Annotated in this window: 42 protein-coding genes and 1 pseudogene (1 of these 43 cut by a window edge); 24 read left to right on the top strand and 19 right to left on the bottom strand. The window is 49.1% G+C overall.

All coding sequences use genetic code 11. From position 1 onward, the window contains the following. Window positions 1-372 precede the first annotated feature (372 nt). Window positions 373-1,545 carry an IS200/IS605 family element RNA-guided endonuclease TnpB gene (tnpB, locus tag EVJ32_RS06230; protein WP_131457536.1) on the bottom strand — a complete coding sequence of 391 codons (1,173 nt, stop codon included), beginning with the start codon at window positions 1,543-1,545 and terminating at the stop codon, window positions 373-375. A gap of 271 nt (window positions 1,546-1,816) precedes the next feature. Between tnpB and EVJ32_RS06225 the strand changes: the two genes are divergently transcribed. The 4 genes from EVJ32_RS06225 to EVJ32_RS06210 all read left to right on the top strand — a co-directional run bounded on the left by EVJ32_RS06225 (window position 1,817) and on the right by EVJ32_RS06210 (window position 4,681). Next, window positions 1,817-2,488: a DsbA family protein gene (locus tag EVJ32_RS06225; RefSeq protein WP_131457534.1), complete on the top strand. Its 672-nt coding sequence runs from the start codon at window positions 1,817-1,819 to the stop codon at window positions 2,486-2,488. Next, a complete protein-coding gene (locus EVJ32_RS06220; protein ID WP_131457532.1) occupies window positions 2,485-2,904 on the top strand; it encodes a disulfide oxidoreductase in 420 nt (139 codons plus the stop codon). The genes EVJ32_RS06225 and EVJ32_RS06220 overlap by 4 nt, the downstream gene beginning before the upstream one ends. A 4-nt stretch (window positions 2,905-2,908) precedes the next feature. Continuing rightward, window positions 2,909-3,496, top strand: a complete 588-nt coding sequence (locus EVJ32_RS06215) for an SCO family protein (protein WP_131457530.1) — start codon at window positions 2,909-2,911, stop codon at window positions 3,494-3,496. Between the two features lie 90 nt (window positions 3,497-3,586). Next, window positions 3,587-4,681 carry an MBL fold metallo-hydrolase gene (locus tag EVJ32_RS06210; RefSeq protein ID WP_236639491.1) on the top strand — a complete coding sequence of 365 codons (1,095 nt, stop codon included), beginning with the start codon at window positions 3,587-3,589 and terminating at the stop codon, window positions 4,679-4,681. Between the two features lie 25 nt (window positions 4,682-4,706). Here the strand turns inward: EVJ32_RS06210 and EVJ32_RS16575 are convergent, their stop codons facing one another. Together EVJ32_RS16575 and EVJ32_RS16570 are read right to left on the bottom strand one after the other, a co-directional pair. Next, window positions 4,707-5,513, bottom strand: coding sequence for an MFS transporter (locus EVJ32_RS16575; protein ID WP_483297342.1), 807 nt, complete (start codon window positions 5,511-5,513; stop codon window positions 4,707-4,709). A gap of 28 nt (window positions 5,514-5,541) precedes the next feature. Next, window positions 5,542-6,099: pseudogene (locus tag EVJ32_RS16570) on the bottom strand (MFS transporter); the annotation flags it as partial. Between the two features lie 173 nt (window positions 6,100-6,272). Between EVJ32_RS16570 and relB the strand changes: the two are divergent. Beyond that, window positions 6,273-6,494: a type II toxin-antitoxin system RelB family antitoxin gene (relB, locus tag EVJ32_RS06195; RefSeq protein ID WP_131457528.1), complete on the top strand. Its 222-nt coding sequence runs from the start codon at window positions 6,273-6,275 to the stop codon at window positions 6,492-6,494. 62 nt (window positions 6,495-6,556) lie between these two features. Here the strand turns inward: relB and EVJ32_RS06190 are convergent, their stop codons facing one another. Beyond that, on the bottom strand, window positions 6,557-7,252 hold the full coding sequence (locus EVJ32_RS06190) for a DsbA family oxidoreductase (protein ID WP_131457526.1): 696 nt from the start codon (window positions 7,250-7,252) through the stop codon (window positions 6,557-6,559). A gap of 86 nt (window positions 7,253-7,338) precedes the next feature. Continuing rightward, window positions 7,339-7,983: a PAQR family membrane homeostasis protein TrhA gene (gene trhA / locus EVJ32_RS06185; protein ID WP_070327786.1), complete on the bottom strand. Its 645-nt coding sequence runs from the start codon at window positions 7,981-7,983 to the stop codon at window positions 7,339-7,341. 125 nt (window positions 7,984-8,108) lie between these two features. Here trhA and EVJ32_RS06180 point away from each other — a divergent pair, with 125 nt between their 5' ends. Next, window positions 8,109-8,633, top strand: coding sequence for a DUF1836 domain-containing protein (locus tag EVJ32_RS06180; protein ID WP_131457524.1), 525 nt, complete (start codon window positions 8,109-8,111; stop codon window positions 8,631-8,633). Between the two features lie 42 nt (window positions 8,634-8,675). Here EVJ32_RS06180 and EVJ32_RS06175 read toward each other — a convergent pair whose 3' ends face one another. From EVJ32_RS06175 to EVJ32_RS06160, 4 genes are all read right to left on the bottom strand, one after another. After that, the gene (locus tag EVJ32_RS06175; RefSeq protein WP_131457522.1) at window positions 8,676-8,954 is read right to left on the bottom strand and encodes a hypothetical protein; all 279 of its coding nucleotides are present in this window, start codon (window positions 8,952-8,954) and stop codon (window positions 8,676-8,678) included. A gap of 14 nt (window positions 8,955-8,968) precedes the next feature. Next, entirely contained in the window at window positions 8,969-9,583 is a 615-nt protein-coding gene (locus EVJ32_RS06170) for a PH domain-containing protein (RefSeq protein WP_131457520.1), read from the bottom strand. Between the two features lie 13 nt (window positions 9,584-9,596). Continuing rightward, window positions 9,597-10,430: an aldo/keto reductase gene (locus EVJ32_RS06165; protein ID WP_131457518.1), complete on the bottom strand. Its 834-nt coding sequence runs from the start codon at window positions 10,428-10,430 to the stop codon at window positions 9,597-9,599. Between the two features lie 63 nt (window positions 10,431-10,493). Further along, complete coding sequence (locus EVJ32_RS06160; protein WP_131457516.1) at window positions 10,494-11,405, bottom strand: MBL fold metallo-hydrolase; 912 nt, start codon at window positions 11,403-11,405, stop codon at window positions 10,494-10,496. Between the two features lie 365 nt (window positions 11,406-11,770). On the opposite strand from EVJ32_RS06160, the gene abc-f reads away from it, so the two are divergent. From abc-f to EVJ32_RS06145, 3 genes are all read left to right on the top strand, one after another. Beyond that, window positions 11,771-13,468, top strand: a complete 1,698-nt coding sequence (gene abc-f, locus EVJ32_RS06155) for a ribosomal protection-like ABC-F family protein (RefSeq protein WP_131457514.1) — start codon at window positions 11,771-11,773, stop codon at window positions 13,466-13,468. A gap of 12 nt (window positions 13,469-13,480) precedes the next feature. After that, a complete protein-coding gene (locus EVJ32_RS06150) occupies window positions 13,481-14,254 on the top strand; it encodes a hypothetical protein (RefSeq protein ID WP_131457512.1) in 774 nt (257 codons plus the stop codon). A gap of 117 nt (window positions 14,255-14,371) precedes the next feature. Beyond that, complete coding sequence (locus EVJ32_RS06145) at window positions 14,372-15,274, top strand: cation diffusion facilitator family transporter (protein WP_131457510.1); 903 nt, start codon at window positions 14,372-14,374, stop codon at window positions 15,272-15,274. Between the two features lie 94 nt (window positions 15,275-15,368). Here EVJ32_RS06145 and EVJ32_RS06140 read toward each other — a convergent pair whose 3' ends face one another. Next, window positions 15,369-16,226: a metallophosphoesterase gene (locus tag EVJ32_RS06140; protein WP_131457508.1), complete on the bottom strand. Its 858-nt coding sequence runs from the start codon at window positions 16,224-16,226 to the stop codon at window positions 15,369-15,371. Window positions 16,227-16,323: 97 nt separating this feature from the next. After that, window positions 16,324-16,737, bottom strand: coding sequence for an organic hydroperoxide resistance protein (locus EVJ32_RS06135; protein ID WP_131457506.1), 414 nt, complete (start codon window positions 16,735-16,737; stop codon window positions 16,324-16,326). 117 nt (window positions 16,738-16,854) lie between these two features. Here EVJ32_RS06135 and EVJ32_RS06130 point away from each other — a divergent pair, with 117 nt between their 5' ends. Beyond that, window positions 16,855-17,301: a MarR family winged helix-turn-helix transcriptional regulator gene (locus EVJ32_RS06130; protein ID WP_131457504.1), complete on the top strand. Its 447-nt coding sequence runs from the start codon at window positions 16,855-16,857 to the stop codon at window positions 17,299-17,301. Window positions 17,302-17,322: 21 nt separating this feature from the next. Continuing rightward, entirely contained in the window at window positions 17,323-18,243 is a 921-nt protein-coding gene (locus tag EVJ32_RS06125; RefSeq protein WP_131457502.1) for a CAP domain-containing protein, read from the top strand. Between the two features lie 43 nt (window positions 18,244-18,286). Here EVJ32_RS06125 and EVJ32_RS06120 read toward each other — a convergent pair whose 3' ends face one another. Then, on the bottom strand, window positions 18,287-18,763 hold the full coding sequence (locus EVJ32_RS06120; protein ID WP_070327773.1) for a glutathione peroxidase: 477 nt from the start codon (window positions 18,761-18,763) through the stop codon (window positions 18,287-18,289). 160 nt (window positions 18,764-18,923) lie between these two features. Here EVJ32_RS06120 and EVJ32_RS06115 point away from each other — a divergent pair, with 160 nt between their 5' ends. Together EVJ32_RS06115 and EVJ32_RS06110 are read left to right on the top strand one after the other, a co-directional pair. Then, complete coding sequence (locus EVJ32_RS06115; protein WP_131457500.1) at window positions 18,924-19,442, top strand: VanZ family protein; 519 nt, start codon at window positions 18,924-18,926, stop codon at window positions 19,440-19,442. Between the two features lie 295 nt (window positions 19,443-19,737). Further along, window positions 19,738-21,051, top strand: a complete 1,314-nt coding sequence (locus EVJ32_RS06110; protein ID WP_131457498.1) for a murein hydrolase activator EnvC family protein — start codon at window positions 19,738-19,740, stop codon at window positions 21,049-21,051. Window positions 21,052-21,084: 33 nt separating this feature from the next. Here EVJ32_RS06110 and EVJ32_RS06105 read toward each other — a convergent pair whose 3' ends face one another. The 3 genes from EVJ32_RS06105 to EVJ32_RS06095 form a co-directional block, all read right to left on the bottom strand. Then, window positions 21,085-21,282: a hypothetical protein gene (locus EVJ32_RS06105; protein WP_236634136.1), complete on the bottom strand. Its 198-nt coding sequence runs from the start codon at window positions 21,280-21,282 to the stop codon at window positions 21,085-21,087. 42 nt (window positions 21,283-21,324) lie between these two features. Then, window positions 21,325-21,873, bottom strand: a complete 549-nt coding sequence (locus EVJ32_RS06100) for a GNAT family N-acetyltransferase (RefSeq protein ID WP_236639490.1) — start codon at window positions 21,871-21,873, stop codon at window positions 21,325-21,327. Window positions 21,874-21,939: 66 nt separating this feature from the next. Further along, the gene (locus tag EVJ32_RS06095) at window positions 21,940-23,154 is read right to left on the bottom strand and encodes a dicarboxylate/amino acid:cation symporter (RefSeq protein ID WP_131457494.1); all 1,215 of its coding nucleotides are present in this window, start codon (window positions 23,152-23,154) and stop codon (window positions 21,940-21,942) included. A gap of 210 nt (window positions 23,155-23,364) precedes the next feature. On the opposite strand from EVJ32_RS06095, the gene zapA reads away from it, so the two are divergent. The 8 genes from zapA to EVJ32_RS06055 all read left to right on the top strand — a co-directional run bounded on the left by zapA (window position 23,365) and on the right by EVJ32_RS06055 (window position 30,492). Further along, entirely contained in the window at window positions 23,365-23,586 is a 222-nt protein-coding gene (gene zapA / locus EVJ32_RS06090) for a cell division protein ZapA (RefSeq protein ID WP_016508139.1), read from the top strand. An 8-nt stretch (window positions 23,587-23,594) separates the two neighbouring features. Continuing rightward, a complete protein-coding gene (locus EVJ32_RS06085) occupies window positions 23,595-24,131 on the top strand; it encodes a CvpA family protein (RefSeq protein WP_131457492.1) in 537 nt (178 codons plus the stop codon). A 69-nt stretch (window positions 24,132-24,200) separates the two neighbouring features. Further along, window positions 24,201-25,910: a DNA polymerase/3'-5' exonuclease PolX gene (gene polX / locus EVJ32_RS06080; RefSeq protein ID WP_131457490.1), complete on the top strand. Its 1,710-nt coding sequence runs from the start codon at window positions 24,201-24,203 to the stop codon at window positions 25,908-25,910. Continuing rightward, a complete protein-coding gene (locus EVJ32_RS06075; protein ID WP_131457488.1) occupies window positions 25,911-28,265 on the top strand; it encodes an endonuclease MutS2 in 2,355 nt (784 codons plus the stop codon). It abuts the gene before it with no gap. Between the two features lie 7 nt (window positions 28,266-28,272). Next, window positions 28,273-28,689: a DUF350 domain-containing protein gene (locus tag EVJ32_RS06070; RefSeq protein WP_131457486.1), complete on the top strand. Its 417-nt coding sequence runs from the start codon at window positions 28,273-28,275 to the stop codon at window positions 28,687-28,689. Window positions 28,690-28,899: 210 nt separating this feature from the next. After that, window positions 28,900-29,721: a bacteriochlorophyll 4-vinyl reductase gene (locus tag EVJ32_RS06065; RefSeq protein WP_236639489.1), complete on the top strand. Its 822-nt coding sequence runs from the start codon at window positions 28,900-28,902 to the stop codon at window positions 29,719-29,721. A 234-nt stretch (window positions 29,722-29,955) separates the two neighbouring features. Beyond that, window positions 29,956-30,159, top strand: a complete 204-nt coding sequence (locus tag EVJ32_RS06060; protein ID WP_131441029.1) for a hypothetical protein — start codon at window positions 29,956-29,958, stop codon at window positions 30,157-30,159. A 9-nt stretch (window positions 30,160-30,168) separates the two neighbouring features. Further along, window positions 30,169-30,492: a nucleoside triphosphate pyrophosphohydrolase gene (locus EVJ32_RS06055; RefSeq protein ID WP_131457484.1), complete on the top strand. Its 324-nt coding sequence runs from the start codon at window positions 30,169-30,171 to the stop codon at window positions 30,490-30,492. 45 nt (window positions 30,493-30,537) lie between these two features. On the opposite strand, the gene EVJ32_RS06050 is transcribed toward EVJ32_RS06055, so the two are convergent. Genes EVJ32_RS06050 through EVJ32_RS06035 form a run of 4 tightly spaced genes read right to left on the bottom strand, consistent with a single transcriptional unit; the run spans window position 30,538 to window position 34,622 of the window. Then, window positions 30,538-31,005: a hypothetical protein gene (locus EVJ32_RS06050; protein ID WP_131457482.1), complete on the bottom strand. Its 468-nt coding sequence runs from the start codon at window positions 31,003-31,005 to the stop codon at window positions 30,538-30,540. After that, complete coding sequence (locus tag EVJ32_RS06045; protein ID WP_131457480.1) at window positions 31,005-33,023, bottom strand: AAA family ATPase; 2,019 nt, start codon at window positions 33,021-33,023, stop codon at window positions 31,005-31,007. Before EVJ32_RS06045 ends, EVJ32_RS06050 begins: the two co-directional genes overlap by 1 nt. 1 nt (window position 33,024) lies before the next feature. Further along, on the bottom strand, window positions 33,025-33,213 hold the full coding sequence (locus tag EVJ32_RS06040) for a hypothetical protein (protein WP_131457478.1): 189 nt from the start codon (window positions 33,211-33,213) through the stop codon (window positions 33,025-33,027). A gap of 20 nt (window positions 33,214-33,233) precedes the next feature. After that, window positions 33,234-34,622 (bottom strand): DNA phosphorothioation system restriction enzyme, encoded by a 1,389-nt coding sequence (locus tag EVJ32_RS06035; RefSeq protein WP_131457476.1) that lies wholly within the window; start codon window positions 34,620-34,622, stop codon window positions 33,234-33,236. Between the two features lie 121 nt (window positions 34,623-34,743). Here EVJ32_RS06035 and dptF point away from each other — a divergent pair, with 121 nt between their 5' ends. The 3 genes in view from dptF to dptH are tightly spaced (at most 22 nt apart) and all read left to right on the top strand, a layout consistent with a single transcriptional unit that may run on beyond the window. Continuing rightward, a complete protein-coding gene (dptF, locus tag EVJ32_RS06030) occupies window positions 34,744-37,053 on the top strand; it encodes a DNA phosphorothioation-dependent restriction protein DptF (protein ID WP_161568783.1) in 2,310 nt (769 codons plus the stop codon). A gap of 22 nt (window positions 37,054-37,075) precedes the next feature. Then, window positions 37,076-38,485, top strand: coding sequence for a DNA phosphorothioation-dependent restriction protein DptG (gene dptG / locus EVJ32_RS06025; protein WP_131457472.1), 1,410 nt, complete (start codon window positions 37,076-37,078; stop codon window positions 38,483-38,485). Further along, on the top strand, window positions 38,466-41,259 hold the 5' portion of the coding sequence (dptH, locus tag EVJ32_RS06020; protein ID WP_236639488.1) for a DNA phosphorothioation-dependent restriction protein DptH. Its footprint extends 1,244 nt past the window's final position; 2,794 of the gene's 4,038 nt are visible here — the first part of the coding sequence; the start codon lies at window positions 38,466-38,468; the stop codon falls past the right edge of the window. The genes dptG and dptH overlap by 20 nt, the downstream gene beginning before the upstream one ends.

The following is a 41,259-nucleotide window of genomic DNA, read 5'->3' as shown; positions in this document are numbered from 1 at the left end:
TACAATAGTGAACGCAAGCAATGGAACCTAAAAAAAATGACTCCGGAGCAATACCGGAGCCATCTGATCGCCGCATAAAAGACGACGCACTTTTTATTAAACTGTCCGAAAAACAGGGCTCAGTTCACAAGTGACATGGACCTTTTATGTGAGTACGAGCGATTCATCGAGCGTGATCTCCATGAGAAGGCGGGGCTGTTCGTCTGGACCTGGTCGAGCAAGGCCCGACTCGAGTCTCGATCATTTAATGCATTGAGTCCTTGGAGCAATTGTACTTCTTGATAGCGCGACCACATTTGAACTCCCCCCCACCTACGCTACGCTTAGAGGTGAGGGATTCCTGAGTTATCCGACCCAGCGGCCGAAACCTGATCAGGCTAGCCCCGTCGTCCCGACGGTTGAAGAGGCCAGGATGCGTTCGGCCTCTCGTTTGAGGTTCAGTCCTGCGTTGACATCGCGGTCGTGGTGGACGCCGCAGTTCGGGCACGTCCACTTACGCAAGGCGAGATGTTTCACGTCTTTGTGTTGATGGCCGCAACCTGAGCAGAGCTGGCTCGAGGCGAACGTCTTCCCGACCTTGACGACGGTCTTTCCGTACCAGTCGGCCTTGTATTCGAGCATGCGGAAGAACGCCGACCAACTGACGTCGGCGATAGACTTGCTCAATTTGCGGTCCTGCTGCATGTCCTTCACCTGCAGCGTCTCGATCCCGATGACGTCGTGGTTTTTGACGATCTCGGTCGACACCTTATGCAGGAAGTCTTCCCGTTTGTTCGCGATCCTCTCATGGATACGCGCGACCTTGCGCTTCTGCTTCTGGTAGTTCTTCGCCTCAGACAATTTCACTTTCTTGTTCAGGGCGATGAGCCGACGCCGGGACAGCTTGCGCTGCTCGCGGGCGAGCTTCTCCTCTAACGTGCGGAAGTAACGGTCGTTTTTGTACACCGTGCCGTCGGACAGGATGGCAAAGTGCTTCAACCCGACGTCGACGCCGACAGAGGAGCCGGTCTGTGGGAGCGGCTCGATGTCCTGCTCGGTCTTCAGGGAGACGAAGTACTTGCCCGTCGCGTTCCGGCGGATCGTGGCGCTGAGGATGCGGCCCTCGACCTTCCGTGAGTTGGCGAACCGGACCCATTTCAGCTTCGGCAGTTTGAGCCGGTCCCCGATGATCGAGACCTCTGGCTGTTGCGACTTGCCCTGGATGTTCGTCGTGTACGACTGGACAGGGTTGCGCTTCGACTTGAAGCGCGGGTGCCCGTTCTGTTTCGTGCGGAGCCGGTCGTAGCCGTCGGCCAGGTGCTTCAACGACCACTGCAGGGCCGTGCTGTCCACCTCTTTCAGCCACGTGAGCTCCTCTTTCATGGACGGCAATACCTCGGAGCACGCGCCGTAGGTCAGTCCTGTACCGCTTGCCTGATAGGTCTCATCCGACTTCGCGAGGAAATGGTTGAAGACGAAGCGGGCGCAACCGAGCGTCTTGATGATCAGGACTTCCTGTTCCTTGGTCGGATAGATCCGAAATCTGTATCCTTTATGTGTCGACACGCCGTTCACCCCCTCTAGGTATTTATACCCAGAAAAGGTCGTGGCGATTCATCGCCCACTTTCGCTAGGGCTTCGCCCTCGTCGCTTTGAAGTGGGCGTATTCTCGCCTATTTTTGATAAATAGTTCCTCCTACAATAAACATCCACTCTGTTCATCGTCAAAATGTGGACGACTTGAAGCAAAGTCGGTAATAAACAAGTCGATTTCGTGGAAACGGATAGCGCTTTCGCTATAATGAAAGACGAATCGATAAAAATAGAGGTGAGACGAATGAAACAAAATCAAGCATTGGTCGTTGGGACGCTCATCGCGGTCGCACTCATCGCGGTCGTGGTCGTTCTCTTGAACCGCCCGGCCGAGCAGGCAGAGACGGCAGCGCCGGCTACGAGCGAGCACGTGCCGACGGACGGGCAACCGACGCTCGGGGAAGCGGACGCACCGGTCTCGATCGTCGAGTTTGGGGACTACAAATGTCCGTCTTGTAAACAATGGGGCGAGACGATCTATCCGCAACTAAAGGCGGACTATGTCGATACGGGCGACGCGAGCTTCAGCTATATCAACGTCTTGTTCCACGGACAAGAGTCGATTTTGGCGTCACTCGCTTCAGAATCGGTCTATAAGCAAGACCCGGATGCGTTCTGGGACTTTCATAAGGCACTCTATGACGCGCAACCGGCGAGCCAGCAGCACGACGAGGCATGGGTCACGATCGAGCGATTGAAGCAGATCGCAGGCGAGACGACGTCGGTCGACATGGCGAAGTTTGAAGACGACTTGAGTGAAAACTCGAGCGTGCTCGAACAGGTGAGTCTAGATGACGGACTCGTCAAAGAATACGGGGTCCAGTTCACGCCGTCGATCATGATCAACGGCGTCATGCTAGAAGACCCGTTCGACTATAAGGCGATTGAACGGTTGATTGAACAAGGGGCGCCATGAATCAGTCGTTCCTGAGCCGCTACGGCTTGTATCTCGCTTGGCTCGTCGCGCTCACGGCGACGCTCGGCAGTTTATACTTCAGTGAGATCCGCGAGTTCGTCCCGTGCGAACTGTGCTGGGTCCAACGTATCTTTATGTACCCACTCGTCTTCGTGCTCGGTATGGCTGTATTCACGAACGATCGTCAAGTGAAGAAATATGTATTACCGCTAGCAATCGTCGGCGGTATGATTTCACTTTACCATTATCTCGTGCAAAAAGTACCCGGTTTTGCCGACATCAAACCGTGTGTCGAAGGCGTGCCGTGTAACGTGCAGTACATCAACTGGTTCGGCTTCGTGACGATCCCGTTCCTCGCGCTCACGGCGTTCACACTCATCACGCTATTATTGCTCAACACAAAAACGGACAAGTAAGGGGATGGAACGTTTGAAAAAATGGATGCTGATCGGGCTTATGAGTTTACTCACTGTGCTCGCCGCTTGCGGCAATGAGATCGAAGACCCGCTCAACTGGGAGATCGAATCGTTCGACTATATGAACCAGGACGAGGAGATGGTCAGTCTCGACGACTTGAAAGGGAAAGTGTGGATGGCCGACTTCGTGTTCACGAACTGTGAGACCGTCTGTCCGCCGATGACGTACAACATGACGAAGTTGAATGAAGCGCTCATCGAAGAAGGCGTCGAGGACGTCCAGTTCGTGTCGTTCAGCGTCGACCCGACCGTCGACACACCGGATAAGATTAAACAGTTCATGTCCGGGTACGACTTGGCGCAAGCCGACTGGCAGTTCTTGACCGGCTATTCGCAAGACGAGATCGAGGCGTTCGCGCAACAGAACTTCAAGGCGCTCGTCCGCAAGCCCGACGAAGGCACGCAAGTCGATCACGCGACATGGTTCTATCTCGTCGACCAAGACGGGAAAATCATCAAGGCGTACCAAGGGTTCCAAGACGTGCCGATCGAGGAGATCGTCAACGATATTAAAATTTTACAGAAATCTTGAGGGCGACGCGATGTCGTCCTTTTTTGCGTATTTAAAAACAGGGGAATCCGGCATGTTGCCGTATAATAAACAGTAGAGGAGAGGATATTTTTGAAAAAAACACTACTCGTTTCATTGATGGGTTTGGCTGCTGTGACGGGTACGGCGCTCACACAATATAAACCGCTCGGCCGCAAGCCAAAAGCGCTCCAGTCGCCGAATCTTGTCAACGGCAAGTTCCGCAATCAGCTTGAGACACCGATGCGGTTTTCAAGCGATGACATGATCTCGATGTCGAAAGAATTTTTAAATCCGGACTCGCTCCGGAAGCCGAGCGTGCGGTTGCCGGTCGTCCCGATCGACTTCACCGAGACACTCGGCTCGAGCTTCACCCGCATCTATTGGCTCGGCCATTCGGCGATGCTCGTTCAAATGGACGGCAAGACGATGCTCGTCGACCCGATGTTCGGCCGGAGCCCGTCACCGCTCCCGTTCGCGAAGAATGAACGGTTCAGCGAGGACTTGCCGTTCGAGCTCGACGATTTGCCGCCGATCGACGTCGTCTTGCTGACGCATGACCATTACGACCATTTGGACTATGCGACGATTCAAGCGATCAAAGACAAAGTCGCCATGTTCATCGTCCCACTCGGTGTCGGTAGCCATTTGAAGCGTTGGGGCGTCGGGGCCGAACGCATTATCGAACGGGATTGGGGCGACACGTATCAGTTCGGGACGTGGACGTTCGTCTGTGCGCCGGCCCGTCACTTCTCGGGTCGTGCCCTCACCGACCGCAATGCGACGCTTTGGGCGTCATGGGTCGTCATCGGTGAGACGGATCGATTGTTCTTTAGCGGCGACGGCGGTTACGGTCCTCACTTTAAAGACATCGGGGACGAGTACGGACCGTTCGACTTCGCGGCACTCGAATGCGGGCAATACGATGAGCGTTGGCCGGATGTGCACATGCAGCCACGAGAGACGGCTCAGGCGTTCCGCGACATACGGGCTGATAAGATATTGCCGATCCATTGGGGCGCGTTCACGCTATCGTTCCACGCCTGGTACGACCCGGCCGAGCAGTTGACACAGTTGTTGCCGCGAGAACACGTACTCACTCCAATCATCGGGGAACGGATCACGCTCGACGGTCGCAACGACACAAACACGTGGTGGCGCGACATCGAGGACATGAACAAGCGATGACCGAATTCGGTCAGCGCTTGTTTTGTTAGGACGAGATCCGTTCGGTCTCGTCCGTTTCGATATAAAGCTTGTGTTTCCGCGTATAGACGAGGAAGGAAGCGGTCATCGCGATCGAACTTACCCCGAACAAGACGACCATGAGCTGCAGACCGATCAAGTCGAGGAAGAAGCCGGTGACGAGCAACACGACTTGGAAGACGATGCGGTCGAGCATGTTCCGGAACGAGAAGAAGCGCCCGTGATAGTCTTTCGGCATCCGCGTCTGGAAAATCGTCACGGCGGTCGGGAAGAAACAGCCGACCGAGAAGCCGAACAAGACGAACGCCGCGATCGAGACGGCCGGGATGTCGGCGAAGTACAGCATGAGCTGGGCGACCCCGATCAAAAACGAGAACGTGAACAAGATCGAGAACACGGAGAACTTCTCGCCGATCCGTTTGATGACGAACGCGCCGACCATGAAGGCAATCCCTTCCGCCGTATAAATCCAGCCTTTGATCGCGGTCGAGTCTTGCAGCTCGCTAATGTTGATGACGAGCAGGTTGAACCCACCGATGAAGAGGAGCGGGATGAGCGTCATGACGAGCGTCATGAAGATGACCGGGATCGACTTGATGATTGGGAAGACGTCCTTGAATCCGCCGGACGACTTCGTATCGACTTTCCGAGCGGACGGTGTCGTCGTCTCGTCGATGTTCAAGAACCACGTCGCGACGGCGAGCAGCAAGTAGGCGACGAGCGAGAGCGCGTAGACGTCCCGCAGCGAGACGAGCGTGAGCAAGATGCCGGCGATGGCCGTCCCGATGACCCGGGACAGCGTGGAGACGTTCATATGGACCCCGTTCAAACGGTGTCGTCGTCTCGTCGATGTTCAAGAACCACGTCGCGACGGCGAGCAGCAAGTAGGCGACGAGCGAGAGCGCGTAGACGTCCCGCAGCGAGACGAGCGTGAGCAAGATGCCGGCGATGGCCGTCCCGATGACCCGGGACAGCGTGGAGACGTTCATATGGACCCCGTTCAAGGCGAGCAGCTCGCGTTCCTTGACGATGAGCGGGATCGCTGCCTGAAGCGCCGGGAAGTAAAACGCGGCCGACCCTTGCAAGAAGACGAGGAAGACGACCATCCAAAGCACGCTTCCCGTCTCGATGGCGACGAACATGAAGAGAACGCTGAGCGCCCGGACGATGCTCGAGATGAGCATGATTTTCTTTTTCGAGCCCTGGTCGGTGAGCCGACCGGCGAGCGGTCCGATGGCGACGCCGGCGAGCAGCCCCCCGGCGAGGATGAGCGCCTTGACGAAGTCGGACGGGACTTTCTCCTGCATGAACTCCAAGTTGCCGATGATGCCGAGCCAAAGCCCGAGACCGGCGACGAACTCTCCGGTCAAGATGATCCAGACGTTCCGATTTTTCCACATATGTTAAGTCCTCGATTTTTATCAGTTAATAATAATTATGCTTGAGAATGATTCATTAAGCCACAAAAAAGAAGCCGAAGATTCGGCTTCTACTCCCATTCATTAATTCATGCGAACTGATTATATAAACACTCTGATTTCGTAATACAATGTGTATGAAGGAGGGTGATTGTATGGGAACGATATCTGTGCGACTCAATGAGGAAGACGAACTTCTCATTAGAGAGTATGCGAAAACAAAAAATCTTACCCTCTCTATGCTTGTTCGGGAAGCTGTCCTAGAACGAATAGAAGATGAATTAGACATAGTGCTTTATTATGAAGTAATGAGTGCACATCAAGAACATTCTGAAGCAATTTCATTCGAGGCCATGCTAAAGGATTTGCAAACTTAGATTAAATCTAAAAAAGCATTCGTCCGTATTCAGACGAATGCTTCTCTGTCGTTCTTTTGAAGTCAAATATCGCAGTTATCGTCCGTGCACGTCGCACCGCCCGAGAGCACTTGAAGTGTCGGTGCCGATTCGGCCCACGTCTTCTCGAGTACTTGTGTGAACGCCTCGGTCGGTTGGGCGCCTGAGACGCCATACTTCCCGTCGAAGACGAAGAACGGGACGCCGGTGATGCCGAGATCGCTCGCGCGTTTCTCTTCAGCGCGGACGTCTTCCATGTATACGTCTGAAGCGAGTACGTCTTTCACGGCGTCAGCATCGAGCCCGACGCTTGTCGCGATCGATACGAGTACGTCGTGGTCGCCGATATGTTTCGCCTCGACGAAGTACGCTTTGAGGAGCGCTTCCGACAGTTCCTTCTCTTTACCGACCGTCTTCGCATAGTGCGTCAACCGGTGCGAATCGAGCGTGCCGGTGACGACCATGTTGTCAAAGTCATAGTCGAGTCCGACTGATTGAGCTTGAGCGGCGACTTGGGCCGTCGTCGTTTTTGCCTGCTCGAGCGGCATGCTGTATTTCTTCGCGAGCACTTCATAAATCGAACGTGAATCGGTCGTCGGGGCGTTCGGGTCGAGTTCGAAGCTCTTGAACTCCACTTCGACCTTGTCCGCGTGTGGGAACTGTTCGAGCGCTTCTTCTAGACGGCGCTTACCGATATAACAGAACGGACAGACGTAATCTGACCAAACTTCAATTTTCATAGTGAATCCCTCCTACAGTCAGTGTAGGATGTCTTGAAATTGAAGTAAATGAATGTGCTCACAAAAAAAGCCCTCACGAGGAGGACTTAAAAGACGTACCAGAACACGCAGACGAAGTGGGCGAAGCTTCCGAACAAGATGAACAAGTGGAACACCTCGTGGAAGCCCCAACCGCGCCAGTTGACGAACTTCGGCTTGAAGCCGTAGATGAGACCGCCGACCGTGTACATGAAGCCTCCGAGCAAGAGCCAAAAGATGCCGCCGTTGCCGATCACGCTATGGAGCGGTCCGATGAAGAAGACCGACAGCCAGCCCATGCCGATGTAGAGAGCAGTTGACAAGAAGCGTGGGGCGTGGAACCAGACGAGTTTGAAGATGATGCCGAACAAGGCGAGGACGTGGACGATACCGAACAGCACCCAGCGCATCGGGCTTTCGAGCGCGAGCAGTGTGAGCGGGGCGTATGTCCCGGCGATCAAGGCGTAAATCATCGCATGATCGATTCGTCGGAAGAACGCGATGACTTTCGGCGAGGCGATGATGCTGTGGTACAAGCCAGACGATAAGTAAAGAAAGACGAGACTGATTCCGAACAAAATCGCCGCCATGATGGCGAGCGGTGAGCCGAGCAGTGACGCTTTCACTGTCATCGCGATCAAGGCGATGAAGGCGAGTACCGCTCCGGCGAGATGGGTCAGCGCGTTAATAGGTTCCCGAAAAATCGAATTCATGCAAAAACACTCCTTATGACGTCATGTAGTATCCATAACTACATGATAAGCGGTATGGGCAAGAAGAACAAGGTTTTTGTTTCGACAAACGACGATTGTCCGTATACTGAAAGTGAGGTGATTCGATGAAACCGAACGAGATTGTACGGACGGAAGGCACGCTCCCGAAAGTGGTATTGCCGACGATCGACTTATATATGGACCAAGTCATCCAACTGTTCGAGCAACATTACGGCAAGATGAAACGTAATGAAGACGAGACGATCTTGACGAAGACGATGATCAACAACTACGCCAAAGGCAAGTTGTTCCATCCCGTCAAAAACAAGAAGTACACGAACGAGCATTTGATGCTACTAAGCCTGATTTACGAGATGAAAGGGCTGTTGTCGATCAACGACATCAAAGAGACGCTCCGGCCGCTGAATGAATCGGACGAGGCGTTCTCGCTCGAAGACTTTTATGACGCCTATCAAGCTCAGAAAGAACAAAACTTGCAGGCGTTCGAGACGCAAGCCGAGACGCTGCTCGCGAACGTGAAAGCGACTGAAGCGAGTGAAATCCAACAGTCGCTCGCCATTGCCTCGGCCGTGCATATGAGCCACTTGTACCAACGGCTCGCCGAACGGTTGATCGACGAAAGTAAATAAAAATGTCCCCTAGACTCCGTTTGTAGTCTAGGGGACATTTTGTCATTTTAGATGTTCGCGTTCGAAGCGCTCACCTTTGTTGTACATTTTAACGACGAGAAGTGGTGCTAAATAACTGATGGTCACAAGAATGAAAAGCGTCCACAAGAGATTATAATCTAACATTAGACGCTCATACGTGAACGACAAAAACAAAATGACGGTGATATGAACTAACGGGTGGAGGTTCCTGAGCAAGGCGTTGAGCACACTACTGATGAACACAGTCAAAATCACGAGCATGAACAAGAAAAACGCAATCAACAACCACATGTAGTCCATACGTCACCACCAAGTTAATTATTGATGTACTTCTCGAACACGTCACCGAAATCTTTCCGGTTCCATTCGTGATAGTGGCCTTGGAGCCAGTCGAACGATTGTTGCGACAAGTCTTTAAACGTCGTCGCGACGTTCATGTCCCCTTGACGGAGGCCGCTCAGAACTGACACGGAATGCGTGAGCGACGCGTTGGCGAACTCGAGCATTTTCCGGCCTTCACGCTGTTTATCGGCGATGGCGAGGAGTGATTTGTACAAGTCTTTGACGTGCTCGATTTGCTTTTTGTTCACGTCAATCGAGTATGGCTTGTCGCCGATCGTGAACTTGATCTCGACGTCTAAGTCGACCGTACCGGCCGTCTCGAACATGACGTGTTGGAGCGGATGTTGCGCGTACGGATAACGATACAAGACGCGCTTCGAACTGATGGCGCTCGCGCCGTCGAGATGGATCATCGCGAGGTTCGTGAAGCAGTACTCGTCCGATTTCGACTTGATCAAGAAGTAAATCTTCTCGTTGTCCTCATGTAAGACGTAATCGTCGGCATCGGCCTTGTCGAAGTCTTTCGGGTCGATGACTTCACCGATATCGCTAAAGCCTGTCAAATCAGAAGCTAGTTTTTTGAACATGTACAGTCTCTCCTCAGTAGTGGATTTTGTGCATCTCGACCGGGTCGGACCCGGTCCGCTCGTTCCGGTTGAGTCCGTCGATCGCTGCCATGTCTTCTTTCGTCAACGTGAAGTCGAATACCTGTATGTTTTCACGGATCCGACTCGGTGTGACCGATTTTGGGATGACGGCGACACCGTTTTGAAGATGCCAGCGCAAGATGACTTGGGCCGGGGACTTGCCGTACTTGCTCGCGATGTCGACGATCGTCGCATCCTCGAGCGCCTCACGACCTTTCATGAGCGGACTCCACGCTTGGATCTGGATGTCATAACGCTTGCAATACGCAATCAATTCTTTTTGGGACAAGTATGGGTGGATCTCAACTTGATTCACCGCCGGTACGATCGCGCACGATTGGATGATCTGTTCGAGGTGTTGAATCTCGAAGTTCGAGACGCCGATGGCCCGTACTTTGCCTTCCTCATACAATTGCTCGAGCGCTTTGTACGTTTCAACGAACTTACCGAAGCGCGGCATCGGCCAATGGATCAAGAACAAGTCGACATAGTCGAGGCCGAGTCGGTCGAGGCTGTCTTGAAACGCCTGGAGCGCCTCGTCGTAGCCGTGAAACTCGTTCCACAGCTTCGTCGTCACGAAGATGTCTTCGCGCGGGACGCTCGACTCGCGGATCGCCTGCCCGACGCTCTCTTCGTTCTGATAGATGGCGGCCGTGTCGATCAACCGGTAGCCGGCGTCGAGTGCCGCCTTGACCGTGTCGACCGTGACCGTCCCGTCTTCAACTTTGTACACGCCGAGACCGAGCATCGGCAGTTTCACATCATTATTGAGTGTTGTCCATTCCATAATTTGATTCCCTCCCTCTCACATCTAACGTTACCGAAAATCACGACAAAGTGAAAGTGAAACCTACAGCCGAATGCTTTCTCCGTGCGCCTTGACCACGATTTGATCGCGTTCGAGTTTGGCTGCGGCGACGAGGCGGTCATACGGCTCCTCGACCGGCTCGTATGATAAGACGAACGTGTCCCAGTGCATCGGGAAGAACCGTTTTGCTCCGCTCTGTTTGAACATCGTCCACGCTTGCTCCGGGGTGCAGTGCGCTTCCTGGAACGAGTCCGGTTGATACGCACCGATCGGGAAGAAGGCGAGGTCGATCGGTTCTTTGTTCGCGAGCCCGTTGAACGCTTCGGTGTACGCCGTGTCGCCGGCGAACAGCATACGGACGCCTTTATATTTCAAGACGTAGCCGTTATAGCCCATGTGTTTGTCCCACGGGAAGCGGTTGCCCCAATGCGCGACCGGGATCGCTTGGACGTTAAGTCCGTTCGCGAGTGTCAACTTGTCGTGGGGATGCATCTCGAGCGTCTGTAGGCTCGGATAGTGACGCAACAGTTTGCTCGTCCCCGGTGCCGAGATGACGACCGTGTCACGGGTGATGAGCCGCTTCAAACTTTTATGGTCGAAGTGGTCCATATGGGCGTGGCTGAGCAAGATGACGTCGACGTGACCGATCTCTTCGATCGAGAGGGCAGGGGCGGTATGCCGTTTCATGCCGAACGTGACGGGACCGACGTGGACACCGATCCGTTTTGAGAATACCGGGTCGGTCAAAATTTTGAGGCCGTACCAATGGATGAGCACGGTCGAGTGGCCGATCCACGTGGCGCTCACGCTCGTCTCGTCGAAAATGGACAAGTCCGGTTTGATCGGCGCCTCTTTAAAGTCAGGACGCGGTAACCGTTGTTTCAGTCGTGTATAAAAGAACGTGCCGACGCTTGCCAAGACAGCGCTCGGGACGAGTAAGTTGCGTAATTTCATGTGAGTCACCTCGTTATATAGGATAGTTTCATCTTAACGCTGACGACTAAGACGTGCATCCGCCCATAGGCGTAGAAACGATGGGAGATTGTGGGTTTGACGATTGCGAATCCGCTTACATTTTGGTAAGGTGGCAGTAGATTAGGAAAGGAAGGTACCGCGTGCTATGAAAAAGTCACACTCACTCAACTGATGAAACGAATCATCACTGTTCGTCTGAACAGTCACGGGTGAAGTGTGTCCAATCTCAAGCTACGGGGTGACCCTTTTTTCCGCTTGACCGGAGATCTTCACACCATCGCTTTCTAGCGAATGGTGTTTTTTGTTTCATCGCGTAGCGGACTAATAAGCGAGGTGAGACAACTATGTTATCTGTACATCAAGTCCGGTTCGACTACGACCAGCAACCGCTATTTGACAGCGTCTCGTTCGACGTGTCAACAGGCGAACGGGCCGTCTTGTTCGGCCAAAACGGGTCAGGGAAGACGACGTTGTTCAAATTGCTCGTCGGTGAACTGATCCCTCAGGCCGGTCGAATCGAAGTAGCAGGAAAAGTCGGTGTCGTCGAACAGACCGTGTTCGTTGGGGATGGGACGACGCTCGCGTACGTCATGAAAGGTGACGGCGAACGGTTCCGTTTGTACGAAGAAGTCACATCAGGCGACACGGAGCGCGTGCTTGCGGTGTATGACGAGGCGATGGCGTGTGACGCTTTTGGACTCGAGGCCGAGGCAAACCAAGCGTTGAAACGAATCGGCATGGACGAAATGGGATTAAGACGGCTTTCTGACTTGAGCGGCGGCGAACAGACGCGGGCACAATTGGCCCGGCTTATGATGTGTCACGTCGACGTCGTCTTGCTCGACGAGCCGACGAATCATCTCGACGTCGACTCGATCGACTGGCTGACGCGCTGGGTGCGTGAGTTTCCGGGCACGGTGCTCGCCATCTCCCACGACCGCCAGTTCATCGATGACGTCGCAACGGTCATCCTTGAACTGAGTGACGGCGAGGTCGTCCGCTATCCGGGCAACTATAGCGCCTATAAGCAGCAAAAAGCCGAGGAACGGGTGCGTGACGAGCGGGCCCACGCGCGCTATGTGGCGCGCAAGTCGGAACTGCTCGATATGATCGCCCAGTACAAAGGCTGGCACTTGAAGGCGAAAGCGACGGCGAGCGTCCGCAGTCCCGGTGCCCAGAAAGGAGCGGCGAACCTTGCCGTCAAGATGAAAGCAAGGGAACGAAAACTCGACCAGCTCGAACAAGGGCGTCCCGACAAACCGAAAGACGCGGCTCGCGTTTCGGTCCGCTTCCAAGCGGAACCGCTTGAGGCAAAGACATGGATCACGGTCGAGAACGTCGCGTTCGGATATGACGAGCCGTTGTTCGAGCATCTTTCGTTCACGTTCAATCGGGGCGACCGTCTGTCGATCGTCGGACCGAACGGGAGCGGCAAGACGACGCTGTTGAAGCTGCTTTTAGGGCAGCTTGAGCCAAACGAGGGTGCTGTGCATCGCCATCCGAAACTGAAAATCGGCTACTTCTCACAGACGCTCGAGCGGTTGCCCGAGGATGGGACGCTGCTTGACGCACTATTATCCGCGAGCGACATTCCGGAGACGGAAGCGCGGACGCTCCTGGCCCATTTCTTGTTCCGTCGTGACGACGTCTATAAACCGATGCGTGAGGCGAGCATGGGCGAGAAGTGTCGGATCGCATTCCTCATCCTTTATTTCTCGGACGCAGACATGCTCGCGCTCGATGAACCGACGAACTATTTAGACGTCGCGACACGCGAACAGATCGAGGCGGCCTTATCGATCTACCGGGGCGGTCTCATCCTCATCTCGCACGACCGGACGTTCCATCAGCTGACGGACCGGACGATCGAGCTCGGCGAGACGGTGCGGATTTTAGAAACTGGACAAGACACGCCCCCCATCGACGTCGAAGCGACGATTCAGACGCTCGAGGCGCTGACGAGCGACGAACAAAAATTTGTCGACGAGGCAGGAAACGTGAAGCCGTTTGACGAATCGGAACAAATGAGACGAAACGAGTAGGAGTGGAGAATAATGAAGGAAGAAGTTCGGTCATCACGGGCCGCGTCAAGGAAACGAAAACGGTTGTTACGGTTAGCGACGGCGGTCTTGTTGATCGCTTCATTGATCGGTGTCATCGCGTTCGCGGCGTACATCGATTCGCAAAAGCAGACGGCGCTGCCTGAGTCGGACAATATCTCGACAAAAGAAGTCGATAGCGGGACAGAGGCGGAACCTGAAGAGGAAGCGACTGAAGAAGAGCCGAGTGAGAACGTCGTCTACATCGCGACACCGTACACGAAAGTGTATGCCGATGATCGTGTGACCGTTCTATATGAGGCGGATCTTGGAGACCGGTTCGAACGGCTCGAAGCGGTCAGTGGATTCGTCAAACTTCAGTTGAACGAGCGGACGACCGGATGGGTGACGGAAGCGCGTGTGACCGAGGAAGCGACTAGCGTCTCGGACGATGAGGTGAAACAGGCGTGGCAAACGGTCGTGCCGACGGCTTCAGCGTCTGCCTTGGACTGGCTCGGACAAGACGTAGCGACGGTCCGGTCGACACTCGGGGCACCGGCGTCCGTCCAGCGCGACCAAGTGAACGAGTACCACTTTTATAACGGCTTCTTTTTAATGGTGCGTGACCAACGAGTGAAAGCGATCGATTGGGACCGTCAGACGGCCGTGACGCCTGAACTTGAGGCGTCGAGCGCCCAAAGTGCGGGCAGCTGGTATGACGGGGAGACGCTTCAATTGAAGCTGTTCCCGTATAACGGGGTCATGCGGGTCCGAATCGAACAAAAATAAGTGCTGGCGTCGAGAGGGTGCATCCTGTCGGCGCTTCTTTTCTCCCTATCATTCAAACGAACATTTGAATGATAGGGAGAAAAGGGATATAATGAAAGGAGAGAGGAGCGATGACGCATGGAACAACATGATCATGGCCACGAAGGCCACCACCACACAACGAATCAACGAGCATTACTGCTAGCATTTCTGTTGATCGTCACGTTCATGGTCGTCGAAGTCATCGGCGGTCTGTGGACGAACAGCCTAGCGCTCTTATCGGATGCGGGGCACATGCTCGGCGACGCGGCAGCGCTCGGGCTCAGTTTCTTGGCGGTCCGGTTCGGCGCCCGGAAGGCGACACCGAACCAGACGTTCGGGTACCGCCGCTTTGAGATTTTGGCGGCGTTCGTCAACGGATTGACGCTCCTTGTCATCTCAGGTTATATCATCATCGAGGCGTATAAGCGCTTGTTCGCGCCACCAGAGATTTTAAGCGGCGGCATGCTCGCCATCGCCGTCATCGGGTTGCTCGTCAACGTGCTCGCGGCGTGGATCTTGATGCGCGGCGAGCGGGACAACTTGAACGTCCGAAGCGCGCTCCTGCACGTGTTCGGAGACTTGCTCGGATCGGTCGGGGCCATCACAGCGGCGCTGCTCATTCTAATGTTCGGGTGGACGCTCGCTGATCCAATCGCCAGTATGTTCGTCGCACTCCTCATCTTGGTGAGCGGGTACCGCGTGACCCGGGACGCCGTCCATATTTTGATGGAAGGGGCGCCTGACAAAGTCGACGTCGTGGCGATGCAGCGTGACCTTGCGACCGTCGAAGGGGTCAAAGAAGTGCATGACCTCCACGTCTGGTCGATCACGTCTGAGGAGTACGCCGTCACGTGCCACGTGTTGATCGATAAAACGACAGATGATCAACGCGTGCTGCACGATGTGACGGAGCGGATGAAGCAGTACGGGTCGTTCGGTCGTTCGACCGTTCAAATCGAACGAGAGACGGCACACTGCGAGGAACGAACGATCTGGTAAACGCACGAGCGGTCCCTGACAAGAGTCGGGGACCGCTTTTGTTATGGTTTCAGGACGACTTTGACGCAGTCGTCTGCAAACATAAAATAGGGACTCACAAAGGAGTCCCGGTGCCCGCGATGTCGATGACGACGATCTCGGGTGGATTGAAGATACGCGGTACGCTGACTGTGTAGTTGAAGCCGCGGCCGATGATATGGGTGAACGAATCGTGTTCATACAGGCCACCCGCATATTTTGGGAAGAAGCCTTGGTCAGGCGCGTAAAGCCCGTTCAACAGATAAGGGATACGGACCTGGCCGCCATGGGCGTGGCCCGACAAGACGAGGTCAAACGGAAGCTCGGCGTACGTCTCGACTTGTTCCGCCCGGTGGGACAAGAGCAGGCTGAACGTGTCGTCCGTTTCGACGTCGTCAAGTGCCGTCAAGACGTCTTGCTCCCAGTTCCCGTATATGTTTTCGGCGTACGTGCGAAGCGGGTCCTCGACGCCGCCGATGATGAGCTCGACCCCGTTGACCGTCACGGTCTCGGCTTCGTTCTCGAGCACGATCACACCAAACGAACGAAACACGTCTTTGACGTCGTGCCGGACGAAATCACTTGATTCATCAATTTCATGGTTGCCGGTGACGAAATACATCGGGGCGATCCCTTGTAGCCCTTCGATCAGTTCGAAAGCGGCGTCTGGTGAGCGGTATCGGTCGAGCAAATCACCGGGAAGCGCGATCAAGTCAGGTTGCTGCTCACGAACTTTCTCAATCAGATTTTTTTGGTCCTCGCCATACGAATAGCCGTGCAAATCCGAGAGGAGGATGACGCGTAACGATTGACCAGTTTCGAGCTTATCGGTCGTCAGCTCGTACTCTCTAATCGTCAGCCCGTTGTAAAGAGCGGCGAACAGAAAGACGACCACGATGGCGAACGTGATGTACTTTCGTTTTCCTTTTAGCATCGTGTCCCTCCTCGGTCGGATGTTTGTCTCTTCATTCTACTCTGTTAATAGGTATGGACGCAAAAAAAAGCCCGCTCATATTGGAGCGGGCGGGAGATTAGGCGACGTTTGTCGTCAATTTGACGTCGACGTTGCCGCGTGTCGCTTTCGAGTACGGGCACACTTGGTGCGCTGCTTCGACGAGACGCTCAGCAGTTGCTTGGTCGACACCTTTGATTTCGACTTCGAGCTCGACCGAGATGAAGAAACCTTCGTCGTTCTGGTTGAGTGTGACGTGGCCAGTGACGCTCGTGCCATCTGTCTTGACGCGCTCTTTACCGATGACGAGGTTCAACGCGCTGCCAAAGCAAGCTGCGTATCCGGCTGCGAACAATTGCTCAGGGTTCGTCGACTCTTCTGCTTGTTTCGCTCCTGGCATCGCGACGCTCAAGTCGATGACGCCGTCCGTAGATGTGACGCGACCTTCGCGGCCACCGAGAGCTGTTGCTGAAGCTGTGAATAGTGGTTTCATAATTTAATTCCTCCGTTTCGTTTTTAACAATTAAGTTGTGCACAATCTAATTATAGGGCAGTCAAACAGATATTCAAGTGATATGCTTGACCTAAGACTTTAGCCGGAGGAATTTATATGAAAAGTTCGTTAACATTAGAGCATCAGATTTGCTTTCAGCTCTACACCGCCTCAAAAGAATTGACACGTTTGTATCGGCCGATCTTAGCGCCGCTCAAACTCACATATAGCCAGTATTTGGTCATGCTCGTTTTATGGGAAGAAGATCACATCGATTTGAAACAGCTCGGGGAACGGTTAACGCTTGATTCGGGTACGCTGTCACCGCTCATCAAACGGTTGACCCAGCTCGGGTATGTGGAGAAAGTTCGGGCGACCGAGGATGAGCGCCGGGTGTTGGTGTCGCTCACTGCGTCGGGCAGCGCACTGCGTGAGCGGGCCGAGGACGTGCCAGTCAAAGTGAGTGGTATGCTAAATATAGACGAAGCGACTTATTTCGCTTATATGGAGATGCTTATCGATATCAAATCGCGTCTGCGTGAATTCGGTGAGCAACAGGGCTAGGTTCTCACGAAAGGAGACGATATGTTTCGTAAACTGTTTATTCTATTGATCGGGATTGGTCTATATACGGCTTGGAACTATGAGGTGCCGAACGTATCGGCGCCGACGAGCGTCCAGGTGAAGTCGACGGAAGTGGTGGAAGAGGGCGTCGCGACCGACGCCCCGCAGTTCGCGAGCCAATATACCGGTCACGACTGGTATTTGCTCGAGAAAAATGGCGACCGGACGCTTGAGCTCGTCGACGAGGATGGTGCCAAAAAAGGGCAATACCAATTCGAGTCGGGCAGTACGTTCGAAGGGCTCGTCCTTGATCAGACGACACGACAACAAGTCGAGAACATCGGCTTCGACGAAGTGAAGTCTTATGATAAAGGGTTGAAACGTTACTTGATCCCGGACGATCCTTCGTTCTCGGTCTATGCGATGAACGGCAATTACGTCACGATGTTCTTTGACCAACATGACGAAGACAAGCTGAAAGGCATCCTTTCGGTTGAACGGAGCGTCGAGGAGTCGAGCGCCGGGTATTATGGAGACGTCTCGGCCGAGAGCATCGAGTCCAACGAGACGCTCATGCGTATGCTCATGAACTGGGACCGTCAAAAGTTTGGGTTATCCGCACTCGCTGACTATGAGCCGCTGCTCCCGGTCGTCCGGGCGCATAGTGAGAACATGGCAGTGAACAACTTCTTCAGCCACATCGACCCCGAAGGACGCGACCCGTTCGAACGGATGAATGAGGCCGGACTTGCCTACTCGCTCGCCGGGGAGAACTTGGCGATGGGGCAGATGAGCGTCTTTCACGCTCACTGGGGGCTGATGAACTCGCTCGGTCACCGCGAGAATATCTTGAAGCGGGACTTCACGCACGCCTCGGTCGGCCTCGTCTATAATGACGACAACAGCCCGTTCTATACGATCAACTTCATCACGCCGCGATAAAAGGATGGTCTGCCCTAGAGGGGCGGACCATCCTTTTTAGCGGTCAGAGCAGGCGTTTCACCGCTCGCTCGATCTCGTCCGGTGTCGTCTGCGGTGAGAACCGTTCGATGACGTTGCCTTTCCGGTCGACGAGGAACTTCGTGAAGTTCCATTTGATCGCTTTCGAGCCGAGCAGGCCAGGTGCTTCTTTCGATAAGTATTGGAAGAGCGGGTGGGCGTCTTTGCCGTTGACGTCGACTTTCGAGAACATCGGGAACGTCACGCCGTAGTTCAATTGACAGAACTCGCTGATCTCTTCGTTCGAGCCCGGGTCTTGGTTGCCGAACTGGTTGCACGGGAAGCCAAGAATATGGAAACCTTGACCTTGATAGCGCTCAAATAGCTTTTCAAGGCCGTCTAATTGAGGTGTGAAGCCGCACTTGCTCGCCGTGTTGACGATCAAGAGGACGTCCCCCTCGTATTTGGATAAAGGCTGTAGCTTGCCGCTCATGTCGGCTGCTTCGTACTGATAGATCATCATCTGATTCCCCCTTTTTTATGTTCATTATAGCAAGCCGTTCGATCGCGAACGACTTTGAAGCGGTTGTCCGCAATCAAATTGTCACGAAACGATGAGGTCGCTGTTACAATGAAATCAAACGGAACCCGTATAATGAATCGGTGTAGAAAGGAAAGGTGTTATGTACATATTGAAAAATGAATTCATTTGGATCGCGTTGATCCTGATCGGCTTGTTCGTCTCGAGTGCGACGCCGTACTCAGACCAAAGCATTGTCTCACCGCTCGATCGCTTCGATTGGACGTGGGCCGAACCAATCCTCTCGACTGTCGACTTCGACTACGCCGGCAGCCCGGTTTCGCTCGAAGACAAAGGAAGCGCCGGCTTGATCGAATTCCTCATTCGGAAAGCGGCACACTTCACGGTCTTCTTTGCCTTAGGTGCGTTGTTCGTCAAAGCCGTGTCGCGGACGAGACTGAACGCGTGGCTCGTGTTGTTGTTCGCTTGGGCGCTCGCGAACACGGTCGCCATCTTTGATGAGTTTCATCAGAGTCTGACCCCGGAACGCACCCCGCTCATTCAAGATGTCGTATTAGACAGCTTCGGCGCTTGTTGTGGCGTCCTGCTCTTCGGTGGCTATTATCTGTTCGTCAGAAAGCGTAACAAACACCAACGGAGAGGTTATGTATCGGTCAGGTAGATAAAAAAATAGTATAGGTCATTATTTGAAAAGCGCTTTCATAAAGCGTTTTTCTTTTTTACTAAATTCATATTTTGTGACAATTTGTTGATTGAGCCCGTTAAATACCCACGTTTTAGCGAGGATAAAACCTAAATCAGGTCAATGTAACGCGAATGAAATATAAGTGTAAAATAACTTTGGGTTTAGATTGCTATAATGAGTCACAGGGCGAGACGGATTCTCGCAAAACTATACAGAACTCATTCATCTATTATTCTATAGAAATTCACACGACTCAGCGGAGGTAAGCACATTGATTAACTTGAAGAAACTTGCAGCAACCGTCACTTTAGGCGCTCTTCTAATCAGCGGCACGACACCTGGTTTTGCAGCGTCACTTACAGACAAGCAAAAAAAGGTCCAACAGCAGCAACAAAAGAATAGCACTGAGCAGAGCAAAGCGAACTCTTCGATCCAATCACGCGAAAAAGCGATCAGCAAAGAGCAGCAAGAAATCAATAAGCTAGACGCTGAACTCCAAGACGTCATCAACGACGTCGCACAAAAGAAAGCTGAGATCCGTGCTACGCAAGAAAAAATTGCCGCGCTTGAAAAACAAATCAAGCAGTATGAAGCAAAAATGAAAGCACAAGAAGAACTTATGAAAGAGCGCATGGCAACGATGCAAAAGAACGGCGGCGGGTCGATCGACTGGGCTGAGTTCATCTTCGGATCAAAAGACTTCGGTGATTTGCTTACTCGTATGATCACAGCAGGTACGATTCAAGAGAACGACAAGCAAATTTTTGAAGAGTACCAAGCGACGAAAGAAAAGCTTGCGACAGCACAGGCTGAATTGAAAGCCGAGCGCGACGCTCTCGTTAAACAAAAGCAAGAACTTGAAGCACGTAAAACAGCACTCGATAAGAAAATGAAAGAGCGGGCGGCTAAAGTCAAGAAGCTCAACGCTGAGAAAATCAAGTTCGAATCGAAATTGATGAGTTTGAAAGAAATGGAATCAACGCTCCAAGCACAAGAAGCTTCAATCAAGGCAGAAATCGAAGCACAACGTCGTGCGGCTGAAGAAGCGAAACGTAAAGCGGCTGCGGAAGCGGCGGCAGCTGCAGCAGCAGCGAAACAACAAAAGCAACAAGGTTCGTCAAGCAAGCCGAGCGCGTCAGCGGCAACACCTGTAGCGGCGGCACCGGCAAGCGGCGGCATGTTCCAACGCCCTGCTAGCGGCCGTCTCACACAACCTTTTGGACCTGCAAGTGGTGTGAACGGTTATACGTTCCACAACGGTCTTGATATCGCGGCACCGGTCGGCACACCGATCTATGCAGCGCAAACAGGTACGGTCACGACGGCAGGATGGGGCGGCGCCTACGGGAACCACATCATCATCACGCACGTCTTGAACGGACAAGTTTGGACGACGGTCTACGCTCACTTGAGCTCGGTGTCGGTATCGGCTGGCCAACGTGTCTCGCAAGGTCAGAACATCGGCGGCATGGGTAGCACAGGTAACTCGACTGGTTCGCACTTGCACTTCGAGATTCACCGTGGCGGTTACTCGTACTCGTCTTCGAGCGCGGGCAGCACGGTCAACCCAGCTTCATTCTTCTAAACGTATACAAAAAGTGATCGACGAACGCGTCGATCACTTTTTTATTGCCTGATAAGCGATAAACGTCAGCAAGGCGGCCCCGATGACGCTCAGCAAGAGCGTGTCGAGATTCGGGTCGGCGAAGACGCTCATGCCACCGACGATCAGCATGTAGGCAACGATCGAGCCGACGAAGACGGTCGACACGACCGAACGGACTCGTTTCGGGATTTGCTTCCACCAGTTCCTCATAAAAATCGCCTCCACCTATTAGTATAGGGGAGGCGGGATGATTCATCTAGCGAGCCGGATCCACGAAGATTCCATGATCGGCCGGTAGCCGACTTCTTGATAAATCTTGTTTGACGTCGGGTTGGTCAAATCGGTGTAGAGCGTGCAGAACGATTTCGTTTCGAGCAATCGGCGACTGAGCACGGCGACGAGACTGCGGGCGTATCCGTTTCCGCGTTTCGCGGGAGCTGTGTAAACGAAAGACACCGTGATGCCATTCAACGTCGGGCGGGAGCGCTTTGCGCACGAAACGGGTGTGCCGTCGACTTCCCAGATGAAGGCGTCGTCGTTATCAATCATTGAAGTGACGACAGCGACCATTCTTTCGTCATGTGATGGTTCTAGTCCCGAATCTTGTTCAAAGGCACGGTACCACGTCTCTAAAAGAGGTTGGTCGGACTTGGTCGCCTGGCGCATCGACCCGCCGGCCAGAACGATGTCGTTGACGCGGTCTAATCGATAGAGCCCTTGCGACATGAACGTCGACGTTGCTCCATTCGTCCGTCCCTCCCACATGGCACCGAACGTCTCGGCATGAACTTTTTCCGACACCCTTTCTGTATATGTATGAAAAACGGGCAAACCGTGAGGCCTGCCCGTTGTCTAGCTCGTAACTCGTTAAGCGATGTCTTCGCGCGCTTTCGCGTCGTCGAGCAAGTTCGTGTTGCGTTTGAAGTAATGGACGATTTTGGCGATGGCGCCGTCACCTGTGACGTTCGTCGCCGTACCGAAGCTGTCTTGCGCCAAGTAGAGCGCGATGACGAGGCTTTGCATCGTCGCATCGAATCCGAGGATCGACCCGAACAATCCGAGTGATGCCATGACGGCCCCACCAGGAACACCTGGCGCCGCGATCATCGTCACGCCGAGGGCGAGGATGAACGGGAGGACGATCGCGTATGACATCGGCATGCCGTTCAAGTACATGAGGGCGACACCGACTGATGTGAGCGTGATCGTCGAGCCTGATAAGTGGATCGTCGCGCAGAGCGGGACGACGAAGTTGGCGACGCCTTCATCGACTTTGTTCAATTTTGCCTGACGAAGCGTGACCGGGATCGTCGCGGCTGACGACTGTGTGCCGATAGCTGTGAAGTAAGCTGGCATCATCGTCTTGAGCAGTTTGAACGGATTCTCTTTATTGAGCCCGCCTGCGATTGAATATTGAATCATGAGCATCGTCGCGTGAAGGACGATGATCGTGACGAAGACGAGCGAGAACACCGACAAAATCTCGGCAACTTGGCCGGCGTACGTCATGTTCATGAAAATTCCGGCGATGTGGATCGGCAAAAATGGAATGATGACTTTACTAATGAGTAGTTCGATAATATCGCGGAAGTCCATGGCGAGGTCGAGTGAGCGTTTGCTCTCGATCGCGGCGATCCCGATTCCGATGACGAACGCGAGAATGAGCGCCGTCATGACACCGAATACCGGTGGAATCTCAAACTCCATGAAACCTTTCAAGAGTGCTTCTTCTGGGTTTTCAGCTGATGCCGTGCTGCGTGCTAAGATCTGCGGGAATAGGTTGCTCGTCGCGAAGTAGGCGAGTGTACCGGCAACGATCGTCGATAAGTAAGCAATCGCGGCCGTCAAGCCGACTAGTTTCCCGGCGCCTTTTCCAAGTTCCCCGATACCTGGAATGATGAAGGCGAGAATGATGAGCGGGATGGCGAAGCCTAAGAATTGTCCGAAGACCGTGTTGAACGTGACGAACGTCCGTACAATCCAGTTCTGGCTTTCTGGTACGATGCTACCGACTAATATCCCGAAAGCGATAGCGATGATGATGCGGCCTAGAAGACCAATCCTTAATTTCAAATAAATCATCCTTTCTAAATGTTTGAATTGTTGCTATTTTCGCACATTTCCCTGCGTGTTGCCAGCCTATCTTCGAATTTTACTGAAGATTGACGTTTGACAACTTCTGAACAGGGTATCACAAAATGTTAGCGGGAAAAAGGAAGGGGTCTTCTCCTTTTCCTAATATACAAACGATGTTATGATTAATTTTGAACAGACGTAAAGGAGGGGTGACACGTGCAGGTACAACGAACAACGATTCACATTGCGGGGCAAGACTATACGATTGTTAGCGAGGAGTCAGCCGATCATGTGAGGGAAGTGGGCTTTCTCGTCGATAGTAAGATCCGCGAGATTCGTGAACAGTCCCCTCAGCTAGACGCTCGTCAGGCAGCGGTCCTCGCCGCCATCCAGATTGCGAGCGATCACGTCAAAACTAAACGAAATACGGGAGAATAAATCAATCCATGGTTACTTTACTTATACTGTTTTTCTTGTTTATCGGGATCATTAACGGCTTCCGCCGTGGAGCGATCCTCCAGCTCGGCCATTGGGTCGCGCTCATCATCAGTTTCTTTGTCGCCAACGCCTATTACCGGGATCTCGCCGAAGCGTTCAAGCTTTGGATTCCATATCCGTCACAACTTGACGGGACGTTACCGGGCGGTGTGCTCGACTTGAACTCACTGTCAGGCATCGAGATGATATTCTATAACGTTTTCTGGTTCGTCATCTTGTTCCTGATCACGAAGCTCGTCTTGCATCTCATCTTGTCGATGCTCGATTTCTTGACGGACTTGCCGATCTTGCGCCAATTGAAAGGCATCATCGGTGCCGTGCTCGGATTCTTCGAGTCATACGTCATCACGTTCTTCATCCTTTGGGTGATCGCGTTCGTCCCGATGGCGGGCGTCCAAAATGCGGTCGACAACTCGTCGCTCGCGACGTTCATCATCCAGGACACGCCATACCTATCTGACTGGTTCTCGAATAAGATGCTGTGACACGACAGGCCGGAATGCAAGCAAGCGCTTGTGTCTCGGTCTTTTCTGTATGAAAAAGGGGGAAATACGATGAATAAAGTTGAGGCGATGATGCTGTTAGAGAAAATCGCGCAATATATGGAGATCAAGGGTGAGAACCCGTTCAAAATCAACGCGTTTCGTAAAGCGGCGACGGCGCTCGAGAACACCGAGCTCGAACTCGACGACATCGATGATTTGACGACGATCTCAGGTATCGGTAAAGGAACGGCAGCTGTACTCGAGGAATGGCGCCAGACGGGACGGAGCGAGGTGCTCGAGTCGCTTCAAGAAGAGATTCCGTACGGCTTGATGAAGCTACTCAAAATTCAAGGGCTCGGCGGCAAGAAACTGGCTCAGCTAAGAGGGGTCGGCGTCGTCGACCTCGAGTCGCTCATCCGTGTATTGGAAGACGGCACGGCGTCAGAATTGCCGCGCTTCGGCACGAAGAGCGTCGAGAAGTTGCTCGCAGCAGCACGGAACTTGGAATCCCGTCCGGAACGCCTGTCGTACGCGATGATGCGCCCGGTCGTAGAAGAGATCAACACGGTGTTAGAAGGCGAGGCGCTCGTCCTCCGGCATTCGGTCGGGGGCAGTTTCCGCCGGGCCGAGGAGACGTGCAAAGACTTGGACTTCATCATCGCGACCGAGGAGCCTGTCGCTTTGCGCGACAAACTGCTCGCGCTCCCGTTCGTCAATGAAGTCATCGCAGCCGGTGAGACGAAAGTGTCGCTCGTCTTAGAGCGCGAGGAGATGGTGTCGGTCGACTTCCGGATGGTCGAGCCCGGTGCTTTCGCCGCGACGCTCCACCACTTCACCGGCTCAAAAGACCATAACGTCCGCATGCGCCAACTCGCGAAAGCTAAGGGTGAGTCGATCTCCGAGTACGGGGTCGAGACCGCGGACGGCCTGTGGCAGCCGGAGACGGAAGCGGAGCTGTTCGAACGCTACGGCCTCCCGTTCATCCCGCCGGAGCTAAGAGAAGGCAAGCATGAGTTCGAGCACGACATCTCGAAGCTCGTCACGCTCGACGACATCAAGGCCGACGCGCATATGCACACGGTCTGGTCGGACGGGAAGCTGACGGTCGATGAGCTCGTCGCCGCGATGAAAGCGCGCGGTTACGAATGGATCGCCATCACCGACCACGGCAAGTACATGTCGTTCGTCAATGGGTTGACCGAGGAACGATTAGAAGCGCAAGGGGAAGAGATTCTTGCCGCGGCGAAAAAACACGATATGCACGTCTTGCGCGGTGTCGAGATGGACATCCGCCCAGACGGGACGCTCGACTACGAGCCTGAGTTTTTAGCGACGCTCGACTACGTCGTCGCCTCGATCCATTCCAAGATGGACCAAGGTGTCGACGAGATCATGGCGCGGCTCGAGAACGCCTGCCGTTCTCCTTACGTCAACGTCATCGCCCATCCGACCGGACGCTTGATCGGACGCCGTGACGGCTACCCGATCGACGAGGAGCGCTTGATCGCCCTCGCGAAAGAGACAGGGACGGCGCTCGAACTGAACGCCAACCCGAACCGTCTCGATTTGACCGCCTCGACGCTGAAGAAAGCGAAGGCGGCCGGTGTCAAACTGATGGTAAACACCGACACCCACCACCCTGATATGATGGAAGATATGGCACTCGGCGTCTTGCACGCAAGAAAAGCCTATCTCGAACCGTCAGACATTATTAACTGCCTCACGTTCGAAGAAGCGACAGCGTTCTTCGACGCGAAGCGACAGAAAGGAACATGCTAGATGGATCACGCGTTACGCGTATTAGAATATGAAAAGTTACGTCAACAGCTCGCCGTGCATGCGGCCAGCTCGCTCGGGAAAAACCGGGCGCTCAACATGCAGCCCGACTACTCGTACGACCGGGTACTCGCCAACTTGAACGTCACGCGCGAGGCGACCGAGGTCGTCCGGCTCCGGGACCGTTTGCCGCTCGGTGGACTCTCAGACGTCCGCGCCGAAGTGAAACGGGCCGCCATCGGCTCGGTGCTCTCGACGAGCGAACTGCTCGCCGTCGCCGCCGTCATGTACAGCGGCCGCCAAGTGAAGAACTTCTTTGAGAAGTTGCACGAGGACAACGAAGACATCCAAATTCCGCGCCTCGACGAATATGCCGAGCGTTTGACGAAGCTGATCGAGGTCGAGCAATCGATCCGTCACGCCATCGACGACCAGGGTACGGTCCAAGATTCGGCGAGCTCGCAACTGCGCGGTCTGCGGACGCAACTCCGCAGTTACGAAGGCAGTGTCCGCTCGCGGATCGACAACATCCTCCGCAACAACGCCAAGATGCTCTCAGACGCGATCGTCACGATCCGGAACGACCGCTTCGTCGTCCCGGTCAAGCAAGAGTATCGCCAAGCGTTCGGCGGGATCGTCCACGATCAGTCGGCGTCAGGGCAGACGCTCTTCATCGAGCCGCAAGCGATCGTCTCGATCAACAATGAGATCCAAGAAGTCCGCTTGAAAGAACGCTCGGAGATCGACCGCATCTTGACCGAACTGTCAAATCTCGTTGGTGGCGTAGCCGATTCGGTCGTCATAAATCTCGACGTATTAGCGGAACTCGACTTCGTGTTCGCGAAAGTCGCGTACGGACATCAACTGAAAGCGACGGAGCCAAAGTTGAACGACGCCCGCGAGATCAAACTGAAGCAGGCGCGTCATCCGTTCATCCCGCAAGACGAGGTCGTCCCGATCACGGTCGAGCTCGGGGAAGACTTCACGTCGCTCGTCATCACCGGACCTAACACGGGTGGTAAGACGGTCACGCTCAAGACGATCGGGTTACTGCAACTGATGGTCCAGTCAGGGCTCTATGTCCCGGCCGAGTTCGGTACAGAGCTCTCGGTGTTTGACGCCGTCTACGCCGACATCGGTGACGAGCAGTCGATCGAGCAGAGCTTGTCGACGTTCAGCTCGCACATGACGAACATCGTCAGCATGCTCGACAAGGTCGACTTCATGTCGCTCGTCCTATTCGATGAGCTCGGTGCCGGGACCGATCCGCAAGAAGGGGCCGCGCTCGCCATCGCGATTCTCGATGAAGTGAAGCGGCGTGGGGCCCGCGTCGCGGCGACGACCCACTATTCTGAGTTGAAGGCGTACGCCTATAACCGGGACGGTGTCGTCAACGCCTCGATGGAGTTCGATATCGAGTCGCTCAGCCCGACGTATCGTTTGTTGATCGGTGTGCCGGGACGCTCGAACGCGTTCGAGATCAGCCGACGCCTCGGTCTGTCCGAACAAGTGATCGATAAGGCGCGGAGCCACGTCGGCACCGACGCCGAGTCGGTCGAATCGATGATCAACGAGCTCGAGTCGGCGAAACAACGCGCCGAGCAGCTCGAGCAAGAATTGATCATCAAACGTCACGACTTCGAACAAGAGCAAGCGGCGTTCGAGGCGAAGATGAGTGAATTCGAGACCGAACGCGACGTGATGTACGGCGAGGCCGAGGCACGTGCCGAGAAGGCCGTCGAGAAAGCGAAGCGAGAAGCGAACGAAGTCATCGACCGGTTGAAGAAGCTACGCGCAGAAGGCATCGTCAAAGAGCACGAGATCATCGCCGCGAAGAAACAGCTCGAATCGGCGAAACCGACGCTCCAAGATAAAAAGATCCAAAAAGTGAAACAAAAAGCGCAGCAAAAACGTACGTTCAGTAAAGGCGAAGAAGTGAAAGTGACGACGTTCAACCAAAAAGGGTATATCGTGAACCAGATCAACGACAACGAGTACAACGTCCAAGTCGGGATCATGAAAGTGAACGTCAAAGCGGACGACCTTCAAAAAGTCGGACCATCGAAAGAACAAGGACTCCAGTCGAAAGGCAGCTCGCTGAAGCGCCAGAGCTCGACGAAGTCGGAGCTCGATCTTCGCGGTGTCCGGGTCGAAGAGGGACTCTCGCGCCTAGACAAATATATCGACGAGGCGCTCGTGTCCGGATACGACAACGTCCGCATCATCCACGGGCTCGGTACGGGCGCGATGCGACAAGCGACGCAAGAGTATTTGAAAGGACATCGTCACGTGAAGAGTCAGCGCCCGGGTGGTATGGGTGAAGGTGGACTCGGGGTCACGGTCGTCGAATTGAAGTGAGGGACGCATGATGATGGGGAACGTAACGTTTGGCGTGATGCTCGAATCGCTCGGCCTGTACACGATCGCCGGACTGATGATCGTCGTCGGGCTCGCCATCTTCGAGATGACGACGCCGTACAGTAACTGGCGCGAGGTTCAAAAAGGGAATATCGCCGTCGCGCTCGCGACCGGAGGCAAGGTCGTCGGCCTGGCCAACATCTTCCGTGTCGTCGAGAGCCATCACGAGCGGATGATCGACGTGTTGGTCGGGGGGAGCTTCGGCTTCTTCTTACTGCTCGTCACGTATTGGTTGTTTGAATTTTTGACGCCGTCGCTCAAAGTGAACGAGGAGATCGGGAAAGGCAATATCGCGGTCGGCTTGCTCGCGTTCATGCTCTCAATCGGGGTCTCGCTCGTCGTCGGCGCGGCGTTGGTGAGGTGAAGACATGGTATACGAACGATTGGCAAAGATTCTCTTTATCGGGGCCGGACTGTTTTTAGTGGCAGCGGTGCTATGGTTTGTCTTTTATTGAGTGAATAAACGGGAGAAGAGCGCTTCGGTGCTCTTTTTTTCGTACTATTGATTTGGGAATAAAGTAGGTGTACAAGGGAATGATATAGAGATAGGATGTAACGAATTTAGGATAAAGAGGTGTGGCCATTGTCGAACGGAGTAAATTTTTTTGAGTTGTTAGTGACGAATGCTGTAAAGTTACCGGGTGTAAAAGTCAATCGTGCAGAATTTTTAGTGAAAAGCTTCAGTAATAAAGTGAATTCGCCCCAGTTAACCGAAATTTTTGAACGAGGACCGATTCAAGCAAACGTTTCTCAAGAAATGGTCAGACGGGTCGCGAAGAAAATTGTCATGGATCGGACCTTTAAAAGTACGTCCGCTTCGTTTGTAGCCGGGGTGCCGGGTGGGATTGCGATGGCGGCGACGGTACCAGCCGACACTGCTCAATTTTTTGGAGTGGCGCTCCGCTTGGCGCAAGAAATCGGCTATTTGTACGGGTACGAGGATTTTTGGGATGGAGATCAACTAGATGTTGAGCGAGTGAGCGGTGATTTGATTTTATTTTTAGGCGTGATGTTTGGAGTCGGAGGAGCGACGGCGACAATCAAAGTGTTATCGTCGGAGCTATCAAAGCAGGCGTTAACGAAAATTCCAAATAAAGCGTTAACGAAAACGATTTACTACCCGATTTTAAAAAAAATGGGGGGATATGTCGGGGTGAAGCTCACGAAAAAAACGTTCGCACAAAGTGTTTCCAAGATTATTCCGATTGCGGGTGGGGTCATTTCGGGGTGGATTACCTATTCATCTATGACTCAAATGGGACACAGATTAGTGAATGCGCTTGAAGATAACATCGACGTTTCTTACGATGAGTTCGTCACGAGCTTTGAAGAAATGAAGCGAGAAAACCCTGATATCGTTGATGTGGATTTTCTCGTGTTAGAAGGTCGAGTGTAAGCCGATCAAACTTCGAAAGGGTCATGCCTGAATGTCGTGCATGAAGCACTCCAAGCAAAATAGGGTTTAGGAAAAACGACGTTTGTAGATGTCGCTTTTTTTAGTTGAACGTATGGATACTATGTAGAATGGTTTTGAATATTCGTTTTGGTGACGGAGGAGAAACGCTCGGAATAGGGAAAAGAGTTAGGAGGGATATGGCGCAACCATGAATGAAAAGAAGGAGTGAGGACGATGAAACAGTTCGAGATCGAGTTCCACATGATCAATGATGAGGTGTTGACGCAAGTCGTCGAGGCAGATAGTCGCTATGCGGCACTTGAAGCCATCTATCAGTCGTTCCGGCATGCTTCGGACGGCTTCGTCCAGTTCGAGGATGAATGGATCATTTTCCTTGATCATGTCGTGTATGTGAAGGCGTTTGAGATTGTGGAGTAGGAGGCAGCTATGGTGAAACATAATAAGTTGGTCCGAGACCGTGTACCTGAACTGATCCGTGCGGACGGAAAACGAGTCATCGTCAAACAGTTGAATCAAGCCGAGCACTTTGAACAGGCACGCCTGAAGCTATATGAAGAACTGAAAGAGTATGAAGAGACGAATATCGATGAGGAATGTCTTGAAGAGCTAGCGGATATTCTTGAGCTCGCTTATGAGCTCGGTAAAATGCATGGGGCTTCGTTTGAAGAGATGAATACGATTCGTGCAGAGAAGCGGGAGCGGAAGGGTGGATTTGAGAAGGGGTTATTTTTGGAGGAAGTTTTAGAATGAAAAAGCGACAGCCTGCAAACTGTTAATGAGTTTGCAGGCTGTATTTTAATTAAATGGTAGTTCCTTAACTAAATCTTCAGTGTGAAACTCTCGATCCTCATATTCATTCATCAAATCAAGATATACGTTTTGAGCAGTTTCAGGATCGGTCAAAAATACCTCTAGCTTTTTGTAAAGCATATCTAGCCCACCAGCTGCATATTCTTCAATGATTTCAAAGTTATCAAGAGGAGCGTCTTCTGCGTCGTCATCTGAATCGTGATCCACTGTAAAGCTTTCAAATGCGTTTTCTAAATGCATAATCAATTTCATGAATTGTAAATCTTGCTCCGAAAAAATTCCTAGCAAAATTTCCGGACCGGCTTTAATTTTCTTTCTACGCTCGTTACTATAGCCAAACAATAACGCTGCCATAAATGTGTCTTTGTATGTCTCAAACAATTGAGCATCTTCTCTTAACGCCGTGTACATATGATCTTGTGTGCTATCACGACGAACTGATCGCTTTGCCATTACATTACCTCCGCAATTTCAGTATATTCTCCTGAAACTTCATTCGTGTGATTAAGAAGTTTATAAGATTTACCTACCCGGTGATTAATCGCTTCGTCTACTTCGCCACGCCATTGCGATGTAGATACGATTACGACTACTTGATCAGATAATTTAGGAAGGCTGGTAGCTACCCGAGAACGATGGTCGGCATCAAGTGCTCCAAACGGAGAATCCATGACGAGAGGGAAGATGTTTCCGAGCTTTAGATCTTCGTCTAAAGCATGACCTTTTTCTTTATCTTTATATTCCCGCGTTAAATCTACAATAGCTCCAATAAAAGCCAAGCTTGTGATTTGAGATTCTCCTTGGGACAGTCCGATATTTCCCCCATTCACATCAGAAACAAGCAACTCGTAATTATCTGTCAACGCAATCGGATAATCTTTTCTCAACAACTGCGAATAGGTTAACTTAATTTTCTCTTCTAATTCAGATTTAACTTGAGATTCTCTTAATTTTAATAGACCGACCAAAGTATCTTTTACTTTAATTGCAGACTCTAGAGCGAGTTGAAGTTTAAGTTGTCGCTCTTCGGCCTTTGTTAATTTACTTACTTCTTTATTCAAAAGCTCTTCTTCTTTTGAGAGTTCATCAATGGAGCGGATTAAATCGTCAATCTTTGTCTCAGCTTTAACAATGGCAGTTCGAACTGCTGACTCTTTTTCAATTAAGTTACTAGAGTTTTCGATATTGCGTGAGCTCGTTTTCATCCGCTCTTCAATTTCTCGTAATTCTTCTTCAAATGTTCTAAGTTCTTCTCGTAATTCCTCACGCTCGCTAAGCAATCGTCTAATTTCTGCGTAAAAATGTGTTCTAGCAACTTCCCAACCGCTTAACTGGAAATATAGATGATCCATTTCGTTTTTTGATGTTGATAAATCCAACACTTCATTTTGTACTTTTTCTAAAGTTGAAATGGAGGCTGCTTCGAGTTCATGTCCACAAAGGCATGTCCCGCTTGAAATTAAGGATGGAATTAGCTCAGGATGAATCAACTTTTCAATTGTATCTCGCTGATCAGTCTGAGCAATCCGTTGGAATCTCTTGATTGGTAACTTCGAGAAAGCGAGATAACCAGAACTTGACAACTGATTTCTTAATTCTTTTAGCTTTTCATCAAATGCATTCTTCGTATAAGTGATGGATTCAACCAAGTGGTCCCGAGTTGTTTGAAAAGTTCTAGTCTCCTCTCCGTTTCGAAGCGCATTCTCGATGCTTTTTAATTCGTTTTGAGCGGCCGACAGTTCTTGTTTTGTTTCAGTTAACTGATGTTTCTTTCTGACTTTGTCTTCTTCAAGTTGGTTAATTCGTAAGTATTTATCGCTCAATTCACTTTTTACGTTTTTCGATACTTCATCACGTAATTTCACGATAGTTTTACTTAAATGCTCAATTGAATTATCAAATAGTTCTAATCCCATCATTCGTTTGATGGAGTCTCGAATTTCAGAATAAGCCTCTTTCTTTCCTAGGTGGTCCATTCGCTCTCCGTCGAAGAAAAAGAACGTATGGAGTTTGTAAGGTAAAATCCGATTGACTTCATAAGCGAGGTCTCTAATTTTTGTTGATTGATTCGTAATGATATTACGCTTCGTGAGTTCAACTTTTTGATTCACAGTTTTATTTTTTGGGAGATTAAGTATGTTTGTCTCGACATCATATTTTGCATGTAGAAGCCGTCGAAGGTCATATTCGTAGTCGTTGTGTTCGAATCTGATTCGAACCGATGTACTTAAATCTTCTTGATTATTTGTACTTTCATGAATAGCTTTGTTATTAAAAATGGACTCGGGGTTCGGTAATTTGAGTTCTCGGCCATAAAATCCCCAAATTAATGCGGTCAATAGAGCCGTTTTACCACTACCATTTTCTCCATGGATGACAGTAACATTTTTGCCTGATCCGTGAGCAAATTCAATTTCATTCTGGCCATAATACTGACGAAAATTTTCAATGACTATTTGCTTAAGAATCATGTCAGATGTACTCCTTTTTAATGAGTTTTGAGAATTCGTCGGGTAATTGGGCAGCAGTAAAAGATCCTTCTTTGTCTAAATAGTCTTTTTCTAATCGAATAATGTTTTGAAGAATTTGTTGTTCTGTTTCTGTTAGATTGTTTAATAAGGCATATACATCCTGTTCATTGGATGATTGGTTCGGATTCATCGAATTCACCTCATGATTCATTATAGGTCGACTAAATTAAATGCTTCTTTAATTGGAGTTAAGACACGAAGTGCTTGATAATGGTTTTCAGATATTGATGCAAATTCATTAACTCGTTTAAGTTCATTCATTAAAAGTCGTCTTTCAATATTAAACTCTTTGTCAGTGAGTAAGTCGATTTCTGACAAGGGACGAGGAATCACGATGTAATCATGGATATAAGCATACTCTTTTCCTGGATGCTTTCTTAAAATCCGTCCTCGCCGTTGAATGAACTCTTTAGGGTTAGTCGTACTAGCTAAAATATAAGCGGTCTCAGCAGAAGGGACGTCTACGCCTTCATCTAAACAACGAATTGCAACAAGAGCCTGAATGCTATTCTCTGAGAAATCTTTTAGCAGCATCTGTCGAAGTTCTTTTGTTTCAGTTGAGGTAAACGTTTTTGCTGTTATTCTCAAATCTTCGTTTAGAAATTGAGCAATGTGATCAACATGTCTTTGATCTTCTTTTGAATGATCGCCACAATACACGATTGTATTGGAAAGTTTTTTTTGAGTACTAAGTTGCTCTTTTAAAAGTATATCTTTTTGTTGTGCCGCATTAATTAAGCGAGCTCTTTTAATCAATAACATTTCCAACATTCCAGTGTCACTTCCAGAAGCTTCAATAGATTGATTGTCGGAAAGGTTAACTAGTTTTGAAATTTTATTTGTAAGTTCGTGATAAATTTCAAGCTCTTCTTCAGTGAGCGATACTAAGTGAGGATAATAATAATACTTCGTCAAAAATCCTTTTTTAATGGCTTCTTCCAAAGTAAACTTATATATTGATCCACCAAAATAATTTAACAATTGTTCGGTTCCGACTTCATCATGATGTCGAATTGGAGTAGCACTTAGCGCTAATCGGTTCTTAAATTGTCCGGGAAGAGATTTTAATGACTGTCCCGTGCCTAAGTTGTGTGCCTCGTCAGCCACAATCATACCGTTATCAGAAATTCGGTTGAGCTGAGCTTGAAAATGAGCATTTTTAAACGTGCTATTGGTAGTGATGACGCACATGAAATTTCTTATCTTGAAATTATATTGAGTAATTTTTCCGGCAAGGGTAGCGCTCCATTGGGATTTTGAACCATAGCATAAGATTGGATCCATTCCAAATGATTTGGCATCTTTTGCCCACTGATCGACTAAATGCTGATAAGGACATAGAATAATAACCGCAAGACGCCCGTTTTCTTTAAACCGTTCTGTGATAGCTGTAAGGGCCGTGAGTGTTTTTCCAGTACCAGTAGCCATTTCTAATAATCCTTGATAGTTATTTCTTTTCCACTTTGAAATCGCCTCTAGTTGATAATCTCGAGGTGTGAACCAACTAGGTAAAGAAGGAAATTGAATTGTTGAATCCATTTTATAGCTCCTTTATCATAGATAGAAGTAGGTAAAACCTACCATATACTCTTATTATAGATATAATAAAGAATATAGTTAATAAAAAAGTTGTTAAGGTTGATTGAAAGGAATGAATGACATGGAATATTTTTTCTCATTTCTAAAACCCATTAATCCTAAGGCAGAGGAACTTGGACAAATTGTTCAAGATAAATATTATGCCGATCCTGAAAGTGCATTATTGAATTCTAGGAAAATGATTGAAGTAATCGTGAATGGCTGGTTAGAGGTCAGTGGGCTTCAGAATACATATAATTTAAACGACAACATAAGAGTTCTTCTGACTGAAGAAATTATTGATCGTTTAATTGCAACTGATCTTCACTATGTACGAAAAAATGGTAATAATGCGGCACATGAATTATTCACAAAAGAAGCGCATGAAATTTTACCTAAGATTTGGTCAAGTTTATATAATATCGTAGAATCGTATGTTCTAAGTTATGAGAATCCACCTATAGTACCAAAATATGCGCCACCTACTCCACCAACAGCAAAAAGTGATGGAGTAAGCCATGACGATATTCTGAAGATTGTAGAAGAGCAGCTTAAAGCTAAACTTCAAGCGTTAGAGAGCAGTAAGAAAACTGTAGATGTAAATCCTACTGTAACTACTGACTCACAAGAGGAAAAAAATAGACTGCATGATTTTGTACCTCAGATTGAGAACAGCAATGAGAGCTACTTGTATAATCTTTTATCAAGATTAAATGAGTCTTCAAAAGAAGCGGTTGAAAGTGCGGAACTCCCACTAAGTTCTCTTAAGCAGTATTTACATGTTGAACGGCCAATTGAGAAAAAATTGGTTCAGCTTCTTCGACAATCTGAACAAAAACGGTTAACGCTACTAATTGGAAGTGTAGGAGATGGGAAGTCCCATATTCTATCGCATCTTCAGTCTGCAGATCCTGAGTTGATGAACCGATACAAAAATAAAATTTGGAACGATGCGACTGAAAGCCTTTCTCCTCATAAAACAGCAATGGAAACATTGTTCGAAAAACTTATTCCGTTTTCAGATCAATTATTGACTGAAGGATCAGATGAATTTGTTTTAGCAATTAACCTTGGTGTATTGCACAAGTTTTTATATGACTTCGTAGACTCTTTTGATAGCGGGTATACTTTCACCTCGCTAATTGGTTACATTGAGCAATCGGGAATCTTTGAAAACGAAATTTCGGCAGCCTCACAGCATGAGTATTTTTCAATGGTCAGCTTCTCTGATTATCCAATGTATGAGCTCACGAAAAGTGGGGTAGAGTCAGAGTTTTTAATGAAAATCTTATCTAAAATGTTTGATCAAACCAGAGATAATCCATTTTATTTGGCATATTTAGAAGATGCGAAGCAGGGAATCGATTCAATTGTCCATCGAAACTTTTTGCTCATGACCAACATAAACGTGCGACGTAACTTTGTGAATTTAATTGCCCGCTCCCTCTTAAAGGAAAAAGCAGTTTTATCAATGCGTCAATTTTTCAATTTGATTTATGAGGTCATGGTTCCAGGAAATTGGTCAAACATCAGTAAGCAGAAAATCGTACTTGAGACGTTACTCATGCATGGTCTCCACCAAAAGATATTTACGAGTCAAAATGATTCTCCAATTTCGGTCATGTTAAGGAACGAAGACCCAATCGCTTATCGTTCTGAAGAAATTGACCAAATCATTCTTCAAATCAATCTCGAATCTGACGTTAGCGGATTTGTTTCTAGGTTTGACGAATCGACAAGACAGACATATCAACTTGATTTGTTGGACCGCGAACTCGTTACTGAGCATACGCAATCTTTATTGCGCTTGCTTTATTTATCCAATCCTCGAGAAATGAATATTTCTCAAACAACAGTTGAGTCATTTTCAAAATATTTGTATGCCTACTACACAGGACAAAGATATGAACTCAAAACACTTTATGAGAAATTTGAAAATGCGCTCATGTTATGGTTTGGCTTTAAAAAAGATCAAAAAAAATATTTGTTTGACACGAGTGCAAAAGTTTCAAAGCGTTATCGCATTGCTAAACCAGTTAGCTTTACGCTAGATCCGATTAGTATGTCAGTGAAGAATGAAGAACAAGTCGTTCAGTTCCGTAACTCTTTGTTTATTCAATTTGCTGTCGGTGAGAGTAAACAAAGAATTAAACTTGAAATCGATTATAAGATGTTCAGTTTGATTACAAAAATCGATCAAGGTTATCAACCGTCTAAAATTGATTTTGATGATGCGATTCGATTCAGTGAGTTTGCTAATGCTATCCGCACATATAACTCTAACAATGAAGAAGTGTTGATTTATATTATTCAAACTGGAGAAACATTCGTCTTAAAACAAGAATTAGACCCATTTAGCAGTGAAGAGAAAATTGTATTTAGCAAATTGTAAGTTCTGAAAGCAGGTGTAAATGATGAGATTATTACCAGAAAAAATATTTGATGAGAAACAAGTGATTGTTCTAGACAAAGATCGAAAAAAAATCGCGAAACGTCAAACGTCAAATTTTTATCAAGTGCTCCCTTTTACAACGGGAAAGAGTGACTCGATTAAGAATGCTCTGTCAGACTGGGAAAAAGAAGTCGGAGCTTACTCTAGAAGACTTCTTAATCAAGATTTGTCAGCCAAGTCATTTAATACGGATCATCTTTTAGAAGGAGTCTTGGAGCGAGTCGAGAGCTTACCTGAACATGAAGATGAAATTCACACTTTTTTCAGTGAATTGCTTCTTCAGAGAGATGGGGGGTTAAACGTTACTCATCCAAGTATGTTCATGTACATCCAAGGGAATCCTGCCACAAAGAAAAAATTAGGTACATTTTTAGCAGATTTGACGTACCGTGCTTTGGATGAAGAACAAATCGAAAAGATTAGACAAATTTTTAAAGCTGGTCAGAATGAGACGCTATTAGACAAAATGATTGTGAATTTACTCCCTAATCTTACTGCTAAAGAGTATAAAGTTGAACATGAACTTTATTCTTCATTACCAATTAAGTTATTAGGCGAGGACTTAATTTACTTGGCAGAGCATCCTCAATACTTCTTGAAAGAGATTAATCACTTACTTAAGTACTACTTGCACTATGTTGTTTCTCAGACAACCATTAAAATCAACAATTTTGAAACTTCTAATTGGTATCATCCATCTAAATTATTTTATACAATTCATCATGAAACGACTGTTACCTCAAGACGTAAGACGATGAACTCGGGTATGGGACTATTAACGAGCGCTAGCGAAAATTTATTTGTTCATGAATTGACTATGGCACAGTTGAGTTGTAACTCTCATAACCAATCATTAGAAGAAGAAAAGTCTAAAATCATGACGTATGATGAAATTCATCAGTATTTCGAATCACTTAATGAGGCCGATCAACTTCAATTTTTAGAAGATATTGATATGCAAAGTGAACGAATACTCCAATATGCCGGCTTAGAAACTCAAGTGAAGAAAAGTCAGACTTTCAATGAGTCAGTCAAACAACTGTTCAATACGATGAAAATCACGACTCCAAAAGAGGCACAGTCACGATATGGCGATCATGTAAAAAACATTGCGAAATCACACTTTACGAAACGAAGAGGACGTTTAGGCTACGTACTATCTTTGAATCAAGAAATGTTGATTCTGATGTGTGCTGTCAGTTGTAAAAATGACCGAATTACGTTTGTAGAACTATTAGAGCGTTTAAGTCAACGAGGAATCAATTTTGATAACGAATCAACAACAGCACTATTACTGTTGTTAGAAAAAATAAATGTCATCGATAAGAAGAGCGATAGTGGGGAGGCACAGTATGTCAAACCAATTTTATGAGTACGTCACTAAAAAAATAAACGGTCATTTTTTAGTAAACACTCCGAAACCTGGCGACAAATACTACTTGCAGCTAGAAGAGGAAAGTCACGTTAAATATTTAAAAGACTATCTCGAACAAGAAACAAACGATCAAGTCAAAACGTTCGAGTATAAGCTGAACGGAGTTACTGAGTACCGCACGATTATGATTGATTACGGTACAAGTGAGTTGATTATTGCTACTCAAATTGACGGTGTTCAACCTGATTTCTTCGTTAAACTTCGTAACTTAGTAAGCGAGCAAGAAGGAGAAGGCGTCAATCGCTCTCTGCTCGTCATTTACCACGGGCAACTAGACAGTATTGATGGTGGGGGTGCTAATCTTCAGAAGGAAGGTATGCCACTTAATCCTCAAAAAATTCTAGAAGAACTTAAGTACGAATTAAAGCAAATGTTCGAAAATAAAGGTGCATTGGTCGAAGTAATTGATTTTCACTTAAGAGAAATTGAAGAAGAGTTCAGCTCATTTAAAGGTGTTTCATTCTTCGATTTTGAAGAAATATTATCCCTTATGCAAAAGTCAGAACTCTCAAAATTAGATTTTCTAGCGTTACGTTTCTTCCACGATCAAGAGCTCGAATCGTTTGTGCAAACGTCTTCGAAAAAAGAAATACGAGAAAGATTGCGTGAAAACCGAGAATTATTTGAATTTGTTCAAGAGAGCCATTTTAACGAAACTACTGAGACACAATTACCTAAGAAATTTAATGAACAAGGTGTTAACAAACTCAAACATGACCATTGGAATGAACTCACATTACAAGAAGTCATCAAGCTAAAGGCCGAAAAGAACAATAAAATGTTTGAGATTGATGAAATATCAATCGTTAATGAACATTCTTCGGTAGTTGTTTGGGATCGACCTCATAAAACAACTAAAACAGGTAAGCGTACGCGCTATATTGCGATTTTCAACCCGACTCATGAACAAGAGATCAAACTGCGAGCTAAGTATGTGATTGAGGGTAAAGGTGTTCGGAAGAGTTTAGAAGAATCGCAAGTGACAATTGATTATTGTAATCCTGCACTTGAAGTGACTCCTAGCGTGAAGACGAATAATCTATATTTGACACTCGCTTTTATACAAACTCATAACGCTGCACAATGCACGGTAAAATACAAAGTGAAGAATGAGAACACACTTTATTCAGAATTAAATATTATGGTGTTCCCATTTTCGAGCGATGTCTTTAAAGACTATGCTGGTACTTATGAAGTGAAGCGACTGAAAGGGAACGATGTCGAATATTTGATTTTAGGTAACAAAGAAGGTGAACTGCGTTTAGGAGATGGCTCACAAACTCCGATTTACCAAGAACAATCACTTTTAAAAGTAGATGAAGAACCTCACGTAACGTATCATTTTGATCAGGACTTGTTTGAAGAGGATCAGTTTTTACAGCTAAGCGTTGCAGAATCTCATCCAATAAATATCAAACTTAGTGTTGACGCATCAAAACCTCATCCAATCTCGAATATTAGATTATATAAAGAGAAACGCGAGAAGCGTTCGTCAATCGTCCTTGGTTCAGATGGAAAACTGATTTTAAAGAACCAAATTTACTACCCACAAAACGAATATAAAGACTATTTAGAGTATGAAATGGAATGGCTCAATAATAGTATGCAAACAGCTGTCCTGTCTTCCGGCGTCGTCAGCCCTGTCGATTTGGAGTTCGGCGCCTATTATGAATTAAGAGAAGCATACAATCTATTCCTGAACTACTTTAAGATCAAACAAACTGTCCCGATGCTGGCTTATTGGGATGATGAATATAAGCGAGTCGCTTTGGATTATGTTCAAGCTTATGTGAAAGCAATTGAATCGATTCCAGAAGCGGATCGGTTGTTTGAAGTCGGGCACTCGATTTTAAAATTAGGTGTTTTGTTTAACAAAAAAGAAGAAGTCGTCTACTTTACTCCATTCCACCCGGTTAACGTTGCGTTTCAATTAGAATTGAACAATCAACTAGGAGAAGAAGAAGTATCAGAAAGTGTGCTTAAACGCTTACGTGCTGATGCACTCGCTCCGTACCTCTGGTTTGAAGGTAAGGCATATAAAGCAGAATCCCAGTCAAATCTGCCAGAGTGGATGGTTTATCGAGTAAAAGAAGAAGTTGTCGTGGCTGAGGCGGACCGCTTTTTATCAGAAGTGGTCAAAGAAAAGTTAAATCAGTTTGTCGACCATTTCACCTCACTCTTTTATCAGACAAACCAAGTCGTTAGGGCTCCGCTATATCTGAACGTGATTGAAATTCGAAACGATGAGATGGTATTAAAAGGTGTCGTTGAATGGATTTTCCGTCAACTCAAAGATAGCTACGAAAAGAATAAGGATGAAGTGATTCCTGTCGAAGTAAAACTTTACTGTGATTCTGGTCGATATCGAAGTGCTTTCGATCAATTTGCTGCCAAAGATTTTATGGAGGACGACTGGGAACAGTTTGAATATCTTTACTCGCTAATCCCTAAAAACTTTATTCTCTCACCGCAAGAAGTGGCAGAGAAGATTCAATCGCTCATCAATCATTATCACATTCAAAATGAGCACTTTAATGATTTTGACTATGCTCACATCAGTTTCTATAAGATGAGCGGTGAGGAACAAGTCATTACAGATAAAATGGAGTACATTAAGAGCGGTAATGCGATGAACGGTTTATATTCAACGCTCGCACCGACGATCAAAGATGGACAATTTAGTATGGGATTTGGGCTTCGCGGCTATGCGA

The sequence above is a fragment of the Exiguobacterium sp. SH5S4 genome, assembly GCF_004337045.1.
Taxonomy (GTDB): domain Bacteria; phylum Bacillota; class Bacilli; order Exiguobacteriales; family Exiguobacteriaceae; genus Exiguobacterium; species Exiguobacterium aurantiacum_A.
This window is presented reverse-complemented; position numbering and strand designations above follow the sequence as displayed.

Coding starts and splice junctions, on each gene's coding strand:
- abc-f (WP_131457514.1), top strand. CDS start 11,771: ATGTTATCTGTACATCAAGTCCGGTTCGACTACGACCAGCAACCGCTA.
- EVJ32_RS06170 (WP_131457520.1), bottom strand. CDS start 9,583: ATGTTCAAAAAACTAGCTTCTGATTTGACAGGCTTTAGCGATATCGGT.
- EVJ32_RS06055 (WP_131457484.1), top strand. CDS start 30,169: ATGGTGAAACATAATAAGTTGGTCCGAGACCGTGTACCTGAACTGATC.
- EVJ32_RS06095 (WP_131457494.1), bottom strand. CDS start 23,154: ATGATTTATTTGAAATTAAGGATTGGTCTTCTAGGCCGCATCATCATC.
- EVJ32_RS06130 (WP_131457504.1), top strand. CDS start 16,855: ATGAAAAGTTCGTTAACATTAGAGCATCAGATTTGCTTTCAGCTCTAC.
- EVJ32_RS06115 (WP_131457500.1), top strand. CDS start 18,924: ATGTACATATTGAAAAATGAATTCATTTGGATCGCGTTGATCCTGATC.
- EVJ32_RS06045 (WP_131457480.1), bottom strand. CDS start 33,023: ATGATTCTTAAGCAAATAGTCATTGAAAATTTTCGTCAGTATTATGGC.
- EVJ32_RS06040 (WP_131457478.1), bottom strand. CDS start 33,213: ATGAATCCGAACCAATCATCCAATGAACAGGATGTATATGCCTTATTA.
- EVJ32_RS06160 (WP_131457516.1), bottom strand. CDS start 11,405: ATGAAATTACGCAACTTACTCGTCCCGAGCGCTGTCTTGGCAAGCGTC.
- EVJ32_RS06050 (WP_131457482.1), bottom strand. CDS start 31,005: ATGGCAAAGCGATCAGTTCGTCGTGATAGCACACAAGATCATATGTAC.
- dptG (WP_131457472.1), top strand. CDS start 37,076: ATGAGATTATTACCAGAAAAAATATTTGATGAGAAACAAGTGATTGTT.
- EVJ32_RS06075 (WP_131457488.1), top strand. CDS start 25,911: ATGGATCACGCGTTACGCGTATTAGAATATGAAAAGTTACGTCAACAG.
- EVJ32_RS06135 (WP_131457506.1), bottom strand. CDS start 16,737: ATGAAACCACTATTCACAGCTTCAGCAACAGCTCTCGGTGGCCGCGAA.
- polX (WP_131457490.1), top strand. CDS start 24,201: ATGAATAAAGTTGAGGCGATGATGCTGTTAGAGAAAATCGCGCAATAT.
- EVJ32_RS06215 (WP_131457530.1), top strand. CDS start 2,909: ATGGAACGTTTGAAAAAATGGATGCTGATCGGGCTTATGAGTTTACTC.
- dptF (WP_161568783.1), top strand. CDS start 34,744: ATGGAATATTTTTTCTCATTTCTAAAACCCATTAATCCTAAGGCAGAG.
- EVJ32_RS06085 (WP_131457492.1), top strand. CDS start 23,595: ATGGTTACTTTACTTATACTGTTTTTCTTGTTTATCGGGATCATTAAC.
- EVJ32_RS16575 (WP_483297342.1), bottom strand. CDS start 5,513: ATGAACGTCTCCACGCTGTCCCGGGTCATCGGGACGGCCATCGCCGGC.
- relB (WP_131457528.1), top strand. CDS start 6,273: ATGGGAACGATATCTGTGCGACTCAATGAGGAAGACGAACTTCTCATT.
- EVJ32_RS06060 (WP_131441029.1), top strand. CDS start 29,956: ATGAAACAGTTCGAGATCGAGTTCCACATGATCAATGATGAGGTGTTG.
- EVJ32_RS06035 (WP_131457476.1), bottom strand. CDS start 34,622: ATGGATTCAACAATTCAATTTCCTTCTTTACCTAGTTGGTTCACACCT.
- EVJ32_RS06125 (WP_131457502.1), top strand. CDS start 17,323: ATGTTTCGTAAACTGTTTATTCTATTGATCGGGATTGGTCTATATACG.
- EVJ32_RS06190 (WP_131457526.1), bottom strand. CDS start 7,252: ATGAAAATTGAAGTTTGGTCAGATTACGTCTGTCCGTTCTGTTATATC.
- EVJ32_RS06140 (WP_131457508.1), bottom strand. CDS start 16,226: ATGCTAAAAGGAAAACGAAAGTACATCACGTTCGCCATCGTGGTCGTC.
- trhA (WP_070327786.1), bottom strand. CDS start 7,983: ATGAATTCGATTTTTCGGGAACCTATTAACGCGCTGACCCATCTCGCC.
- EVJ32_RS06145 (WP_131457510.1), top strand. CDS start 14,372: ATGGAACAACATGATCATGGCCACGAAGGCCACCACCACACAACGAAT.
- EVJ32_RS06120 (WP_070327773.1), bottom strand. CDS start 18,763: ATGATGATCTATCAGTACGAAGCAGCCGACATGAGCGGCAAGCTACAG.
- EVJ32_RS06165 (WP_131457518.1), bottom strand. CDS start 10,430: ATGGAATGGACAACACTCAATAATGATGTGAAACTGCCGATGCTCGGT.
- EVJ32_RS06180 (WP_131457524.1), top strand. CDS start 8,109: ATGAAACCGAACGAGATTGTACGGACGGAAGGCACGCTCCCGAAAGTG.
- EVJ32_RS06225 (WP_131457534.1), top strand. CDS start 1,817: ATGAAACAAAATCAAGCATTGGTCGTTGGGACGCTCATCGCGGTCGCA.
- EVJ32_RS06070 (WP_131457486.1), top strand. CDS start 28,273: ATGATGATGGGGAACGTAACGTTTGGCGTGATGCTCGAATCGCTCGGC.
- EVJ32_RS06150 (WP_131457512.1), top strand. CDS start 13,481: ATGAAGGAAGAAGTTCGGTCATCACGGGCCGCGTCAAGGAAACGAAAA.
- EVJ32_RS06105 (WP_236634136.1), bottom strand. CDS start 21,282: ATGAGGAACTGGTGGAAGCAAATCCCGAAACGAGTCCGTTCGGTCGTG.
- EVJ32_RS06220 (WP_131457532.1), top strand. CDS start 2,485: ATGAATCAGTCGTTCCTGAGCCGCTACGGCTTGTATCTCGCTTGGCTC.
- EVJ32_RS06175 (WP_131457522.1), bottom strand. CDS start 8,954: ATGGACTACATGTGGTTGTTGATTGCGTTTTTCTTGTTCATGCTCGTG.